The sequence below is a fragment of the Paenibacillus artemisiicola genome, from assembly GCF_017652985.1.
Classification (GTDB): Bacteria; Bacillota; Bacilli; order Paenibacillales; family Paenibacillaceae; genus Paenibacillus_Z; species Paenibacillus_Z artemisiicola.
In genome coordinates, this window is sequence record NZ_JAGGDJ010000016.1 from 1 (window position 1) to 55,207 (window position 55,207).

Below are 55,207 nucleotides of genomic sequence, written 5' to 3' on the forward strand. Positions count from 1 at the left end.
ATAGGTTCGAGGTGGAAGCGCAGCAATGCGTGGAGCTGACGAATACTAATCGGTCGAGGGCTTATCCAAGGTACATCGTTCAGCTAAGCAAGACCTTCGCAAAGGTTCGTATCCAGTTTTCAGGGTGGCAAGCTCTGAGCAAGACCCGCGTTTCCGTGAGCGGAAGACGCCCGTTTGGTGGCGATGGCGGAGGGGAACCACGCGTACCCATCCCGAACACGACCGTTAAGCCCTCCAGCGCCGATGGTACTTGGACCGCAGGGTCCTGGGAGAGTAGGACGTTGCCAAGCACGATGAACCGACTGCATAAAGCAGTCGGTTTTTTGTTGTTTATTTATCTGTATTTTTCATCCAATGCTGGAGATAACTCCTTCACAACTCTAACCAATCGAGAGAACATACTACACGTAACGTTAACCGATGGGAGTTGAATAAGGGGATGGTCAGACGAATTGGGGTCGTAGTGGCATGCATGGTCGCCATCTTGGGGATAACGGGCTGTACGGACCAATCTCATATGCAGGACGCCACTTTGCCGACGTTGCCTGCGCTGCCGGATCAGACGACGACGAAGCCGCTGCGTCTACAGTCCGCGCAGCGTCCTGCCGCTTTGACGAAGTTTTACCTGAAAGTCGGATCCGCGCGCTCTTCCGCGTCTCACCGCAATCAGACGACCGTTGCCACTATTGAGCAAGCATCCCGCGACAACGTGACTCGCTCCCTTGCCGCACGAAACCAACCGGTAAAAGGCATTTACGTTTCGGGTTGGGTGGCCGGCAGCAAGCATCGCCTGGACCGGCTGGTCCAGTTGGTTGACGACACCGATCTGAATGCCATGGTCATCGACGTGAAGAATGATTACGGCCTTATGACTTATCATTCGTCGCTGCCGGCCGTTAAGGCGATCGGCGCCGACCGGCATGTTGCGATCGGGGACATTAAAGGCCTGCTTCAGCGGTTGAAGGCGAGGAACATTTATGTGATTGGCCGAATCGTCACTTTCAAAGACCCGCTGTACGCACAAGTCTACCCGTCGATGGCACTGCAAAAGCGAGGCGGAGGCGTTTGGCGCGACGCGCAGGGCAACGCCTGGCTCGATCCCTTCCAGCCCGATGTGCGCGCTTATAATCGGGCGATCGCGGAAGAAGCGGCATCGGTCGGGTTCGACGAGGTGCAATTCGACTATGTGCGGTTCCCCGACAACTGGGGCAAGGTCGACCGCGAAGTCCGCTACCATAACGCGAACGGCCAATCCAAGTCGGACGTAATCTCGGCCTTCCTTCGCGACGCGCGCCAACATGTACATACGCATGGCGCCCGCGTATCCGCGGACGTGTTCGGACTCGTCACGTCTTCTCCGGGCGACATGGGTATCGGCCAATCGTGGCGTGCCGTATCCGGCGCTGTGGACGCGATCTCTCCCATGACCTATCCTTCACATTACTCCACGGGTATGTACGGCATCAAGCAGCCGGACCTGAACCCGTATGCGGTCATCCACCATGCGATGGCGGACGCCAAGCGCCGAAACGCGCTCATGCGCAGCGGCGGACAAGGAACGACGGCGACGATTCGGCCTTGGCTGCAGAGCTTCACCGCCAGATGGGTACATCCTCACCAAACGTACGGGGCGGAACAGTTGAACAAGCAGGTGCAGGCGGCGCGGGATTTAGGCATCCGGGACTTCCTCTTGTGGAGCTCCAATTGCCGCTACGATTACCGCCCGTAAACGGCCGCAGGCCTTTGCCTGCGGCAATCTTGACAGCCTATACCCCCTCTGCTACTATTTCAATAATATGCGCGAACCCGTTCAACTTTTAGTCCGAACTCGGCACGCAAACGTTTGAGGAGGAACATTTCTGTGTGGGAAACTAAATTCGCCAAAGAAGGCTTAACCTTCGATGACGTACTGCTCGTTCCGCGGAAGTCGGATATTTTGCCAAGGGAAGTCGATGTGTCCGTCTCGCTTAGTTCTACCGTCAAGCTGAACATTCCGCTGATCAGCGCCGGCATGGACACGGTCACGGAAGCGAAACTGGCCATTGCGATGGCTCGCGAAGGCGGCATCGGCATTATTCATAAAAATATGTCCATTGCGCAGCAAGCGGAGGAAGTGGATCGGGTTAAACGTTCGGAAAGCGGCGTGATTACGAACCCGTTCTCGCTGACGGCCGATCATCATGTGTACGACGCCGAAGAGTTGATGGGGAAGTATCGGATTTCCGGCGTGCCCGTCGTCGACGCCAACAAGAAGCTCGTCGGCATCATCACGAACCGCGACCTCCGGTTCATCCATGATTATTCCATGAAGATCAGCGAAGTCATGACGAAGGATAACCTCGTGACGGCGCCGGTCGGCACGACGCTGCAGGAAGCCGAAGTCGTCCTGCAGAAGCACAAGATCGAGAAGCTGCCTTTGGTCGACGAGTCGAACACGCTGAAGGGGCTTATTACCATTAAAGATATCGAAAAAGCCATTCAGTTCCCGCATGCGGCGAAGGATCCGCAAGGACGGCTGCTGTGCGGCGCCGCCGTCGGCATCGCGAAGGATACGCCGGAACGCGCGGAAGCGCTCGTAGCCGCCGGCGTCGACGTGCTCGTCATCGACACGGCGCACGGCCACCAGAAGAACGTTATCGAGATGGTGCGCCTGCTCCGCGGCAAGTATCCGGAGCTGACGCTCGTGGCCGGCAACGTCGCCACCGGCGAAGGCACGCGCGAGCTGATCGAAGCCGGCGCTTCCGTCATCAAGGTCGGCATGGGCCCGGGCTCGATCTGCACGACCCGGATCATCGCGGGCATCGGCGTGCCGCAAATCACGGCGATCTATGATTGCGCATCGGTCGCGCGCGAATATAACATTCCGATCATCGCGGACGGCGGCATCAAGTACTCCGGCGACGTAACGAAGGCGATCGCTTCCGGCGCCAGCGCCATTATGATCGGCAGCCTGTTTGCCGGCACGGAAGAAAGCCCGGGCGAATCGGAAATTTATCAGGGCCGCCGCTTCAAGGTTTACCGCGGCATGGGCTCGCTCGGCGCCATGAAGGAAGGGAGCAAGGACCGGTATTTCCAAGAGAACGAGAACAAGCTCGTTCCCGAAGGCATCGAAGGCCGCGTTGCGTATAAAGGGCCTTTGGCGGATACGGTTCACCAGCTGATCGGCGGGCTTCGCTCCGGTATGGGCTATTGCGGCGCCGCGAACATCGAAGCGCTGAAGAACGACACGCAGTTCGTCCGCATCACGAACGCAGGCTTGCGCGAGAGCCATCCGCACGACGTGCAAATCACGAAAGAAGCGCCGAATTATTCGCTGTAAAGCGCGAAAGTCGAGCCAATTCGTTCCTTAATCGCGGGTGAAGGAACTTTTGCCCGTCCGCATTCGTTTATTTGAAGGGTAGACAGACAGGAAGATGGCGGGACACGCCGTTTTCCTGTCTTTCTTTTTACGTATACCTACTAGCTTTGTGATACAATACTAGAGTGAATTTGTGAAAAGAAGAGGAGAGAAGACGTTGAAACGGAAGAAGGGACGGGTGCCATTCGTACCCACCATTTGCGCGACTGCCATTGCTTTCATGCTTACGACGACTATCGGTTCCCATGCCGCTCACGCAGACGAATATATCGTGACGCCGAACCCGCTTGGACTCGAGGTTCGCTCCGCGGTTCTCATAGATGCCGACACCGGACAGGTGCTCTACTCGGTCGATGCGGACACGCCGCATCCGCCGGCGAGCATGACGAAATTGATGACGGAGTACCTCGTGCTCGAGGAGATTTCCGCCGGTCGGTTGAAGATGACGGATATGGTCACGGCTACGAAAGAAGCGGCTTCCATTCCGCCCGACGGCTCGCAGATTTATTTGGCCGAGGGCGACCAGCATACGGTGAAAGACTTGTACATGGCGATGGCGGTGCAGTCCGCCAACGACGCGACGATCGCGCTGGCCGACCGGATCGGGGGCACGGAGCAAGGCTTCGTGCAGAAAATGAACGAAACGGCCAAGTCGCTCGGCCTGAAGACGGCGCATTTCACGAGCGCGACGGGCTTGGCGGACGACACGGTCATCTCCGCGGGAGACCTGGCCAGGTTCGCCAGCATTCTGATCAAGAAGCATCCGGAATTCCTCGAATTCTCCAGCACGCCGAGCTATAAGTTCCGCGAACGCGACAAAACGCCGATGATCAACCTGAACTGGATGCTGGAAACGAACAAGGACATTCCGAACTTCAAACAATACGCCTATCCCGGCGTGGACGGCATGAAAACCGGCTATATCGGCGCCGCCGGCTACTGCTTCACGGGTACGGCGAAACGCGGCGATCTGCGCCTGATCACGGTCGTCATGGACACGAAATCGAAATCCGCGCGTTTCATCCAAACCGCCAAGCTGTTCGATTACGGCTTCGACAATTTCGAGAAAAAGACGGTCGTCGCGCCGAAATCGGTAGTAGAAACGAACAAGACGGTCAAAATAAAGAAAGGCGTTTCCAAAGAAGTGCCGATCGTCACCGCGAACGACATCTCGTTCCTGGTCAAGAAGAACACGACGCCTAACGTCTCCGTCAGCAGCGTGAAGCTGAAGTCCGACGGAGAGCTGGTCGCGCCGATCAAGAGCGGCACGGTCGTCGGAACGGCCACGTACGCGTACAAAGATCCCGACACGGGCAAGGCGATCGAGAAAACCGTGAACCTCGTGACGTCCGAGGACGTCAAAAAAGCCAGCTGGTGGCGCTTGATGTTCCGCAGCCTGGGCGGTTTTATCTCCGATATCTTCAAGGGCATCATCAATCTGTTCTAATCTGACGCGGCCGGCATTCGGCATAGGCAACCGAACGGGTATGAATTCATGGTTGTCGATTGTTCCCGCATGCTGTAAAATCAATGGTTAGAGCTAATCCGTCCGGATGAACGGAAACAGAGCAGAAAACTTTTAGGAGGTTTCACGAATGGAAACAGGAACTTCGCGCGTAAAACGCGGTATGGCTGAAATGCAAAAGGGCGGCGTCATCATGGACGTCATGAACGCCGAGCAAGCGAAAATCGCGGAAGCGGCAGGCGCAACGGCCGTTATGGCTCTCGAGCGCGTGCCTTCCGATATTCGCGCGGCCGGCGGCGTTGCCCGCATGGCGGACCCTACGATTCTCGAGGAAGTCATGAAGGTCGTGTCGATTCCGGTCATGGCGAAAGCGCGGATCGGCCACTACGTGGAAGCGCGCGTGCTGGAAGCCCTGGGCGCGGACTACATCGACGAGAGCGAAGTGCTCACGCCCGCGGACGAGGTCTTCCATATCGACAAGCACGAGTTCACGGTTCCGTTCGTGTGCGGCGCGAAGGACCTGGGCGAAGCGCTCCGCCGCATTCAAGAAGGCGCTGCGATGCTCCGGACGAAAGGCGAGCCGGGAACGGGCAACATCGTTGAAGCCGTTCGCCACATGCGCCTGATCACGGGCCAAATCCGCAAGGTGCAAAACCTGTCCAAGGACGAGCTGTACCATGAAGCGAAAAACCTTGGCGTACCGTATGATCTGCTGCTGGCCGTACACGAATCGGGCAAGCTGCCGGTCGTCAACTTCGCGGCCGGCGGCGTAGCGACGCCATCCGACGCGGCGCTGATGATGCATCTGGGCGCGGACGGCGTGTTCGTCGGCTCGGGGATCTTCAAATCCGACAGCCCGGAGAAATTCGCCCGCGCGATCGTCGAAGCGACGACGCATTACACGGATTACAAGCTGATCGCGGAAGTGTCCAAAAACCTTGGCGCGCCGATGAAAGGCATCGAAATTTCGAAGCTGCAGGCTTCCGAGCGCATGCAGGACCGCGGGTTTTAAGAGCGGAAAGAAGGCGGGTAACTCATGAAGATTGGCGTATTGGCGCTGCAAGGCGCCGTTGCGGAGCATATACGGAGCATCGAAGCGGCCGGCGGCGAAGGCGTTGGCGTGAAGCGCCCGGAAGAGCTTCAAGACTTGGACGGCCTCATCATTCCCGGCGGCGAAAGCACCACGATCGGCAAGCTGATGCGCAAGTACGGCTTTATCGACGCGGTTCGCGCGTTCTCGGAGCAGGGCAAGCCGATTTTCGGCACCTGCGCCGGCTTGATCGTGCTGGCCGACCGGATCGACGGACAAGAAGACGCCCATTTGGAGCTGATGGACATGACCGTCGCCCGCAATGCGTTCGGTCGTCAACGCGAAAGCTTCGAGACGGACCTGGACGTGAAAGGCATCGACCAACCGGTGCGCGCGGTGTTCATCCGCGCCCCGCTGATCAAAGAAGTGGGGCCGAGCGTCGATGTCCTGTCGACGTACAAAGACGAGATCGTCACCGCGCGGCAGGGTCACTTGCTGGCGTCGTCGTACCATCCGGAGCTGACGGACGATTACCGGCTGCACGCCTACTTCCTGGACATGGTGAAGGAAGCGGCAGCGGCAAAGTCATAAACACAGAAGACTGCGGACGCGCAGTCTTTTTGCCGTCAAGGCGGTTTTCGGTGAAAGGAACGCAATTTCACCCGGATGCCGGTTTGGCGAGCGAGCCAACTGGGCAACAACTGTAATAGACCATTCGAAGCTGAGAGGGGATTATTAATCGTGCTCGACGTAAAATTGCTACGGAACGATTTTGCCAAAGTGGAGCAGGCGCTTGCGAACCGCGGCAAGCCGCTTGACCTGATCGCGGACTTCCCGGCGCTGGACGGCAAATGGCGCGACATGCTGCAGGAGACGGAGCAGCTGAAAAACCGCCGCAACGTCGTGTCCCAGGAAGTGGCGAAGCTGAAAAAGAGCGGCGGCGACGCGGAAGCGCTGATCGTCGAAATGCGCGAGGTCGGCGACCGCATTAAGGCGCTCGACGAGGAGATCCGCGCGGTAGAGGCGGCTACCGCCGAATTGATGCTGTCGATTCCGAACGTGCCGCACGACAGCGTGCCGGTCGGCAAGTCCGAAGCGGACAACGTGGAAATCCGCCGCCATGGCGACGTTCGGGAATTCGCGTTCGAGCCGAAGGCGCATTACGAGCTCGCGCAAGAACTGAACATCCTCGACTTCGAACGCGCGGCGAAGGTGACGGGTTCGCGCTTCGTGTTCTACCGCGGCCTCGGCGCCCGGCTGGAACGCGCGCTCATTAACTTCATGATGGACCTACATAGCGACCAGCACGGCTACGAGGAAGTACTGCCGCCGTATATCGTCAATCGCGACAGCCTTGTCGGCACGGGCCAGCTGCCGAAATTCGAAGAAGACCTGTTCAAGATCGCCGACACGGAGTATTACCTGATTCCGACGGCCGAAGTACCGGTCACGAATATTCACCGCGATGAAATTCTGTCCGCGGAAGACCTGCCGCAAAACTTCGTCGCGTACAGCGGCTGCTTCCGCTCCGAGGCGGGTTCCGCGGGCCGGGATACGCGCGGCTTGATTCGCCAGCACCAGTTCAACAAGATCGAGCTCGTCAAGCTGGTGAAGCCGGAGGAGTCCTACGCCGAGCTCGAGAAGCTGACGGCGAACGCCGAGAAGGTGCTGCAGCTGCTGGGCCTCCCTTATCGCGTGCTGACGCTCTGCACGGGCGACATGGGCTTCTCGTCGGCGAAGACGTACGACATCGAAGTATGGATTCCAAGCGGCGGCACGTACCGCGAGATCTCGTCCTGCTCGAACTTCGAGGACTTCCAGGCGCGCCGGGCGAATATTAAGTTCCGTCCGGAAGCCAAGGCCAAGCCGGAATTCGTGCATACCCTGAACGGTTCGGGTCTCGCCGTCGGCCGTACGGTTGCCGCGATTCTCGAAAACTTCCAGCAGGCCGACGGCACGATCGCCGTTCCGGAAGTGCTGCGTCCGTACATGGGCGGTCTTGAGGTTATCGGTCCTCGTTAACCGAATGCCGGGACGCCGTGCCGGCGGCGATTTCAAGTTGCAACGCGGAATTGGCCTATGGTACAATACGTCCTGTGACCTTTTTTCAATCGGTCTTGCGATGGAATGGAGAGATACCGAAGCGGTCATAACGGGGCGGTCTTGAAAACCGTTAGGGTGCAAGCCCACGTGGGTTCGAATCCCACTCTCTCCGCCACCTATACGATACGGACAGCGTCCGGCGAAGCTTTTCGCCCGGGCGCTTTTTGCATTTTGTTGCTGACCGCGCGGCCGCATAAAATCGCCGCGGGAGCCGCATATTATCCGCATGGAGGTGGGAAGTCAATGAGCAAACGCGACGAATTGTCCATCAACCAGCAAGAACTGACCGAAGCATGGCAGCGTACGTTGCCGGACGTCATTCAACAATCCGACCGCGCAGAAGTGCAGGCGGACGAGGCCGATCCGAGGTCGGTGCGGATTACGATTCATTCGGCAGGGCATCAGATGTACAGCTTTGATTTTAAGGTGACGTACGTGGACAGCCGCGAGATTCGGACGACGCTCGTCGACGTCGAGAAGGACGGCAAGTCGGTGGACGAGCGTACCGATAGCATACAGCAGCTGGTGGAAGACTATACGCGCCACATTCATGAATGCGCCCAGGCGCTGCATGAACTGACGCATGCCTAAGGAGCGATCGAAGCATGACGAAAGTGAAAGGCACCGCGGATAAAAACCTGAGCAACGTCGTGGAGGACCTCGATCGGAATCCGGTCAACAGCCATCAGGCGCAGCAGCTGCAGCAGGATACCAATGACCGCCGCCATAAAGATCAGCTCAACCATGACGAGCCGACCGACCTGTTCCATTCCCGCAGTTAATTCATCCGGTTCATAAAGGAGAGCAGCGCTATGGGCAAGCCGAAAAGCGTTCCCGTTCAAAATCCGTACGAAGGCGACGGACAGCCGGCACGCTCCCGTAATTCCTCGCAGCCGCAGCAGCCGTTGTCGGGATCCAAGAAGACGAAACAGGCGAACCACGTTCGCCACAATAACCCCGAAGGCTAATTTAACCCGGACTCGCACTTGTACCCGACTTCCAGCCCGCTGCGCCGACGATTCGGCGCAACGGGCTTTTTACCGTGATCGGCGTCTGTTCAGATTCGCACCGGATAGGGTAGAATTGAAGGGAGGCAGGGTTCGTTAGAGGAGAGGGGAAATGGCCATGAAGGCATGGAAACGCACTACGGTGGTCCTGCTGATCGCGGGCTGTGCCGCCTTGACGGGCTGCAGTTCGTCCGATTCGCCGAAAGAAGCGCTGCTGAATGCCCTTGCGAAAACTAACGACGCAAAAACGTTTACATACACCGGGTCGTTCACCATCGACGACATCCGGCTGCCCGAGACGCCGGGCACGGCGACGAACCAGGAAGCGCTGATGAAGGCGGCACTGCCGGTGCTGCTGAAAGGCGCGGTGATTCAAGTACGCGGCGTCGTCCAGAAGGAGCCGCGGCATGCGGAGCTGACGCTCGATGCCAAGCTCGGAACGGGCGACGTGAAGCTGTCGCTCACGGTCCCGATGATCGTGACGGCCGACCGGCTCTATATGAAGATGCCGGACGTTCCGGGGCTTGGCATACCCCAGGAGGCTGCGGGTAAATTCGTCGTGATCGACGCGAAAACCGAGGAACAGGGCGGCGCGAACGCCTTGGCGGACGGCTCGATCGTTCGGCTGAGCGAAGACACGCTGAAGGCGCTATTCGACAGCCTCGACGAGAAGACGTACTTCAGCGGGCCGAAGGCCGCCGACGTGAAGGACGTGCCGGAGGGCTACAAGGCGGATCGGTTCGTGCGAGTGACGGTCGGCGAATCGCAGGCGGATGAAGCGATGACGGCGATCGCGGGCAAGGCGATCCCGCAGATTATCGACCTGATCTTGAAGAACGAAGCGTACATGAAGGCGCTGAGCGTCACCGAAGCGCAGTTGGAAGCAGCCAAAAAAGAATTGACGGCCGACAAGCTGAAGCAGGGGACGACGATCAAAGCGCTGGACGTGACGGGCGGCATTCAGGACGATTATTTGACGTTCGAATCGGGCCATGTCCTGGTGGATTCCACGGACGCCGCGAAGGGCATGAAGCTGGACGCGCATTTCGAGCTGACCCGCGACAATCTGAACGAAACGGTCAAATTCGACTATGAGGAGCCCAAGGATGCCGTGCCGCTCGATAGTCTGCAGGATTGGCTGGCACCGGACGGGGCGCAATAATTGCCCGACAACGAATAGCTCGACAACGAATAGCTCGACAAAAAGAAGCGCTCCCCTGTCACGGAGAGCGCTTCTTTGTCATGTACGCTTGCAAGAGGCGCAAAGGGAAAGGGTTTAGGCCATGACTGCCATGCCGGCCAGACGTTTCGCCGCCTGCTCGGCTTCTTGGTTAGCCTTCGCAAGGATCTCGTCCTTGTCGATCCGGCCGGTGCCTTGAACGCGGATGATCTCGTAGTCCTCGACGCCGAGGAAATTGAACATCGATTTCAAGTAGTGGTGGGAAAATTCGTTCTGCGTGTACCAGTCGTTATTGGTGTAAATGCCCGAACTCGCCTGGATGACGACGAGGCTGCGCCCGTCCTTGAGCAGGCCGACGGAGCCATTCGAGGTGTATTTGAAGGTCTCGCGGGCGATTAGGACGTTGTCCATGTAATCCTTCAGACGGGACGGAATGTTGAAGTTGTAGAGCGGCATCACGATGACGTAGCGTCGCGCTTGCTTGAATTGCTCCAAAATCTCGCGCATACGCGCCGTGACGCGCCGCTCCTCGTCCGTTAACGGCTGGTCGCCTTCCAGCTTGCTCCACGCGCTCAGCACGGTCGCGTCGATCTGCGGGATCTCCTCGGCAAAGAGATTGATTTCCGAAATTGCGGCTTTCGGATTTTCCTGGCGATAGGTCTCGAGAAACCGGTCGCGGACCTGCAAGCTGTACGACATCGACGGATCGACGGTAGGGTGAGCGTTAATAACCAGCAATTGTTCCATAAAGGTCAGCTCCTTCGTTGTATTGTCGATAAACATAATCGACGATTAGGATTATCTTAAATATACGCGGTCTGAAGTCGTTTGTCAAAAACGAATGATTGGAAAGCTTGATCCGTTAGTTATGCTTCGTTCTCGAGGGAATCATGCGGGAGGGAGGATCGGATGCCGTCGGCGTGCCAACTCGAAGAGATGCGCGCGAAGTTAGTCGAGGCGTAAGCAGCCGAAAACAAAAAGAACCGCCCTCTACGGGCGGTTCTTTGGCGCTGCAAGCGGAGCGCTCGCCATGTAAGTCATGGACGGTTCAGGTAATCGGGTAAGTTCGAGCCATGCGGTTAGAAGGAAGGCATGCGGAGCAGCAGACGATCGGTGTCGTCGTTGCAGTCATTGCGGCTCTACTCCGTTCCGGGGCTACTCTGGTCAGATATAACTGTTTTTGAGCAGGTCGGTAATGATCCGGTCCATCCCATCTTCGGCCGGATTCAAGAAATCGCCTTTAAACAGCGTGACTTTTTTGATGGCGTAGTAATCCAGAAATTGCTGCTTAAGCGTCGTGTCGTAATAATTGAGCAGAAACGGATCCGTCAGCCGGCGAAGGACGGGATCATCCTGCAAGAAGAACACCACGGGATTGATCGCATGAAAAACGCCTTTATCGAAGCCCTCGCGGTAAAACTGCTGCAAGAGGTCGCAGCGCTTCGTTTGCGCAGCCGTCATGTGCGCGATCAGTGCGGGCTGATTTTGCTTAATATCGGAATAGAATTCATCGGTCATGATCAAAACGCTAAGCAGCGCCTGTTCGAATATGCGTTGGAAGCGTTGGCCGAAGGGAAGCTTGTCGTCCAATACGATCGGATCCACATCGACGACGCGCGAAGCATATTCGATCACAAGCTGTTCGATTAAATCGTCCCTCGACGAAAAATGCTTATAGAACGTGGCTTTGCTGATATTCAAATATTTCAGGATTTCATCGATCTTCAAATAACTGAAGCCCCGCTTGCGGATATGGGGAAGAATCAATTCAAAGTACTTCGTTTTGGCCGAGCGATCCATAGGGAGCCTCCCGCTTAAAGATGTACCGTCATTATAGCGCAATCAGACAAACGATACAAAGTAAACTTTTTTAATGATTTAGTTTACTTCGTTTAATCGGTATGCTATAGTTTAGCCACACCGGTGCAACATCTAAAATCATGGAGGTATTTCTCGTGCGATATAAAAAACTCGGCTCTACAGGTCTCTTCGTTTCGGAATTGGCTTTCGGCACCATGACGTTCGGAGGAACGGATGCGTTCCGCGTCATGGGCCAGGTGGGGCAAGCGGAGGCTGACGCCCTGCTTGCGCGGGCCTTTGAGGCCGGCATCAACTTTATTGACACGGCGGACACGTATTCCGGCGGAGAGTCGGAACGCATCACGGGTCAAGCCCTGAAGAACCTGGGGATCAAACGAGACGATGTCGTCGTCGCGACCAAAGTGTTCGGCGATATCGGCACGGGTCCCAATCATCGGGGATCCTCGCGCGGCCACATTATGGATGCGGTTAAGGGCAGCTTGCAACGACTGCAGCTTGATCATATCGATTTGTATCAGCTTCACGGCTTCGATCCCGCAACCCCGGTCGAGGAGTCGCTCAGTGCCTTGAATGATCTTGTCCGGCAGGGCTTGGTCCGTTATATCGGCGTATCGAACTGGGCCGCATGGCAAATTCAAAAAGCCATCGGACTCTCCAAGCTGCGCGACTTCGAGAAATTCGCGTCGGTTCAAGCCTATTATTCCTTGGCCGGCAGAGAGCTGGAGCGGGAAATCATCCCCATGGCGGAGAGCGAGGGCTTGGGACTAATGATTTGGAGTCCGCTGGCGGGAGGGTTCCTGAGCGGGAAATATAGCCGGGAACAATCGAGCGTCGACGGAAGCCGCCGCACGGATTTGGACTTTCCGCCCGTCAACAAGGAACAAGCTTACGACATCATCGACGTCTTGAAGAAGATGGCCGAGCAAAAGCAAGCGACGGTTGCGCAGTTGGCGTTGTCCTGGCTGCTGCACCAACCGGCGGTCACCAGCATCATTATCGGGACCAAGAGCGTCAACCAGCTCAACGACAACATCGGCGCGACCGCGATTCGCTTGACCGAAGCGGAGCTGCAGGCCTTGAACGAGGCGAGCAAGCTGTCCGCGGAGTATCCGGGTTGGATGCTGGAGAGCTGGAGTGCGGGGAGAACGCAACAACTGCAGGAAGCGCGGATATAAAACGAAGATCAAACAAGGCAGCCGATCGTTTCCGATCGGTTGCCTTGTTTTCGTTCGGCTGCGGGGCGGCCGGACGTCAAAGCGTATGCAGCGGGACCTTGGAGGTCGCCGGCGTTCTTCCGCCTTCGGGCTTGTATGGATCCGGATTTGCCGCGCCGCCCGCAAGCGCAAACCGCAGAATAAGGTTCGTTAAACAAACGGGTGGTGTTGCGAAGTGGAATAATTCTCGTGCAACAAGGAAGATTATTACTAAACGGACCTTTGAGGTGAGCGTAATTAGAACGATTCAAGACCCAGAGAAAATTAAAGAAGTTGGAGAATTTCATCAAATTAATTCGGAGAACAGCATTCATTTTTTTTGGTATTGGACGGAACAAACGTTATTTAAGTGGGACTTTTGGTTATCGTGGTGTTTTGCAATTGTCCCCTGGATGTTGTGGTTTCGCTATCGTAACAAGCAAAGTAGCGGACGTTTGCTTTTGGCTGGTTTTCTCGCGATAATCATTGCCTCGTGGATGGATTTTACCGGCGTGAATATCGGGCTTTGGTATTATACCGGACTGGCGATTCCAACCATTCCCGATTATGTTCCATGGGATTTTTGCATGATTCCGGTATTCATTATGTTTATGCTTCAAATTAAGCCCCAAATTTCCGTTTATTTAAAGGCACTCGTTTTTGCATTAGTCAGCGCGTTTATTGGGGAACCCATCTTCCTTTGGATCGGGCTTTATAAAATGCTGCACTGGAATCTGCTCTATTCGGTTCCAATCTATTTCTTGCTGTTTATCCTTTGCCACAAAGTCAGTCGAATCAGGTTCGAGTGAAAAGCGAGTTCCTCATCTTGAGCGATAGGGGCACGATAGTTCAATAAACCTTGCCGCCGCATTAAGAGGCGGCTTTTCTTTTGCTCAAAATCAGGCGCGTACCTATCTCGGCAAGCACTCCCCTGCATCGGCGTTCGCTCAGCTGCCGAGCTACCTGAACGGCCAAATGTCATGGGATGAATTAACCCAAAAGTTTACTTTTACAATCGTTGAGGTCTTTATTTGCACTTGCTTATCTTGTGCTCCAGCGTTCGTTGAACAATCCCTAAATGCAAATTTAAATCTGCCTCCGACGCCTCGTGCTCGCCTCGTCTCCCTTGAAGCAGATATCGATACCGGTATCCCCGTACAGGATGATCTTCAACCCACATTTTATTTTCCTTCATGACTTGTTTGGACTTCTCCAATTCGAAAAGGATGCACTTGCCAACGACCTTGCCGATTGCTTGGGTAAAGCCCTTGGTTTCTCCAACGAACTCTTCAGCACTGTCAAGCGCTGCAAGCAACGCGATGCGAACATTTAGAGCAATGATGGGGTCGAACCCATTCATTAAATCATCCCTCGCCCATTCATTTTACTCTTATTATATGCGAACATTTGTTCCTTATTCAATGCAAGGGAAATAAAATGCGATTTTGCACTAAGATCGGGGCTTGTGGTTATGAGGCTATGGTTCGTCCAATCAAATTCTATCTGTCATTCATAAACTAGTTTTAAGACAGAATTAATGAAAGGGAGTTCTGTCTAATCCGTGTCATGCGGCTGAGGATTCGAAGCTTGCCAAAAGGAGATGATCGTTTTGCCAGCTAGACTTATAGACTCAAAAACCTCACAAAACGCAAGCTATGCAAATTCAATCGCCATCCCCATTACCACTGTTGACACACCGACTTTAATTGCTCAACAGACATTAGACCTGTCTGAGGGGACTGAGGATTTGACTCATGTCGTGTTTTCAGGGGTTGTCGCCATTCAACTGCCGTTATTGCCAGTTGCAACGACCATCACAATCTTTATTGCAAGAGGCTTGACCTCATCGGATTTGTACGTGTTCTCCGCCGCCCAAAGTTTAGACCTGAGCCTTGTCGGCCCGCAGCTAATTTCATTTTCGGGATCGGATTTTAATGCGCCGATAAGCGCAGATCAAGCTTACTCCGTATTCATTCAAGCTTCTGCGCTCGGAACAATTCGGGTAGGGCCTGAAAGTTATATTTTTACGGCCTACTCCGACTAAACGCTTGTGAACGGAATGGCCCCGCATCTAACCTTATAGGGAAGACCGGGGCTTTTTATTAAGAGTCGCAGGCACAGCGCTTTTGTATCGAGCCAAATCATGTGTCACAGATGGAAATGGTATTTCGTTTCTTCTTTTATATAGGCATAAAAACATGCATAAAAATTCGGTTTTAGAGTAACCGTATTGATGACCAAAAAGTCGATCCACAAAAAAATGTACCCAATTTGTACCCAACATAGTATTAGTGGGGCATTGGATAATGTTGGGAAAATAAAAAACCCTTGATTATCAAGGGTTTGAGGACTGTTTTATGGCGCGCCCGATACGATTCGAACGTACGACCTGCAGTTTAGGAAACTGTCGCTCTATCCTGCTGAGCTACGGGCGCGCGGCAAGGATAATAATAGCATGAAGGGCGCGGCCGGCGCAACTTGCGGTAAGCGCGATTTTAGTCACGTGGGACGATCGCTCCGGACGCGCCCGATTAGGTCTGGCTGTGATGCGAAATTAGTTCGAAGGACGGATGAAACGAGTCGCGAGTGGCGGGGGTCTGTTGAACACTGTCGAGAGATTAACGAGGATTATCCAATATTTATCGACAAGATTTTACAAAAATAACAACCATAAGCGTATATAATAAAGATGTTACTAAGTGTAACCGAAGCTGATGCGATAGGAGCGTTCCCAGGGCGTCATGAACGACAAAACGAAAATACTCCACGAATTGCAGGTGCTTCGCACAAAGCTGTTCGAAATGGCCGAAGCACGCGGTAGCTTAACGGACCCTGAGGTACTTGCCATTAGTGAGGAAGCCGATCAACTCATTGTAATCCTGCAGCAGATGCAGAAGGATGAACTGCTGCGCGGCTCAACTAAGAACGCCCTCGCAAACGACGGAAAAACCGGGTAAGCAAATCCGCGCATTCCTGCCGCAGCAGCCCGCCGACGAGCTCGGTCTCGTGATTGAAGCGGGGCTCCTGCAGCAAGTTCATTAATGTACCGGCACAACCTGCCTTCGGGTCGATTGTGCCGTACACCACTTTTCGGATCCGGCTTTGGACAAGCGCTCCCGCGCACATCGGGCACGGCTCCAGCGTGACGTACAGCGTGCAGTCCAGCAGCCGCCAGGCGCCCAGGTGCCGGCTCGCCTCGCGAATCGCGATCATTTCCGCGTGCGCGGTCGGATCCAGATTCGTCTCCCGCAAATTATAGCCTCTACCGATAATTTCTCCGTTCTTGACGATCACCGCGCCGATCGGTACCTCGCCGATGGCTTCCGCCCGCTCGGCCTCCTCGATGGCAGCTCGCATCCATTGATAGTCGTCTTCCCTAAAGTAGTCGGTTTCGTTCACGTGACGTCCTCCGCTCGAACTGTAGTAGTGTGGTATGCCCAGCCGACCATGTTCGACTGTCGATAAAGCTCGAATTATGCTACGAACAAATATTCGTTGTTAACAGCATGTGTATAATAATGTGGATAAACTCGGATGACGCACAGAATTGCCAACATATCCCCTAGTCACTCTGTTAATAACCACGGGATATGTGGATAACTGCTGTGGATGAACCGAATTCTTTACGCGACTCCCGCCGAAGGACGGAGCCGGCCAGTTGGGCGGTGCCGTTGAAAATGGCGCATGGAGTTGCTTTCATTTTTTTACAATTATGATATGATCCAAGTAGGATATCCACAAGCTTGAAAAGGGTGTGTCGCATCTTGTCGGTCAAGATTAAACTCTCTCTGATGATATCGCTGATCGTATTCGTCCTGCTCTTGCTCAATCTCATTTTGAACGAATATTCCACGAGGGTCAATCTGCGATCGGACGTCGAACGCAACATGGTGGCGATCAGCCGCCAGGTCGCCGCGGACGTCACGCAAAACACGAGCGAAAACGAGTTTGTGCAATCCGTCTTGATCGACAAGCTGAGCATGGCGTCGTATTCCGCGTCGCAGCAACTGCCGGCTGCCTTGGAAGAGGTCACGAGAGCGCAGCTCGAGCTGGTCGCCTCCCGCGTCGGGCTATCCCGGTTATCGGTCATGCAGAAGCGCGGCGACGAGTACGTCATCGTGCGTTCCACCGACAGCCGGGAGGAAGGCACCATCAGCCTGTCCTGGCGGCAGCGGACGCTGGTTCGCGAAGACCGGAGCGATAAGCACTACCGGTTCTGGGCCGCGCAGGACTCCCCTAACTTCTCCGGAAGCGCCGCGATGCTCGGACAGGAAACGTTCTATACCGACGACGGGCACGATTACGTGATCCGCTGCTACTTGGATAGCGAGAGGCTGAACGATTATCAGAAAATGGCCCATACGACCTCGTTTCTCGAAGATATGAAGGCCGGCAACCCCACGATCCTGGAGATTACGGGCTTTAACCCGAGCCTGTTCCAGCAAGGCGCCGAGATCCGCATCCCATCCATTATCCGCAGTAAGGAGCTCGCGGAGCGGCCCGTTCCGTTCGGTACGTACGAATACCGCAGCCTCGAACAGGACGCGGCCGACGTGCAGGCGGCGCTGAAGGGCAAGCACGTCTTCCGCTATACCGCGATCCATCACCGGGCGATCATCAAGAGCTTCATCCTCATCCAACAGCCGAAGCCGTACGTCATCGGGCTAGTGCTGGACAAAAAACCGCTCATGCGGCTGATGGACGAACAGCGCTCCAATCAGCTTTGCATCTCCGCCGTCCTGTTATGCATCGTCGTCGTCTGCAGCTACGGGCTGTCGAACATGCTGCTGCGGCCGGTTCGCACGATTTTATGGAAGGTGAACGAAGTGTCGGTCGGGCGGTTCGACAGCTCGATCGAAGTGAAGCGCAAGGACGAGCTGGGCCAGCTGGCGCAGCGCGTGAACGCGATGTCGAAGAATCTCGGCATCTATATGACGAAGCTTCGGGCAGCCTTCGAAGAAAACCGGTCCATGAAGGAATACTTGGAATCCTTCATTAATCATACGACCGACGCCATCCACGTCGTCGATTTGGACGGCCGGATCACGCAGGTGAACCGGGCGTTCGAGGAGATGTTCGGGTATACGACGGAAGAGGCGGTCGGGCAGGCGCTGCCGCTCGTGCCGGAGGCGCTCAAGGACGAGGAGCAGCAGACGGTCGAGCAGTTGAAATCCGGCAAGCCGCTGCCCGCCCGGGAGACGACGCGCGTCACGAAGCGGGGCGAGCGGATCGCGGTGAGCGTGACGACGTCGCCGATTCACGATCGCCACGGCAATCTGCGCGCGATCGCGAGCATCACCCGCGACATGACGAGCCGCAACGAAATGGACGAGCTGCTGCGGCGCTCCGAGAAGCTGACGACCGTCGGGCAGCTGGCCGCCGGGGTCGCGCACGAGATCCGCAATCCGCTGACCACCCTGCGCGGGTTCCTGCAGCTGCAGCAGGAGACGCGCAAGCTGAACGAGCGCCACGTCGATCTCATGCTGTCCGAGCTCGACCGGATCAATCTGATCGTCGGCGAGTTTCTCATCTTGGCCAAGCCGCAAGCCACAAGGTTCGAGGTGAAGGACGTCCGCTTCACGCTGGGCGACGTCATCTCGCTGCTGGACAGCCAGGCGCATCTGTGCAACGTTATTTTCGTCACGGACTTCGGACAGGACGACTGCCGCATCTCTTGCGAGGAGAACCAGCTGAAGCAGGTCTTCATCAACGTCCTGAAGAACGCGATCGAGGCGATGCCGCAGGGCGGGGAAATCGCGGTCAACGTCCGGCACGAGGATACGTTCGTCCGCATCTCCATCACGGACCAGGGCATCGGCATTCCGGAGGAGAAGATCGCGAAGCTGGGCGATCCGTTCTATACGGACAAGGACGCGGGGACGGGCCTCGGAATCATGGTCAGCCAACGTATTATTCAGAGCCATCAGGGCCATTTTGAAATTAAGAGCAAAGTGAACGTCGGGACGACGGTCTTGATTTCGCTGCCCCTGTATAAGGACGAGCCAAAGAATCCCATTTCTTGACAAGAAGGAGTTCGCGCTTTCATGTACAATACATACAGGAGAGGTGAACGACATGCCGCGAACGGAAGGCTACCGGGCGCTGCTCGCGGGGGCGACAGGGCTTGTCGGCTTCCGGCTCCTCCGGCAGCTGCTGGAGGATCGGCGCTGCGGCGCGCTGACGGTGCTGACGCGGCGGCCGCTTCCTCCGATGCCGCAGGCCGGCGGGCTCCGGGACAAATTGACCGTCCTTACCGCGGACTTCGACCATCTGGAACAAGCGCTCGCGGACGTCGAGGCGGACGTCGTATTCTGCGCGCTCGGCACGACGATCCGCAAGGCCGGTTCGCAGGAGGCGTACCGCCAAGTCGATCAGATGTATCCGCTGGCGCTCGGGGAGTGGGCCAGGTCGCGCGGAGCCGGGAAGTTCATCGTGATATCCGCCATGGGGGCGAACGCGTCGTCCGGCATCTTTTATAATCGGGTCAAAGGCGAGACGGAAGAGGCGCTTCGCGCCGTCGGTCTGCCGGAGCTGCATATCGTCCGGCCATCGCTGCTGCTCGGGCAGCGGGACGAATTCCGGCTCGGCGAGAAGGCCGCGATGCTGCTCGGTCCGCTGCTGAAGCCGCTCATGCGCGGGGGACTGCGCCGATACCGGCCGGTCCGCGCGGAAGCGGTGGCGGCCTTCATGCGCCAAACGGCCGCCGCCGCGCCGATCGTCGGAAGCGGGCCGGCCGTCAAAATCTACGAGAACGACGCAATAACGGAACGTAGCAAGTAGCCGGTATTGGTTCAGGGATCAAGTGCGGGGTGAACAAGTCAGTTGAGGATCAACAAGTTTATTAGCGAAACGGGGTACTGCTCCCGCCGGGAGGCCGACAAGCTCGTCGAAAGCGGGCGGGTCACGATCAACGGGGCGGTGGCCGAGCTCGGCAGCCAGGCGGAGCCGGGCGACGACGTCCGCGTCGACGGGAAGCCGATCGGATCGCAGAAGCGTCATGTGTATATCGCGCTGAACAAGCCCGTCGGCATTACGAGCACGACGGAGGCGCAGGTGGAAGGCAACATCGTCGATTTCGTGGGGCACGCGGAGCGGATCTTCCCCATCGGAAGGCTGGACAAGGATTCGGAAGGGCTCATCCTGCTGACGAACGACGGGGATATCGTCAACAGGATTTTGCGGGCCGAAGGCAAGCACGAGAAGGAGTACGTCGTCACGGTCGACCGTCCCGTCACGCCGCGGTTTCTGAAGGCGATGAGCGAAGGCGTTCGCATCCTCGGCTCGATGACGCTGCCGTGCAAGGTGGAGAAAGAATCGGACCGCGTCTTCCGGATTACGCTAACCGAGGGGAAGAACCGGCAAATCCGCCGGATGTGCCAGACGTTCGGGTATAACGTGCGCAAGCTTCGGCGCGTGCGAATCATGAACATCCTTCTGGGGCAGCTGGCGAACGGCAAATGGCGGGATCTGACGCAGGACGAGCTGGACAAGCTGTTCGGGCTGCTGGATTACCGTCCGGCCGAGTCGTCCGAGGAAGCGCCTTTTCCCGGGAAATAACGACAAAACCAACATCCGTTCGGGCGGGTTCGCCGGGCGGTGTTGGTTTTTTGTCTTCTCTGGCACCGATTCTATGAAAACGCGCAACCATGCGGCGCGGGCGGGACGGCGGGGCCGCTTCGTCTTGCCATCCTATAAAACATGAAGTAAAATTATAAAGGATTGTCCCGACTTTGCATAGAGGTTTTCAACAAAGTTTTCAACAAATATATAGTTCGGGCTGCAAGGCGTTTAGCGGGCCGAAATGCGTTTTGCTGCTTGGGCCGATAGGGCATACATACCGTCGTGGTCGATGACACCAGACAAGCCGTCGCCTCCTGCTAGCGCCCGCCTCCCATAATCGGAAGCATCCGAAGCCGGCCTTCGCCTTCTTCGGCATGCTCGCGGGCAAGACGATGGGCAGATTCGCGAAAAGATAGGCGAAAAGGCGGCACGGGCTGGCGATGCAAGCGCGGCCGGCTGCCTTTCCGCCGTCGAAGAAAGGACCGTGGGCCATGACGAAATTACAAGAATTGCTGCAAGCCATCACGATAACCGAAACGTATCATGCCGGGGACAGCGAGATTACCGGCATTTCCTATCATTCGCAGAAAGTCGCGCCGGGCCAGCTGTTCGTCTGCATTACGGGCTACAGCACCGACGGGCATAAATACTTGGGCGATGCCGTGAAGCGCGGCGCGGTGGCCGCGATCGTCGAGCGGATCCAGCCGGAGATCGACGTGCCGCAGTACGTCGTGCCGAACAGCCGGATCGCCATGGCGCGGCTCGCGAGCGCGTATTACGGCCGTCCCGCCGACCGGATGACGATGATCGGCATCACGGCGACGAACGGCAAGACGAGCACCACGTACATGACGAACGCCATTCTCGAGCGGCACGGCTTCAAGACGGGGATGATCGGCACGGTCGTCGTCAAGATCGACGAAGAGCGGATCCCGGCCGAGCTGACGACGCCGGAATCGCTCGACCTGCAGGCGTATCTGAAGCGGATGGCCGACGCCGGCGTCTCCCACGTGAGCATGGAGGTATCCTCCGCGGCGCAGGAGGCGAACCGCGTCGAATCGGTCGATTACGACATCGTCTGCTTCAATAACCTGAGCCGCGAGCATATCGATTCGCACGGCACGTTCGAGAATTACTTCGCGGCGAAATCCAAGCTGATCCGGGGTGCCGGCGAACGCAGCTTCGCAGTGTTGAACCTGGACGACGAATACGCGGCTTCCCTCGCAACCGAGACGCGCGCGAAGGTCATCACGTTCGGCATGAGAAGCGGCGAAGGCACGCTGCACTGCAAGGACCTCGACTTGTCCACCGGACGGGCGAAGTTCACGGTCGAGATTCTGAAGCCGTTCGAAGCGAACGGCGTCCGTCACGAGCCGGGCGAGTTCCGCGTCGAGCTGCGCATTCCGGGCCTGCACTCCGTCTATAACTCCATGGCGGCGATCGCGATCGCGCTCCTCTGCGGCGTGTCCGTGGCGACGATTCAGGAAACGCTGCGCACCTTCGGCGGCGTGGAGCGCCGGTTCCAGTTCATTCATGAGGACGCGTTCACGATCATCGACGATCACTTCGCCAATCCGGGCAACATCGACGTTACGCTGGAGACGCTCCGCTACATGGACTACGAGGACTTCCATCTCGTCTACGCGATCCGCGGCGCGCGCGGGCCGATCATCAACCGCGAGAACGCGGAATCGATCGTGAAGTGGATGAACCGGCTGGAACGCCGCGAGCTGATCGCGACGCGGAGCCGGTCGCATGTCAACCGCCACAACGTCGTATCGGACGAAGAGACCGACGTGTTCCTGGAGGTCATGAACGAGGCGGGCATCGAGGTCAAGCTGTTCGACGAGCTGCCGGACGCGATCGGGTCGGCGCTGGGCGAGGCGAAGCGCGGCGATCTGATTCTGCTCGCGGGCTGCCAAGGCATGGATCCGGGCGCGGAGATCGCGCTGCAGCTGCTCGGGAAGCCGGGAACGGAAGCGGCGGAGTAAATCCGTTCGGCGCCGAGCGGAGCGCGACGAGCAGATAAGCGGCCGAAGAGCCGCTCGGCGAACGAGGCGGGAACCAACGAACGACGAACGATTATGTCATCGAAAGATTATGTCATCGAACGATTATGTCATACGATAAAGGTTGTTGAATCATGGAACGTAAACGGTTAGGGGTTCTGGGCGGCATGGGCCCGAAGGCGACGTCCGTCTTTATCGACCTGATTATCGAAAGCACGGCGGCCGACCGGGACCAGGACCATATCGACATGGTGGTGCTGAACCATGCCTCGCTGCCGGACCGGACCCACGTGATCCTCGAGAACACGGGCGAGCTGTTCCTGCGGGAGATCGAGAAGGATATCCGGCTGCTGGAATACGCGGAGGTGGCGAACATCGCCATGCCGTGCAACACCGCGCACTATTACATTCAAGAGATGCAGGCCATGACGACGATTCCGATCATCGACATGGTGGAAGAGACGATGCGGGAAATCGTCGATACGTTCGGCCGCGGCGGCAAGGTCGGCATTCTGGCGACGAACGGCACGCTGCGCAGCGGCATCTACGGCGACTGCGCCCGCCGGTACGGGATGGTTCCGCATGAGCCGGACAGGGACGTGCAGCAGCAGGTCATGAACATCATTTACCGCGACATCAAGCGCGGCATCCTCAGCGATCCCGCCGAGCTCGAGGGCATCATCCGCGATATGATCGAACGCGACGGCTGCAGCTGCGTCATCATCGCCTGCACGGAGCTGTCGATCGTCAAGCTCAGCGAGGAAGCGCGCAAGGTCAGCATCGACGCCATGGACGTGCTCGTCCGGCGGTCGATCGAGCTGTCCCTGCCCGCGCACAAGTCCGAGCTGTTGTGACGGGCCGCGCCCGGAGCGCTGCGGCGAGCGGGAGTCCGCCTCACCGCAGCGCGACGTACGGGTAACGCCCCGCAGCGTGACGGCATGAGCGTCAGGAGCGTCAGGAGCGCGAGTAACGTCAGGAACGCGGGAAAGTTCAAGGTAACATCGGCAAGTTCGGCAGCCCGTCGGCAGCGAGCCGCCGCATACGCCAAATAACCGCCGGGAGCTTTGCGCTCCCGGCGGTTTTTTCGTTTGGCCGTATTGCAGTTATTTCGCCGCGCCGGACGCCGGCACGCTGACGGTCTTGGACGCATCCGCGTATTTCCGGATGATCGATACCTCGACGCGCCGGTTCTTCGAGCGGCCCGCGGCCGTGTCGTTGCTCGCGATCGGCCGGTATTCGCCGTAGCCGATGTTGCTGAAGTTCTTCGGATTGAGCTGCTTGTTGTCGAGCACGATGTTCATGAAGCGGATCGCCCGCATGGAGCTGAGCTCCCAGTTCGATTCGAACTCGTCGTTGTGAATCGGTACGTTGTCGGTGTGGCCGGAGACGACGACCTCGTAGTCGGAATACTTGGTGAGCATGTTCGAGATCTCGATGGCGAGCTTGCGCGACTCGGGCTTCACCTTGGCGCTGCCCGGCGCGAACAGGGAGCTGTCGCTGATCGTGATCGTCAGCCGCGATTGGTTGAGCTTCGTGTCCAACTGGGTCGTGAGGCCGTTCGACTGAATGTACTGGTCGACCTGCTTCTTCAGGTTCTCGAGGTCCTGCTGTTCCTGCTTCTGCAGGGCTTGGCGCTGCTGCTCCGACATATCCTTCGTATCTTCGCGGCGCTTGATGTCCTGCGTGTTCTCCATCTGGTTGGCCTGCGAGATGATCGAGGACTGGTCCAGCACGCCGATGCCGTTGTTGAACGCGATGTTGAACGCCTTGCTCATGTCCTGGAACTTCTTCGAATCGGTGGAGCTCATGGCATAGAGCACGATGAACAGCGCGAGCAGCAGCGTCAGCAGGTCGGCATACGGGATCAGCCAGGTTTCGTCGGCGTGTTCCTCGTGATGCTCTTTCTTATGCTTTTTGCTCAATCGCTTCGGCCCCCTTCTGGCTCAGCTTGAAGCGCTCCGTCGGCGTGAGGAAGACGGACAGCTTCTGGTTGATCGCGATCGTGGAGACGCCCGATTGGATCGACAGCAGGCCTTCGACCATCATGAGGCGCAGTTCGACTTCGTTCTTCGACAGGCGCTTCAGCTTATTGGCGATTGGGTGCCATAATACGTAACCGGTGAATATACCTAAAAGAGTAGCGACGAACGCAGCGGCGATCGCATGGGCGAGACGCCCCATGTCGCTCATGTCGGCCAGCGCCGCGATCAGGCCGATAACGGCCCCGAGCACCCCGAGCGTCGGCGCGTACATGCCGGCTTGGGAGAAGATCAGGGCGCCCGCGCGGTGGCGCTCCTCCGTCGCGGCGATGTCCTCGAGCAGGACGTCGCGGACGAGATCCTGGTCGTTGCCGTCGATGATCATCCGCATGCCGTTGCGGAGGAACGGGTCTTCGATCTCGTCGACCTTCGACTCGAGGGCGAGCAGGCCTTCGCGACGCGTGATCGTCGCCCATTCCATGAACAGGGCGATGACTTCCTCGCGGGGGAGCAGTTTTTGCACGACGAAGATCATTTTGATCAATTTCGGGAACTTTTTAAGCTCGCTCAGCGGGAAACCGATGAATAACGAGGCGGCCGTCCCGACGATAATGATGATAAAAGCGGCTGGATTTACCAGGTTTTCGATCGGGGCGCCCTTGAGCACCATCCCGAGCAGAACGGCTACGAGACCGAGCACGATACCGATGATTGTAGATTTTTCCATGACACACCTCGTCTAGTAATAAAGTCGCGACTATCGTCAACCGGCGGCTGCCGTTCAAGCCCGTGGGCGGGGTAAAAAGAAAAGAGACACGCTATTTATATCGACAAAATCGGTCCGTAGATTAGAGCTGAACGGATGTTTTAGGAGTTTTCGTCCCAATTCGTGTAAAATAGGGAGAAGCGGCTGGAAATTAGAAGCAGAGAGGCAGGCGGCGCAAAATGGGCGTGAAGCATGCGAGAGAATACGAGGATATTTTGGTGGAATTGAAGGACGCGATGCATTCGATCGGGGACGGTTACTTGTTCTTCGAGATGGAGACGGCGGAATGGGAGGAGCTCGGCGAGACGGAGCGGCTCGATCTGATGGAAGCGCTCGCGGACGACGTGTTCTACGCGCTCGGCGAGGATCCGGTGCTGCGCGTGGGCCAGGGCGTGGTCACGTACCGGCCGAAGCATCATATCATCGAGGTGTCCGTGGACGAGAAGGAGAGCCGGATCATCCGGTTGATCTAAGCCTGAAGACGGGGAAGGTGAGGCGGCATGGCTAAGCTGGAGAAGCTGCCGGCGGAGGCGGCGGACCGGGCGCTCGCCGGGCTGGAGGGCTGGACGCGGGAGGACGGGAAATGGATCGCGGGCAGCTATCGGTTCGCCGGCTTTCCCGCCGCGATCGCGTTCGTCGGGCGGATCGCCGAGATCGCCGAGGAGCTGAATCATCATCCGTTCATCGCGATCGATTACAAGAAGGTGACGCTGCGCCTGACGACGTGGCATGCCGGAGGCTTGACGGAGCTGGACTTTCAGTCCGCGGAGCGCTATAACGAGATGTACCGAGCGTCGATTGCCGAGAACCGGTGATCGGCGTTTTTTTGGGGAGGCGGCGGCGTCTTGCCGGACGAGGAGGCGCGCCGGGTTGCGGGGGAGTTCGTGCTGGACGCGGCGGAGCGGAGACGCGGAGGGGTAGAAGCGTAGATGCGTAGAAGCGTGATAGCCCGGGCCGGGCGCCGGCCCGGCGCATAAGAAAAGCCCGCGGCTGGCGCAAGGGCGCGGCGGCGGGCTCGGCTATGCATGCCGACGAATGACAGCGGGCAATTTTCTTATTCTTCCGCGGACACCTTCGAGAAGAACGACAGGCTGTAAAGTGCTGCCAGACCGACAATAATGTACACGATTTTCGCCCCGACGGAATCTGATCCATCAAAAATCTCCGAAACGACATCATACTCAAAGAGCCCCACGATGAGCCAGTTCAGACCGCCGAGAATGAGCACAATCAAGCTGATGATGTTCAAAACTTTCACTGGATCCGCCTCCTTGTTGTCACTGGCTGTGACATTATTACGGTTATGCGGCGGAGCGGGATTTTAGCACGTTTTCGTATTGTAAATTCGGAACACGCGCTCGTTGGACGGGCGTCCTTAGAGCCCTTCCTCGGGCAAGTAGCACATGCAGTAGACTTCGACGACCCCGGTATGCGTCTGCTTCCCGTACGTGTCGGCGATGACGAAGCCCGCCCGCTGGTAGGTGCGAATCGCGCGGACGTTCCAGGTGTGCACCTCGAGGTCGATCTCGTCGTGCGGCGCGCGGCGGATCGCTTCCGCCACGATGGCTTTCACGAACGGGACGCCGAGCCCGCGGTCGCACAGGTCCGGGCGGAGGCCGAGACCGATGCGCGTCAATCCGAGCAGCGGGAAGAACTGCGCGAAGCCGACGAACTCGCCGCTTTCGTCCAGGACGGCGGCGTACTGCCGGTTGCGGACGCCGGGATCGCCGAACTCCATGCCGAGCTCCAGCATGACCTGCCAGGAGGTCCAGTTATAGAAGTCGAAGGGCGGCTCGTAGCGCCAGGTCGAGAGCTGCTCGGCCAGCTCCTCCGTGAGCGGCGCGACGCGGAAGCGGGGCGGATGGGCATTCGGTTGCGGGTGGGCCATGACGTTCGTCTCCTCGGCGGCAGCGGGGCGGCCTCGCGGGGGGCGAGAACGGCTCCGGCGCAAATGCGAATATAGTTCCTTCATACTACCAAATCCGGCGGGACGAGGAAAGCGGGACGGGCAACCCGGGAGCGGAATCGGAATGAAGTCGAGACTAAGGCGGGGACAAAGCCGGGGAAAGCCAGAATGAAACCGAGATGAAATGCGGATAGAAACGGGGGATATTCAGATCGGGAACAGGTCAAAATCGGAAAAAAGACGCCCGCGGGGAGCGGGCGTCTTCGGCTGTCGCGCAAGCGGATCCGCCCCTAGGCGGCGAATCGGCGGCTGGTGCGGCAGCGCGGATGGATGGCGGAGCGGCGGATTAGTAGCGATCCATGATCAGCTGCGTTTTCAGTGAATCCTGGGCGAGGAACCAGCCCTTGCTTTGCAGGAAGCTGATCAGCTGGTCATGCTTCGTGGACGCCGTCGACGCGCTGTCCGTCTTGAAGGATGCCTCGACGACGTATTCCGTGCCCGTCCCGGCGGCGTTCTTGATCGGCCAGACTTCGATGTACAGCTTGAGGCCGCTCCAGGTGCCCTCGGAACGCTTGGCAAGGACGGGGCCGAAGTAACGGGAATCTTCCAGGTTGTCCGTGCCCCAGTCATTGTTCAGCCAGTCGTTGAACTTGTCCGGCGCGTTGTTGACCATCAGGCTGCGGGCGTCGCCGATCGACGGCAGGTCCATGCCGCTGTAGCCGGATTTGCTGCCGCTCTTCGTGCGGGTGATGCTGAGCGTCTTCTTCTGGTAGCCCCACTCGACCTGCGCCTCGTAGTTGTCGTCGCCGCTGTCGAAGCCGTCATTGTTCGCTTGCGTCAGCGCGGCGTTGATGTCGTTGTTCGTAATCGTGTAGCGCTTCTTGTAGCTGAGCTCGAAGTCGTCTTCGCCTTCCGTCTTGCGGATGCGCGGGCTCCAGCCGTTGTTGTAGATCTCCTTGCTGTTTGTGTCGAGGAACGCGACGTTCATCTTCGTGACCGTGGTCGGCATCGCGAACGTGCTGAGGACGGTGCTCGTCAGCTTGAAGTCCGGGCCGAGCACGGCGCTCGGATTCAGCAGCAGCTTTACCTCGTAATCCGGCACCATGTTGCTTGCCGCGTGCGCGGGCGTCGGGGCGACGCCCGCTTCCGTGACGAGCGATGCGCCCAGGGCGACGATGACGGCGGCCGTACCTAACATGCGTTTGAACATAAATTCATCTCCTCTATCGATTGTTGGCCCTTTCAAGGCCCGTTATGATCGTAGGGGAGTTTTGTTAACGGATCCTCTATGGAAGATATAGGAATTGTAAAGGTTTTCAGGGGAGTTGGGAAAGGCGGCCGCGATGCGCGCATCCCCCCGAATGCGGTATAATGCAGCTAAGGACAAGTTAGGAAAGGCGGATTGAATGAATTGAATTCCATCGTATCGTTAAAATGGCTGCTGGCCCGCATGTATGAAGCCGACATCGTGATCGTCGACTGCCGGTTCCAGCTCGGCAAGCCGGCCTCCGGCCGCGAGGCCTACGAAGAAGCGCATATCCCGGGGGCCGTGTACCTGGACCTCGAGAAGGACCTGTCGGCGCCGATCGAGGCGCACGGCGGACGCCATCCGCTGCCGGACATCGCGCAGCTGACGGGCACGTTCAGCCGGGCCGGCATCGGCAACGACAAGCGCGTCGTCGCGTACGACGATCAGGGCGGCGCGATGGCGTCGCGGCTCTGGTGGCTGCTCAAGTACCTCGGACATGAGGAGGTCTACGTGCTGGACGAAGGCTTCACGGCGTGGAAGAATGCCGGATTCCCGGTCAATGCCGAGCAGCGGACGCTCATCCCGTCGCCGTTCTTCGCGACGGTGCAGCATAACCTGCTCGTGGAGATGGACGAGGTGCGCGAGAAGCTGGGCCATGCCGACGTGACGCTCATCGACTCGCGCGAAGCGCCGCGCTACCGCGGCGAGGTCGAGCCGCTCGACCGCAAGGCCGGCCATATCCCGGGCGCGCGCAACCGCTTCTGGGCCGAGGGCCGCGGCGCCGACGGCAAGTGGAAGGACGCCGAAGCGCAGGCGGCGCGGTTCGAAGGGCTGGACAAGGACCGCGAGACCATCGTGTACTGCGGCTCGGGCGTGACGGCGTGCCCGAACGTGCTGGCGCTGCGGGAAGCGGGCTTTACGAACGTGCGGTTGTATGCGGGGAGCTGGAGCGATTGGATTAGCTATGAAGGGAATCCGATCGCGACGGGTGAAGAGGATCGAGAAGACGAATAGCAGGACTTTTAATGACGAATACACCGCCATTTTGCCCAAAGGCTCTGGCGGTGTATTTTTATGCCCCGAAGTCAACAGGGAGTCAACAATGCGGGCTTGAAGATTATTGCGCGAATTCATGCCGTAAGTGACGGCGAAAAATAGGAGGTATGTATTACAACACTACACTAAACATATAAGCGGTGCTGGGTTTATCGAATCCATCGAGGAACACTTCTGCCATCCAGTATTTGTCCGGGTATGGAATACCGACGCCTTGACCCAGTATGATATTGCGGGTGACATCATACATTCTGCCGCCATCGGTGCCTTCATCATCGTGCATAGCATCAATATCGCCGGAGAAAGTGGCAAATGCAAATTTGGGAAGATACGGCAGACCGGGTTTATCCGCGTATTCAGACGTAAAGTCAACATGCATAAAACCTTCCGGCACCGGGGTGTCAGCCTCCATAAATCGCCCCCAAAGACCATGCCAAGGCTCAACATCGACCCCTCGTCCGTAATGATGTCCAAGCAGAACATCATGGTCAAAGCCGGATTTATACGAAGTCAAAGCATGGAGTGTGCTTACTACATTCTTGAGGCCTGCTTTCTTCTTCTCGTGATATTCTTCGTCAGTATCGCTGTGAAATAGGCGATCATCCACGCCAATAAAGCGCATTGCCGGCATTTGCTTGTAATCGAAATTGTCAACTTTGAAACCAGCTTGTTGACGTTTTACCGTATCGGGCATAAACAAGCACCAATGTACTTGGTATCACAGTTTTTCAGATGATTGATATACCCGAATATATCGACGCTATCTGTGCCAGTTTGCCCTGTCTTGCCGCCTGCTACTTGTTGTCGCACATTGCGTTCGCGCATAGCGGTAAAATCGGTGAACATTCTTGTAACCTCTTGGGAAAGCCGCGCATCCAAATGTACGCCGGATAATTCCCTGTCAAAATCGTCCAACGCCTTAAACACGGGCGCATTGACCACGCCAGATGGTTCAAGCTCCTTTAAATACAGGCGAAGTCGGGCATTTTGTTCTTGGAAGCGCGCTAAGACGCCTTGCACTAAGATTTGCTCGTTTTCAGCCAGCTTTTCTTCCGTCCATTCCGAATCATCCATTAACCAGCTTGTAAGCTCATCAAATACGCCTGGATTCTTCCCTCTTGCTTTTCCGGCCCACCCGACAATCCGGTTATACTTATCGGCGGCAGTTTCATCCTGCTGCTTGTCGATGTCGTTCCAATCCACCCAAATAAATTCGTCCACAAGCCGATATGGCATGCTAAATCCCCCCTGTATGGTGAAATTAATAGACAGCGGATGAAAGTTACGCGATACGTCTCTCTTAAAAAGGTTTCTACCTATGAATTTGCAACAACAAGATAAGGAAGTCAATTCCTAAATATATAAGGAATGGAAAAAAGTCGCCACGGGAGAAGAGTAAGCGGCGAGCGGGCGTTTTGCGACGCGGATTCGGGGCTGCGACTGGTTGCCGGCGGGGCAGGCTGTCGCGGCCCTTTTTGGATTTTCCGTTCAAAGCTAATATACTCCACGGTCCCCGACATTTTATCCCGCCCCATCGGCGATCAATCATGGTACTATGAAATAGGATTCAAGAGGACAAGGAGGGTTACATTCTGAAAGCAAACCGGATGGAGGCCTTCAGCGACGGCGTGTTGGCCATCATTATCACGATTATGGTGCTGGAATTCAAAGTGCCGGAAGGCCATAATTGGCACGCGCTCTTCGCGTTAGGACCGAAAATCGTCAGCTATATTTTCAGTTTCGTCTACGTCGGCATCTACTGGAACAATCATCATCATCTGCTGCACATGGTTCGCAAAATGAACGGGCAATTAATGTGGCTGAATCTGCTGCTGCTCTTCTGGCTGTCCCTGGTGCCGTTCACGACCGCGTGGATGGGGGAAAGCCGTTTTGCCGCTACGCCTACGGCGCTCTATGGGATGATTCTGCTATTCTCGGCCGTCTCGTACCGGTTTCTTCATCTGGCCATCTTGAAGCAGCATGACGCTTCGTTCGCCGCGGCGATCGGCAATGGCTGGAAGGTGAAATTATCCCCGCTGTTCTACTTGGCCTCGGTGGGGACGGCGTACATCAGTACGTGGATATCCGGCTTCTTGATTGTCCTCGTGGCCGTCATGTGGCTTGTGCCGGATAAGCGAATCGAGCATGCTATGGGAGACGGCGGATAAAGCGAGGTCCACATCATCTTGCCTAGAAACACATCGTCCGGGCGGCGTTGTGCTTCTTTGCGTTGCATGCCCGGCGGCATGGATGGATAACGACTGGGCGGAACCGGAGCTCGGCTTCGAGAGACCGGCGCGGCGTCAAGAATTAACCGGCTAAATGGTTCATGGCGCGAACCCTTGCGGAGGCAGTGAATTTCTGGGAGGCGAAACAGGATTCCAGCCGCTTCGCGTTGAATTATTTAAACTTAGATGCGCGCGATGACCGATTATCGTTGGAAACGAACTTATTTCGTGGGAGGCGGCGGCAAGCATGATCCAATTTCCGAAACCGGACGTGGAGCAGTTTTTCCAAACGTATGTCATTCGCGACTTTGCGGTGGCGAAGGACGAGAAACGGCTGATTTTCAGCAGCAATCTGAACGGCCAGCCCAACCTGTGGGCGATGGATCTGCCGGATGCGTACCCGTATCCGCTGACGTACAACAACCAGAACGCGAACGCGATCGAGATCGACCCGCGGGGGCGCTTCCTGCTTGCCGGCTTCGACCGGGACGGGGACGAAAACTACCATATCTACGCGCTGCCGGCGGAAGGCGGGAATCCGCTCGAGCTGATCGAGGGCACGCCGCAGGAGAAGTTTTATGCCGTGAAGCTTTCGAAGGACGGCGAGCGTCTCTACTACGTCACCTCGAAGGACAACCCCAACTTCCTGAATGCGCGCGTGCGCCATCTGGCCGCCGGAGAAGACCAGCTGGTGTACGAAGGCCGCGAACAGCCGACGTTTCTGGAGGCGGTCAGTCCGGACGAGGACAAGTTCGTCGTGGCCAAAACGTTCGCCAACACGCATCAGCTCGGCATCGTCTTGGCCGGCGGCGAAGAGACGGTCGTATCCCCGAGCCCGGAGCGGGTGCAGGTCAGTCATGATTTCCTCTTCACGGACAACGACACGCTGGTGTACGTCACCGACGTGAACCGGGACTTTGCCTACGTGATGGCTTATAATCTGGCCACCCGCGCGTATGAGACGGTGTGCGAGTTCGACGGCGAAGCGGTATCCGGCGTTAAGTGGCACCAAGCGTCCGGGATGCTGTACGTCTGGACGGAGCGGGGCACGGAGCATCGCATGTACGCGAAACCGCTGGCGGGCGGGGAAGCCGTGGCGATTCCGCTCCCGGTGGACGTCGTGGAGAAGGCCGTCGTCGCCGACTCCGGCGCGGTGTACATCTTGGGACGCGGCGCCGTGCAGCCGTTCAACCTCTACCGCTACGCGGACGGGGAGTGGACGCGGCTGACGCAGAACCGGGTCACCGGCCTTGCCGAGGAGAACCTGGTCTATCCCGACGTCGTGCGGTTTCCGTCCTTCGACGGGCTCGAGATCGAAGCGCTGCTCTTCAAGGCGAAGGCCGACGTCGCGAACGGGTATACCATCTTCTGGCCGCACGGCGGGCCGCAGGCATCGGAAGGGAAGTTCTTCCGGGCGATGTTCCAATTCATGCTGGCCTACGGCTATAACATCTTCGCGCCGAATTTCCGGGGCAGCACGGGCTACGGCTCCGCGTTCGTCAAGCTCGTCGAAGGCGACTGGGGCGAAGGGCCGCGGCTCGACTGCGTGGCGGGGATGGAATGGCTGTTCGAGCAGGGCATCTCGAGCCGGGACAAGCTGTTCGTCGTGGGCGGCAGCTACGGCGGGTACATGACGCTGCTGCTGGCCGGACGGCATGCGGATTATTTCCGGGCGGCGGTCGATATTTTCGGGCCGAGCAACCTGTTCACCTTCATCGACTCCGTGCCGGAGGACTGGAAGCCGCTCATGGAACGCTGGCTCGGTCATCCGGAGCGGGATCGGGAGCGGCTGACGAAGGATTCGCCGATTACGTATTTGCGGCAGATGGTCAAGCCGATGCTGGTCATCCAAGGCGCGAACGACCCGCGGGTCGTGAAGGCCGAATCGGACCAGATCGTCGCGGCCTTGCAGGCGCAAGGGACGGACGTCGAGTATCTGGTGCTGGACGACGAGGGGCACGGCTTCTCCAAGCGCGGCAACGAAATCGCCGTATACCGGCGGATGCTGGCGTTCCTGAACAAGCATCGGGCTTGACTCGCTCGGCGAATCGGCGAGACGCCGAGCGCCATCCGCGCGTCCGCGCAAAAGAAGAGACCGGGATGCCCGCCGCGGCGGCTTCCCGGTCTTTTTTTGCCAGGCGCTTAGGCCCGCTACGCCCGACCCGCTACGCCCGACCCGCTACGCCCGGCCCGCTACGCCCGACGCGCGCTTAACGCCGCCAGCGCGTGCGGATTGAAGCCTTTGGCGAGCAGCCAGACGGCCAAGGCCATCTCGTTCGCCGCCACGGGCAGGCACAGCAGTCCGCCCCAGACGGAGAGCTGCGGGATGACGCCGAACATCTCGAGCAGGGCGGCGAGGAACACGAGCGCCGCGCCCGTCAGGCCCAACGCGGGAATGAAGCGGGGAACGAGCCGGGACCGCCAGAAAATATAACTGTACAGCATGGTGTTGAGGCCGAGCATGAAGTTGGGGCCGAGGAGGAAGGTCCAGTCGTGGACGGCCTTCAGCAGCGTGCCGGACGCTTGGTAGGAAGCGGCGTCCGCGGCGCCTCCCGCGACGTAGGCTTTGCTCAGCGTGAGCAGCGACAGGACGCTGACGACGCCGACCGTAATGATCGCGGCCTCCATGAACCGGAAGCACACGTGGCCGAGCGCGAGGCTTTCGTTATACCGGCGCAGGTACGGAAACATGAATACCGCGGTGCCGACCGCCGAAGCGACGAGAATCAATTCCATAAGCGCGCCCAGGATGACTTGGTTGGCATGCGAGGCGCCGTTCGTCAAGTAATCCGATCCGTTCAGGATCGGGTCGTACAGGACAAGGCCGATAACCGAGGCGACGGCGGCGAGGATAAAACAGATCCCGACGATGCGGGCCGAACGGACGGGCGATGGCATGATTCGTTCCCTCCATTTGATTAATCGCGTGTGCCGTGTTCCCCGTAATAGAACACGTCTTCCAGCGGCAAGCCGAAGGCGAGGGCGATGCGAAAAGCAAGCTCGAGCGAAGGGGAGTAATTGCCCTTCTCCAGCGCCACGATCGTTTGCCGCGTGACGCCGACCTTGTCAGCCAATTGCTGCTGCGTCATTTCGCCGTGATCGAACCGTAATCTGCGGATGTGGTTGCCGACAAGATGTTTGCTCATCTTACACTCCTTTCCGGTAGTGGTAGAGCTTCGTCGCGGAGCCGGTCACGTCGGAGACGAACCCCGCGGCGATCAGAATGACGAACATCGTCTGAATCGGACGTTCGGCGGCCAGCGAGCCCATGGCGAGCAGGAAGCCGAGGATGAACACGATGAAGCCGTTCCGGTGCGCCTTCAGCTCGATCAGCTTATCCAGTTCGTCCGCGAACGCCGGCTCCTTCTCCCCGGTCGTGGCCCGGAAGACGATATTGAACGCGATGCTGATCACGATGTGCGCGACGATGGACACGACCATCAGGACGAGCACGAACATGCCCCAATACCGGTACGCCTCCGCCGGCTGAAACCCTTCAGCCGGATACCTCGCCGCCTTGTACGCGCAGTAAACTCCGAAAATAAGGATCGCGCTGACGATCGACACGATGCTCTTCTTCTCTTGATACGTCATCTTGCTTTGCACCCCCCTGCTGGTCGAAGTCAAGTTCCTTGAACAAAATGTATAATAAACCAATCACAGTGTCAAGTTTATTTTACATATTGGGCGGTGAAATAGGCGACGGTCATTCGAGCATCCGGATAGCGAGCTTGACGGAGGCACGGACGGCTTCGGCTATCCGCCGCCGGAAGGATTTTCGGCTTCCCGCGAAGAACATATCCTTATCTGACAGCTGCGAAAGCGCATACGTGATCACGATTCTCGCGACGGGAGATGGCCACGATGACCGTAAGGGAGCAGTCGATTGTACAGGTAACCGGCAATACCCTCCGAACCGCGGACCGCGCCATTCCGATCCTCGGCAAGATCAACGAACCGCTGATCTTGATCTTGGAGCACGTCTTAAGCCACGCGGAGTGCGATGCCCTGATCGGCTTGGCCCGGGAACGCATGCGGCGGGCGAGGACCGGCAGGTCCCGCGCCCTCAGCGACGTCCGCACGGGCAGCGGCGCGTTCCTCGAGGAGAACGAAAACGAATGGGTGCGCGCGATCGAGCTCCGGCTCGCCGGCCTGATGGGCGTGCCCGCCGCGCATGCCGAGCCGCTGCAGATCCTGCATTACCGGCCCGGCGAGGAATACCGGCCGCACCTGGATTATTTTACGGCGGAGCAGGTCGCGAACAATCGGATCAGCACCTTGGTTATGTACCTAAACGATGTGGAGGAAGGCGGGGAGACGGTGTTTCCTGCGCTGCGCTTCGCGGTGACCCCGAAGAAGGGCAACGCCGTGTACTTTGAATATTTCTACTCGGACCCGCGGCTGAACGAGCTGACGCTGCACGGGGGCAGTCCCGTGGCGGCGGGCGAGAAGTGGATCGCCACCCAGTGGATGCGGCGGCAGCGGTATCGGGAACTGTAGCGGGCGGAACGAAGGTGCGGTGGATAGCCGACGATTCCCTTATGCCGTCATAACGCTGCGGATTCCGTTCGGAGGATCGATCCATACGAAAAAGGCGCGCAGGCAGAACCCATCTCGCTTGCGCGCTTTTTTGACGCGTTTTTCGTACGACCGTACGAATATCACTGGCTATTTTCGCTCGATCGTACTAAAATAGACGTGAGTCATGCGGTCCGTTGACGGCCACATTATGCAGCAAAGGAGAACGAACATGAAAGAGACGCGCCGAAGCATCCTGCAGGCTGCCGAGGAGCTGCTGGCCCAGCGCGGCTATGCCGGCTGCTCGCTCGGCATGATCGCCGAGCGGCTGAACGTGAGCAAAGGGGTGGTGACGTATCATTTTCCGCAGAAGGACGGCATCTTCCGCGAGCTGATCCATGGCTTCTACGAGGACGCGGCGGCATACATGGCCGCCCGACTCGACCCTAATGGCACGGCGCCGGCCGTGCTGGCCGCCTACATCGAAGCCAATCTGCGGTTCGTGGCCGAGCGCCGCGTCCGGACGCAGGCGGTCATGCAGTTGATCGCCAATCACCGGGATAAGGATGGCGCGCTCGTCTACGCCGGCGGCGGCGACGCCATCTATCGGCCGCTCATCGACATCTTCCGCTACGGGCAGGACGAGGAGAAGAGCTTCAGGCCGTTCGCGCCCGCGATGATGGCGCTGTTCGTCCGGAGTGCCATCGATACGGCCAGCGGCCGGCTCGCGGCGGAGGCGGATGCCGATATCGAGGAAGCTGTGCAAGAGACCGTCCGCGCCTTTCACTACGCCACAAGGAGCGTCGAGCATGAAGAAGATCCAGCATGACGGGCTGCAGGTCACGGGAATTATCCTCAGCCTGCTCGGGCTCGGGACGGTCGTCAGGCCGCTGATCGAAGCCATCTTCGGCAAGCCGTTAATCTACCGCTTCCTCGGCCTGCTGCCCGAGGGCTGGCCTTCCTTTGCCGTCTGGGCGGCGATTCTGGCGGCCGGCCTCGCGCTCGTGTCCGTGACGAATCCGCTGCAGCCGGAGAAGGATAAACCTAAGAACGAACCTAAGAACGAACCTAAGAACGAGCCTAAGAATGAGCCTTTGCACGAACGTAAGAACAAGCCTTTGCACGAACCTGAGATCGACCCCAAAGACGAGCCTAAAGCCGGGAAGTAGCTCGGGCAAGAACGGCAGGGGGCGGCGAGGCCAATCCATGGCTATGCTTATCGCCCCTCCTACGCCAAGAAAACCACCCCATGCACGGGGTGGTTTTCTTCATTAGCCGATGTTTGGGGCACGCCCGGATGGCGATCCTACTCCGCCGCCTACCCGTCTTCCTCGGCCAGCGTCAGCTCGACGACGGTATTCCGTTCGTCCGGGAGCGGGTACGTGAAATGCTCCGGCCGGGCGAAGTTGAAGAACGCGTCCTGCTCGTACAGGGCGGCGTTCCACGGGCGCGTCACGAACACCTCCGAGCCGTCGGCAAGCAGCCGCGCCTGCTTGATCCGTCCCGCCAGGCCGGCGAGGTTGACGGGGCCGATGCTCTCCTCGAACAGATGCGCGTACAGCTTGCCGCCGCTTTGCGTATAGCGGCCCCATTCCGGCTTCGGCAGGTCGGCCGGGCCGCAGCCGTAGATGCTGTCCCCGTTCCGGCGCATCCAGCGGCCGACCTCTTCGAGCACGTCCAGCGACGGCTGCGGAATTTCGCCCTTCGCGTCGGGCCCGACGTTCAGCAGCAGGTTGCCGTTCTTGCTCACGCATTCCACGAGCTTGCGGATGACCGTCTTGGCGGACTTGTAGACCTGATCGGCCGCGCTGTAGCCCCAGTTGTTGTTCAGCGTGATGCACGCCTCCCACGGAATGGAGCGGCCGGCTTGGTCCGTCACGCCGCGCGGCGGAATGATCTGCTCCGGCGAGGCGAAGTCGCCCGCGTACGGCGTCGGGTTGTCCGAATAGATCGAGCCGCCTTCCTCGCCGCTCGCGTCCAGCCGGTTGTCCACGATGAGATGCGGCTGCACGGCGCGGATCGTCTCCATCAGCTCGCTCGCCCGCCACGCCTCGCCCCGCAGCTCGCCGTAGGAGAAATCGAACCACATGATGTCGAGCTTGCCGTAGTTCGTCAACAGCTCGCGGACTTGGCCGTGCATGTAATCGAGGTACCGGTCGAATCCGCCGGGCTCGCGCTTGTACGCTTCGTTGTCGCGCATCGGGTGGATGCGGTCGCCGTAGGCCGGATAATCCGGGTGGTGCCAATCCAGCAACGAGTAGTAGAGGCCGACCTTCAGCCCCTCCGCGCGGAAGGCGTCCAGGAACTCGCGCACGAGGTCGCGCCCGGCCTTGGTGCGGGTCGACTTGTACTCCGTCAGCGCGCTGTCGAAGAGGCAGAAGCCGTCGTGGTGCTTGGCCGTCAGCACCGCGTACTTCATGCCGGCCGCCTTCGCCGCCTTGGCCCATGACTTTGGATCGTAGCGGTCGGGGTTGAAGCCGTCGAAATACGCCTGGTAATCCTCGTTGCTGATCCGCTCCGCGTTGCGCACCCATTCCCCGCGCGCGGGGATCGCGTACAGGCCCCAATGAATGAACATGCCGAAGCGGTCGTGCAGAAACCATCTCGTCCGTTCCGTTCGCTGCTCGATGTACGATTGCGTCGTCATTCGCCTCATGCCTCCTAGGATTCATGGTCTTGATACGTCCAGTCTACCAACGGCGGTCCAGGGGCGTACAGGCACGAAGCTAAGGTCTATGGGGATGAAACGAACGCGTTGGCCGCGGCTAGCCGTTCCCGGTTTCTTTCGACCGCGACCCGATCAGATAGCCGATGATCGTCGATTCCACGGGGATGACGATGAGCGTCCACATGTCCTTCAGGCCCAGGTCGGGCGAGCGGTACCGGTCGGGCGTAAGCGTGTAAACGAGGGCGATGAGCAGCACGCCGAGCGCGATCGTGCCCACGATGTACAGACGGACGTTCTCCCCCGAGCCGAAGAACCGGCCGAGGAAGCCGAGCTCCGCCTTGCGCTTGTCGTTCTCGGCGTTGGCCGCGATGATCTTGCTCGCGACCTTGGGATCCTGAAGCTCGATCTTGTTCATGGGCCGTCGACCCCCTCGCCCGAATAGAACGTGAACGCCAGCGCCCACGACGTCGCGTCGTAGCCGATCGTCGCCTCGTAGCGCAGCGAGAGCTTGCGGTTGTTCAGCACGCCGAGATGGATCATGTCCGGGGCGCCGGTCGGCTTGCCCCGCGGAAAATTGACGCACGCGATGCGCACTTCGTTATACCGGACCAGCCGGATGTCCGTCATGAAGTCGTCGCGTTCCGGGTCCTGCTCGATGCAGAAGACGAAGGTCAGCGGATCGTTCTCCTCCGACAGCACGACCTCGATGGGGTTCATGCCGTACGCGAACACCCTGCCGTGGTAGGCGACCTCGAAGCCGCCGGACGTTATTTTCATCAGCAATCCTCCCTAACGGTCAGTCGTACGAGCTCCTGCTATCATTGTACGAGCGCGGGACGGGGTTCATGTCAACGGAAGGGAAGCGAGGGCGAAAAACGGCCGCGGGCCGCGGCTTCGGGCGCGCCGAAACTTTTTTTGCGCGGACGGCGGAAAATCGCCAACGGTTCGCGAATACCATCGTTATCCTGATTGTAAGCCATTAACCGAATGGAGGCGTTTGGGAATGAGCGAAGCTGTTCAAGGGTTGACGATCGAAAACTTGGGGGTGCTCGATTTGACCGGGAAGACGGCGGAGGGATTGGCGGGCATCTCGCTGATCCATAACGTGGGGCTCATCATCGTGCCGAGTTCGCTGGCCGATGCCGTGATGCGGATTCCGCAGAAGAACGTGGGCTCCACGCTGCAGCTCCCGGACGAGACGGGCAGCGGCAAGCTGAAGGTATTCACCGGGCAAATCTCGCTCAGCGGGGAATCGCTGGCGAACGCGGGCGGATCGCCCGACGATATCCTCGTCGTGGCGGGGCAGGCGCTCATCACGTCCCACGTCGACGCGGTCGGATATCGCGAGCTGATCGTCATGGGCCAGCTGATGGCGCCCAAGTCGTCGGAATCGGCGCTGTCCGGCGCCCTGACGCGGATGATGGGCCAAGTGTTCTACTATAAAGGCGACGTGCCGCGCGTCATTCTCGGCAGCGAGTCGTACTCCCGCGCGTTCCTGGAGCTGCTCGACAAGCCGATCTCGCTGGTCGTCCTCGGCGATTGCGAATTCGAAGCCGACGTGGACGTCGCGCTGATGAAAGCGAAGGTCGGCGAGCTGGTCGTCCTCGGCACGATCCGGGCGCCCAAGCGGCTGATTCCGCTGGTGCAGCTGCTGGCCGAGACGAAGCTCGGCGATATCGTCGCCACGGACGACCACGCCGGCGCGCAAGGAGCGTAGCCCGTGGACCGGGCGCTCTTCCGCGAGCTGTACGCCGCGCACGCCAAGCCGATTTTCGCGTTCCTGCTTGCCCGGACGAATGACCGGGAACTCGCGGCCGATCTGCTGCAGGACGTGTTCCTGAAGACGTGGAACCGGATCGAGGCCGTCGCGGCGGTGCCGGCGGACGAACGGCTGTATTGGCTGTTCGCCGTCGCCGCGAACCGGTTGAAGGATCAATACCGGCGCAGCGCGAACCGGAAGCGGGCGGAGGAGCGGCTGGAGGCCGGGCCGGGCGCGGCGCCCGGCGACCTGTCCGGCGTGCTGGCGGGCCGGGAACGGATGCGCGAGCTGGAAACGCAGATCGGCCGGCTCCCCGAGGAGCTGCGCGGCCTGCTGCTGATGAAGGTGCTCGGCGGGCTGAGCAGCGTGCAGATCGGCGCCGCGACGGGGCTGCCGGCGGGCACGGTGCGCTACAAAATTTCGCAGGCAAGGAAGCTGCTCGCCGAAGGGCTGCGGCTGACCGAGACGGCGCCGGCCGGCGCGGAGAGGGAGGTCAAGGAGCATGCATGACGACGAACGACGGCTAGGCCCAGCCGCGGAACTGGCGCTCGACGGGCTGCTGGGCGAATGGGCGGAAGGGCTCTGGGCCGAGCTCGGGCTGACGGAGCCCGCGCTGCCGGAGGCGCCGGTGGTCTTGTCCGGGGACTTGGATTACGCGTGGTGGCGCGCGTTCCACGAGCGCGTGCCGTATCATAACGGCACCGTGCCGTATTCGGTTTGGCCGAAGGCGGTGTAGCGGCCGAAGCCGGTGCGGCGGCGGGCCCGGCGGGCGGAACGGCGTCCGCGACGCGCGGTAACGCCGTGCCGGTAACGGCGCCGAACGCGGCCGAAACCGGCACGCCGGGGCAAGGCAGGGCGGTTCGCCGCTCTGCTTTTTTTTGCGTTTCCTGCCAACAAATAGTTGCAATACCATTCTATTTCGCATATACTGCAGATAGTTGCAATAACATCCTATCTCTCTATTCCCCAATTAGTTGCAATACCATCCTACTTGAAAGGCAGGCGAACCGAATGGACACGGATTGGCGAGCGGACGCCGGCCCGCTGGAGTCGCACGGCAAGTACATCTCGGCGATTTACCGCCACATGCAGATGCTGATCGCCGCGGAGCTGGCGCCCTACCGGATCGGCAGCGGCCAGTACATCTTCCTGATGGCCATCGCCGGCGGGAAGACGACGACGCAAAAGGCGCTGAGCGAGGAGCTGCTCATCGACAAGACGACGACCGCGAAGGCGATCGCGAAGCTCGAGGCCGAGGGCTACGTGCGCCGGGAGCCGGATCCTACGGACAACCGCTTCCACCTGCTCGAGCTGACGGACGCCGGCCGGGCGGTCGTGCCGAAGGTGCAGGAAGGGCTGAACCGCGTCCGGGACATTGCCCGGGAAGGCATTACGGACGACGAGTACGCGCGCATGGTCGGACTGTTAAAGCAGGTGCTTCGCAACGTAAGCCGATAACAAGGAGGCGAAGGGGCATGGATTCGAACGGGACATTAGCCGACGTGCTGCTGGCATGGGAAGGGGTCACGTCGCAGCCGCATCGGTTCGGCGGGATCGAATTTCGGGTCTCGGGGAAGGAAATCGGGCATCTGCACGGCGACCGGCTCTTCGACGCGCCGCTGCCGCGGGCGGAGCGGGACGCCTGGATCGCCGCCGGCAAGGCCGAGCCGCATCACATCTATCCGGATTCGGGCTGGGTATCGGTCTACCTGAGGACGAAGGAAGACGAGGCGCACGCCGCCGGGATCGCGCGCGCCAATTATGAACGCCTGCGGGCAAGGGGGATGGAAGCATGATTATGGAGGCATATCCGTTTATCGCGGTGGACCATTGCAAAGAGGCGATCGAATTTTACCGGGACGTGCTCGGCGGGGAGATTACGATTCTGCGCCGAGCGGGGGACGATGTCTTGAACGCGGACCTGCGCGTGGACGGCTGCACGCTCAAGTTCGCCGACACGAAGGCGGCCAGGCCGGCGCAGCAGGGCGATTACGTGCGGGTCTTCCTGAAGCTCGCAAGCGAAGACGACTTCCGCCGCGTATATGGCCGGTTCGAGGACGGCGGCCGCATGTTGACGAAGCCGTACGAGGCACCGTTCAACGGCCTGCTCGGCGTCGTCGCCGACCGGAACGGCGTGTGCTGGGTGCTGTCCTATTACCGCGAATAGCGGCGTGCGGGACACCCGATAGCCGAACAAGAGCCGGCAAGCCGCTCGTAATCGAGGGGCTTGCCGGCTCTTCGGCATTGCGCGGAACGGATCAGCTTTTCACGGGGAACGGCAGCTCCGGCCGCTCGGACGGTTCGGCGTCGAACGTCATGGCGCCGGGCTCGTCCTCGATGCGGGCATGCGTGTAGTGCAGTCCGCGCGAAACCAGCAGGGCGAGGGCGAGATAGATGACGTATACCGCGAACGAGATCAGGCTGGAGGCGAACAGCAGCGTGCCGGAGACATCGTCGGCGCCGGCCACGGCCTGGTTCGTAAATCCGGAGACGAGCGTCAGCAGGACGAGCGGGACGGCGAGGCCGCTGATCCACCCGCCGGCTCTCCGAAGCGCGGGCGTGCTCTGGTACCGGCTTCCGATCCGCATGAACGTCGAAGGAATGCCGTACAGATTGTAGAGCGGAATGATCATGCCGAGCAGCGCTTCGGCCGGCGTTCGCGGATACCGCAGGTACAGCCGGTTCAAATCCATATGGACGCGGTAGATCCAGATCAGGAAAATGATCGCGATGACGATATACAGGATGGTCGAGATGAGCTCGACGAAGCCGTAAGCGGGATAGAAATGGTCGTTGAACAGCCCGTAGTCGGCCACGTAGATCATCGAGAGGCACAGGTCGCCGGCGGACAGCGCCACGAGCGCGGACAGCAGAATTTTGAGCACGAAGGAGAATAGGTCCGATTTTAAAGCAATCATGGTTGCGTCACGCTCCGGTATGGGTTAGGGGATGGTCTTCAGGCAGGCGATGGCCTCCTGCAGCGTGGACACCGGCACGACGTGCAGGCGCAGGTGCAGCTCTTGGGCCGTTCGCCGGGCTTCTTCCTCGTTGCTGGGCCCGATATACGGGAAATCGGCCTCGTCCTTGGGCACGAAGAAGAAATCGGCGCCTTCGGCTTCCGCCGTCCGCAGCTTGTCGCGAATGGCGCCGACCGAGCCGACCGTCTGGTCCGCCTCGAGCGTGCCCGTGCCGGCAATCGTATATTGGCCGCCCCGGGAGAAGTCCAGGCCGTGCGACTCCTCGTACAGCCCGATGCCGAGCATCAGGCCGATGGAATCGCCGTAGTACTGCGCGGTCTGCCCGATCAGCGACTGCAGCCGGCTTTCGCGCTGGTCCGGCGTGCTCGGCTTGGCGGACAGCTCCGCCGCCGAGTCCAACGCGTGCTTGATCGTGTCATTCTTCATGTCCTGCTCGACGCCGAGCAGGTCGCCGTACGCGTCCTCGGCGGATGCGTCGACGCGCGTGAACTCCGCATCGGGAAAGGATCGCACGAGCGCGTACTTCTCGTAGCGGTTGCGGGCGATGCCCTCCCGGACGTAGACGAAGTGCACGCTGCCCTTCACGCCGATGTCCCGGACGGACACGATGTCCCCCGGCGCCGTGAAGCTGTAATAGCGGGGCAAATAGAAAAACAGGCCGACCGCCATGGGCAGGAGGAGCAGCGTCAGGGCCACGATCCAGTGGCTGGCCGGGGTCCGTTTGCGCTTGACCGGTCTGATAGGCAATGATTCCAGGGCGATCATCCGTTCCTTGATAAAATGAGAAGCGAGAGCAAGAGCGCGAAAAATGTCCGATTTTGGGATAACATTCGCCGGCCTGGGCCGATCTTCCTGCTTGAAGAGTTCGTAAACGCGCGGGAGGGCTTGCCATGCCTGCTATAATGGAGGTACTTTGACACGCGGGAGGATGGCCCATGTTCGGTAACAAGAAGGACGCTTCCTTTAACCAGCCGGAGCAGGCCCGGGTCGTGCCGGTCTATACGGTGCATACGCTGCCCCGGCCGTACGAGGTGCTGTGCACGGTCTATTCCGGCAAAGTGGGCAACGGCGCGCCGCTGAACGTCCTGCAGCAGCTCGGCCGCGCCGGGGGCGCGATCCCGGAGTGCGACGCGGTGATCGGCATCCTGGTCACGCCCGCCGCGACGCTCGCGGTGGTGCACGCCTACGGGACGGCGATCCGGTACACCGGCTGACGTTCGGGAGGGAAGAAGCGGCAGAAGGAAGCGGAGCGCGGCATCGGCCGCGCTCCGTTTTTTTCGTGCGCTTGTTTCGTTTTTTTTCGTGCGCGGGCAGCGTGGCGCGGCAGCTGTCGAAATGACAGGTTTCGGCGCGCATTATTTTTCCGCGCGGATACGTGCGACGGGGCGGAGGGCTCTGTCAAGGTTTTCCTTTCCAGTTTTCGATTGGGATTTTTGATCGCGCGGACAAAAAATTTGAATTGGCATTTTCGACCCCGATTCTCTATCATTCCTTGATAATAAGTGCAAACAATCTGTCGATTAGTGCAAATCCGATCCATCAAGGAGGCCATTTATGTCAACCGCAGTCCGCCAAGACTCGCAAGCGGCACGCTACGTGCAGTCGATTTACGAGACGGTCGTCCGCCGCAACCCATACGAGAGCGAGTTTCATCAAGCCGTGAAAGAAATTCTGGATTCCCTGATTCCGGTCGTCGAGAAACGTCCGCAGCTCGCCGAGCAGGGCATCCTGGAACGGATCGTCGAGCCGGAGCGCATGGTGACGTTCCGCGTGCCCTGGGTCGACGACCGGGGCAAGGTGCAGGTCAACCGCGGCTTCCGCGTGCAGTTCAACAGCGCCATCGGTCCGTACAAGGGCGGCCTGCGCTTCCATCCGTCCGTCAACGCCAGCATCGTTAAGTTTCTCGGCTTCGAGCAGATCTTCAAGAACGCGCTGACCGGGCAGGCCATCGGCGGCGGCAAGGGCGGCTCCGACTTCGATCCGAAGGGCAAGTCCGACGGGGAGATCATGCGCTTCGCCCAAAGCTTCATGACGGAGCTGTACAAGTACGTCGGCCAGGACACCGACGTGCCGGCCGGGGACATCGGCGTCGGCGCGCGGGAGATCGGTTACCTGTTCGGGCAGTACAAGCGGCTGCGCGGCGCCTACGAGGCGGGCGTCCTGACGGGCAAGGGCATCGGCTACGGCGGCAGCCTGGCGCGGAAGGAAGCGACCGGCTACGGCTGCGTCTACTTCGCCAACGAAATGCTGCAGTCCAAGGGGCTGAGCTTCGAAGGGAAGAAGGTCGTCGTCTCCGGCTCCGGCAACGTCTCGATCTATGCCATGGAGAAGGCCGTGCAGTTCGGCGCGAAGGTCATCGCGTGCAGCGATTCGAACGGCTACGTCTACGATCCGCACGGCATCGACGTGAACACGGTGAAGCGCCTGAAGGAAGTCGAGCGCAGACGGATCCGCGATTACATCGAGGAACACCCGAACGCCGAATACGTCGAGGACTGCTCCGGCATCTGGACGCTCAAGTGCGACATCGCGCTGCCGTGCGCGACCCAGAACGAGATCGATGAGGAAGCGGCGGAGCGGCTCGTCGCAAGCGGCGTCGTCGCCGTCAGCGAAGGCGCCAACATGCCGTCGACGCTGGACGCCATCGACGTCTTCCACCGGCACGGCGTGCTGTTCGGGCCGGCCAAGGCGGCCAACGCGGGCGGCGTCGCCGTCTCCGCGCTGGAGATGGCGCAGAACGGCATGCGCACCTCCTGGAGCTTCGAAGAGGTCGACGGGAAGCTGCACGAGATCATGCGGAACATTTACAGGGCCAGCGTGCGCGCGGCCGAAGTGCACGGCCAACCCGGCAATCTCCTCGCGGGCGCCAACATCGCCGGCTTCCTGCGCGTGGCCGACGCCATGCTGGCCCAAGGCGTCGTCTGAAGCGGCTCCCCTCGCGAACCGGCGCGTAACGCGAAAAAACCTTGCCATCCCCACAGGGGGCGGCAAGGCTTTTCGCGTTTGGCTGGCGGGGCGAAGCTCGCGACGCCGCCGGCTTCAGCGCCGAATGCCGCCGTCATGGCCGGCATCCATGATGCCAGCCATCGATGGCGGCGCGGCCGCGGGCTCGTCCTACAGCAGCTCGCGGCGGAGCTGCTCCGGCGATTTCGGAGACAGGTAGCCGAGCGGGAGATCGAATACCGTCTTCGCACCGACGGCGCCTTCGCCGCGCAGGCGGACGGCCGCTCTGGCGCAGGCCACCAGCACGCTGGCTGTGAATTCCGGGTTGCTCTCGAGCTTCAGGCCGAATTCGACGATCTGCTTCGTGCCTTCGCCGGTGATGCCGCTGCGGATGACGAAGCCGCCGTGCGGCATGCCCTTATGCTCGTTTTGCAGCTGTTCTTCCGTGATGAACGTCACGGTCGTGTCGTAATCCGCGAAGTAGTTGGGCATGTTTACGATCGTTTCGCGGATCGCGTCTTGGTCCGCGCCTTCCTCCGCCACGACGTAGCATTCGCGCAGATGCTTCTCCCGCGTGGACAACGCCGGCGTCTCGCCCGCGCGGATGCGGTCGATGACGGCTTGCACGGGCACGGTGTACTGCACGCCGCCCTTCACGCCGGGCACGCGGCGGATGGCGTCGGAGTGGCCCTGGCTCACGCCTTTGCCCCAGAACGTATAGTCCGTGCCCTGCGGCAGAATCGCCTCGGCGAGCAGCCGGTTAAGCGAGAACAGGCCGGGATCCCAGCCGGTGGAGATGACGCTCAGCGTGTCCGCTTTGCGCGCGACGGCGTCGACCGCCTCGAAGAACTCGGGGATTTTGGCATGGGTGTCGAAGCTGTCGACCGTGTTGAACAGGCTCGCCAGCTGCGGCGTTTGTTCCGGCAGGTCCGTCGCGGAGCCGCCGCACAGAATCATGACGTCGATGATGCCCTTGTACCGCTCGGCCGCGGAGATGTGTTCGAACTTCACGCCCGCGCTGCCGCTTTCGAGCTCGGACGGCGTCCGGCGCGTGAATACCGCGACCAGCTCCATGTCCGGATTTTGGTCGATGGCTTTGCGGACGCCCTTCCCTAAGTTCCCGTAACCGACGATGCCCAGTTTGATCGTGTGCTGCATGAATAGATCCTCCTCGATAAGTGCGAATCTGGCTTCTCATGGGGATGAAACCGCTATAATTCAGTATATAGATATTACATGAGATGTAAACTATGTAGTTGGCGCGCGGCCCTTTCGGAGAGCTGTAATTATCCCGAATTCCCACGGTTGTTCATCCCGTCCGCGCCTTTATCCGCCGATCCGCCGCGGCTTAAGCTTCGGCGCGGGCCGCTTGCGCAGCGAGAGCCGGATCAGCATCGGTCCGGCCATGCTGCCGGCCATTGCCCAGAGGACCGAGTGCAGCGGTAGCTTGATGAGGTAATAGAGCGCGGTCCCGCCGACGATGTCGATGGCGACGAACTTTTTGATTTCCGACAGCGGCACGACCACGACCACGAATTCCTGCTTGCTTCCCACGATATCCCCGCCTTTAGTCCGTTTCTCTTGCAAGTGTATGGTCGAGCCGGTTCGTCCGATGCCAACCGCCCCGAGACGGAAATAAACGGCGGGAAAACGGCAAAAAAAACCGGCAGGCTTCGGCCTCGGGGGCGCGGAAGCTGCCGGAGTCGGGCAGGACGGGACGGATTAGATGCACGTGAACGAGTCGACGCGCGACAGATCGAAGCCGGAGAACATCCAGAAGAAGCCGTTCCAGCGGTAGCCGGAGACGGACGTGCGGCCCACGAACACCGGATAGAACCAGAAGCCCGGGCCGCTGCGCGGCCAAATGTACGTGTAGCGAAACCGGCAGCCGGCGATGGCGCCGGGATCGACGGCCAAGAGACCTGCGGACATCGGCTTCGGGGGTACCGCCTGCGGTGGCGGCGCGGTCGGAGGCTGCGAGCCGGCTTGCGGACCGCCTGGACCGCCTGGGCCGCCTGGGCCGCCTGGACCCCCCGGAGGGCCCGGAGGTCCTGGCGGCGGGCCGAATGGAGGCATGAATGCCATACGAATCACTCCTTGTCGGACGGATGGCGCGACGCGCGCTTAAAGCAGGGAAATCGTCAGCAGGTTGAACAGCACGAGCGGCAGCACGAACCGGTTGTAGTACGGGTACGGAAACGGGGCGCCCGGGAAGAAGGCGCGATGAGACCCCTCGTCGTTCAGGCAGATGTAGACGACGCCCTTGTGGCAGTGGACGATGTGGCCTTCGAAGACGTCGCCGTCCATCGTTTCCATCTTGACCAGCCGATGCGTATGGTCGCAGCAGAGCTGATGCAGATGGTCGTGGACCGCCTTCAGCGTTTGATGCACCTTGGAATCGCATTGATAGAGCGGCGACAACTCCTGCGGTGCCGTTTTTTGCGAACTCATGGTTGGCAGACCTCCGTTATCAAGCATGGAATATCCTATGCGGGCGCCCAGTTCGGGGTTACAGCCCATGGCGGCGGCGGCGGGCGAAAAAAAACCGCCCATCGGGAGATGGGCGGCTTTTGCCGCGAAACGGAGGTCCTGCCGCGAAAACGGCTAACCCTTACTTCGATTCGCCGTTCAGGTAGTTATAGAACGGGACGTCGGTCCAGAAGTCGTACGTCTCGACCTTCACGTTCGGATCGACCTGCTTGAAGCCGGCGACGACGGCCTTGGACTGCTCCTTGAGCGAGAAGGATTGCGCGTAATAGCGGCCGAGCTGGATCTTGTTATTCGTGATTTCGTTGTAATCCGCGAGCGGCGTCAGCGAATAGTAAAGCGGCTGCCACCACGAGCCGGCGATGAGGCCCGCCTGGTTCTCTTCGTTCTTCTTGGCGTACGCGCCGATGATGCCGTTGAAGCGCTCCTTGTCGGCGGCGGTGGCGAATTCGAAGGCAATGTCGTACTCCTTGGCGTACTCGATGTAATTGCCGTTCGCGATCTGCTTCACTTCGTACTGCTCCGAGACGCCGGGCTCGCCCCACTCCTTCAGGTAAACGAACGCGGACGTCTTCGGCTCGAATTGCACCTTCGCGTCGATGCCTTCGCCGCGCAGCAGGCCGATCAGCTGCAGGGCGTGATTCAGGTCCGAATGCCCGTAAACGAGCGTCAGCGATTCGACGAAGTTCGGCTCGAAGCGGCTGTCCTTCAGGTTGTAGCCCGTGACTAGCCCCTTCTCGAGCGCGGCGTCGACGATCTTCTGCAGCTCCTCGTCCTGAATGATCTTGGATTCCGCGTACGCGTCCGACAGCTGCGCGTAAATGTCCGAGTCGCTGACGTAGCCGACATAGTGCTTGAACTGCCCTTTGAAGACGAGCACCTTGCCGATCAGCACGTTCGCGAGGTCCGCCGAGACGGCCGCGCCCGGCTTCAGCTGGCCGTAGTAGGCGGCCGGCAGCAGGCCGGTGTCGATCGCGGCGGCGAGCTCCTGCACGGTTTTCGCGTCCAGCGAGGCGGCGCGGATCGGCAGCTTGGCGACGGCCGCTTCCGCCTTGGCTTTCGGATATGTATAGGCCAGTTCCTTGAGCCCGGCGGCGCGGACCGCGGCTTGCACGGCGTTGACGGCGATGAGCGCGTTCGGGGCGTTCACGGTGTCCGTGGCCAGCACGCCGGTCTGGTACAGCGCCCGGGCGGCGTCGTAGTACGGGCTCGTCGCGGGCAGATCCTTGAACGCGACCGCGTCTTCGGCAGGCGCCAGCTGCGCCGCGCGGGCCAGATCGAGGAAAAATTCGCCGCGGCTCACGCCGGCGGAGAGCGTAATGCCGAACTTGTCCTTCAGGAACGCCGCGTATTCCGAGGCGGCGATCTCTTTGGCCGCGGCCGGCGCCGGAGAAGCGATCGGAGCGGCGATCGGGACGGCGGCGGACGCGTCCGTCGGCGCGGCGGCGAACGCCGCGGCCGGGCCGCCGGCGAGCAGCGTCGCGGCGAGCGCGGAAGCGAGCAGCGTCTTGGTGCGGGTCGAGTAGGTAACGGTCATGATTATTCCCCCTGCATCGAATAATGTGGATAAATCACAGTGATTTAGTAGGAATATACTACCATTGGCGATCGCGTGTCAATCGCGGATTTACAAGCGATTCACAATGGGCAGCGCGTTAGGCGTCAACCTCGCTTGGACAAGCCGCGAAACGCGCGGCCCGGCGGTTGGTCATTAGGGGGCGGCCCTTGCCTGAACCGCCCCGCCGCCGTTCACGCGTCGCTTGCCTCCGGCGTCAGGCGCTTCCGCGCCCGCTCGTCCGCGAGCAGCCGCAGCAGCTCCGCCCGGGCGGCGCGCGAGCGCGCGTCCGCGAAGGCGGGATGCGCGAGATTCCGCAGCTCCATCGGATCCTCCGCGACGTTGTACAGCTCGTATTCGTCCGGCACGGGCGTCCCCCCGCCGCCCGGCTCGACGGGCGAGCTGTCGAAATAGCGGCTCAGCTTCCACAGCTGCTTCCGTCCGTCCGCGCCGACCGCCGCGATGACCGTCTCGACGCCGTTCGGCTGCGTGACCGCGGGATACGGGCGGCCGAACGGACTGACCTGGTGCTGCCCCTTCGTCGGATCATCCAGCGTGAGGAAGTAGACCGGGGCGTCCGGGATCGCGGGCGGCCGCCCGCCGCCGACGTACGGGGCGAGATTCCTCCCGGAGAGCGGCCGCGCCTCGCTGAACCGCCCCCGCAGCCGCTGCCGGACGGCTTCGGGGTCGGCGCCCGCAAGCCCGAGCAGCGTCGGCAGCAGGTCGACGTGGCTGGTGAGCGCATGGCTGTGCGCCGGCCGCGGGAACAGGCGCGGACTGTGGATGAGCAGCGGCACGCGGAGCGCCTCCTCGTAGGCGCAGTGCCACTTCTGATGCAGGCCGCCGTGGGATCCGAGCAGCTCGCCGTGGTCCGACGTGAAGACGACGATCGTATCTTCGTAGAACGGCGAGCGCTTCAGCGCGTCCAGCACGGCGGCCATCTGCCGGTCGGCGTTCTCCTGCAGCCGATAATACAGCCGGCGGTAGAACGGCTCGTCGCCGATCGGCTGGAGCGCGAGCGGGTAGATGTCCCGGTAGCTCGCCTGGCAGCGCGGCTTCGTCCGGAGCGTCTCGCCCGCCGACGGAGCGGGGGGAATGTCCGGGACCGACGGTCCGGCTTCGAACCGGAACCGGCGGCGCATCCGCGCGGTGACGGCGCCGTACAGCACGATGTCGTGCGGATTGACGAAGGACGCGACGACGAGCCACGGCTCAGGATGCGCGCCGCCGCGCCGCGCCCGGCCGAGCGCTTCGAGCAGCCGGACGGTCTCGGCGGCGTAGACCCCGTCCCGGCCGGGCAGGCCGGCCGCCGCGGAGGAGCCGGAGTTGCGCGGATCCCGTCCGTGCGGCTCGGGGCCGATCCAGCCGGCGAAGCCGTAGCGGCCGAGGCGGTCGGCGCGGGCGTACAGGCCGCCCTTCGCCGGGACCGGCACGCCCGTGACGGGATCGTAGCTCGATACGCTCCGGTGCGTGCCGGGGACGACGATGTCCTCGAAGGAGACATGCCATTTGCCCTTATAATACGTCCGGTAGCCGGCCGCGCGGAAATAATCGCCCATCGTGGGCACCGTATTCGCGTCCAGCCAGAACATGTCGGAGTCGAACGGCTCCTTCGCGATCCCGGTCGTCTGCGTGACGCCGTGCAGGGACGGATACTGGCCGGTGAGCAGGGTGGCGCGGCTCGGCGAGCACGCGGAGCTGCCGATGTAATGCCGGTGGAATTCCAGCGCGTGTTCGCGCAGCATCCGCTGCGCCGCCAGATGCCGCGAGCGCCATTCCCGGGCGGCCGGCGTCTCGTAGACAGGCGGGTAGCGCTCCTCGTCGACGAGCAGCACGAGGATATTCGGCTTGGCACGGTCCATGCGATCGCCTCCGTAAGCAACGTTCTTCCCTAAGCGTATGCGGCGGCGGCATGGAATACGCGAATTCGCCCCGGCGGTGGTATAATCGAGCGAGACCGGCGGAAGCGGGAAAGGGGAACGACATGAGCGTCATACGATTGGAGAACGTGACGAAGAAATACGGGGACGCGCTGATTTTTCGCGAGATCTATTTTCGCTTGAGCCAAGGGGAGCGCATCGCCCTCATCGGCCGCAACGGCGCGGGCAAATCGACGGTATTCAAGCTGATCCTGGGGCAGGAGGAGCCGACGTCCGGCAAGGTGGAGGTCGATCCCGGGGCGCGGATCGGCTACTTCTCGCAATTCTCGGAGCTGCACGGGCGTTTGTCCGCCCAGCAGGAGCTCGAGCTGTGCTTCGAGGAGGCCGCGCGGATCGAACGGGAGCTGCAAGAGATCGCGGAGCGGCTCGGGGAAGCAGCGGACGACGGCGAGATGGAGACGCTGCTCGCGCGGCAGGCGGAGCTGTTCGAGCGCATGGAGCATATCGACGGCTGGAACGTGCCGGTGGAGATCGACACGGTGCTGACGAAGCTCGGCTTCGGCGAACGGTCGCGGCATCAGCCCGTCGACGAGCTGTCCGGCGGCTGGCGCAACCGCGCGGCGCTGGCCAAGATGCTCGTCCAGCGGCCCGACGTCGTGCTGCTCGACGAGCCGACGAACTACCTCGACATCGAAGGCATCGCGTGGCTCGAGCAGTGGCTGCACCGGTTCGGCGGGGCGATGATCCTGATCTCCCACGACCGCGAATTCATCGACAAGGCCGCGACGCAAATCGTCGAGATCGAGAATTACCATTTTCATCCGTACGAGGGGAACTACACCGACTACATCCGCAAGAAGAAGCTGCGCCGGAAGGAGCTCGTCCGCCAGTTCGAATGGGAGGAAGAGCTGCTGCTCATGGAAGCGGAGGGCATCGAGGACCGCGCGAGCCGCAAATCCGCGAAGGACCGGCTGTCCCGCAAGCTGGCCGACAGCAAGAAGCGCGTCGAGCCGCATCCGGTCAACGTGCTCATCACCGACATTTACGAGCGGCTGCGCTTCCCGGACAAGCTGTGCGAGGTCAAGGCCATCGGGCAGCGCTACGAGGGCCGAGAGATTTTCAAGGGCGTGAGCTTCGACATTCAGAAGGAGGACCGGCTCGTCATCGCGGGGCCGAACGGAAGCGGGAAGTCCACGCTGATCAAGGCGCTGACGGGCGAGGAGAAGCCGGCGACCGGCGAGGTGGTCTGGGAGCGGGGCGTGGAATTCGCGTATTTCAACCGGATGTGGGCGGAGCTCGATCCGAAGGATACCGTGAGCCACGCGGTCAACACGTACGGCCTCGGGCTGGACGCGCCGCGCAAGAAGGTGAACAAATTCCTGTCCATGCTGCAATTCTCGGAGGCGGACTTGAGCAAGCCCACCGGCAGTCTCTCCGGCGGGCAGAAGGCCCGGGTCGCACTCGCGAAATGCCTGCTCTCCGGCGCCGCGGTCGTCATCCTGGACGAGCCGACCAACCACCTCGATCTGACGAGCATCCAGGTCATGGAGCAGGCGTTGATCCATTTTCCCGGCGCGGTCGTGACGGTCAGCCATGACCGGTTCTTCATCGACAAGATCGGCACGAAAATGCTCGCGTTCGACCCGGAGACGGGCGTCAGCGAACGGTCCCTGTAAGGGGAGCGGGAGCGGAACGTCGCCGGTATCCGGACACGCTCGCCGCAAGCGCAAGCAGGCCGGCAGCCCCTCGCAGGAGGAGGCCGCCGGCCTTTTTGCATGCTTGCCGCCGCGCAGGAACCGCGCAAGAACGGTTATTTCAAAGCAAATGCCGCATGCGCCCACGAATAGTCCGGGTCCGGCTGCCGGCCGTCTTTGTACGTGGAGATGAGCGCCCAGCGGTCGGCGCCGGAGACGTTCGGGTACGACGCGTGCAGCAGCAGGTCGTGGAACACGAGCGCGTCCCCTTTGGCCGCGGGAAAGTCGACGATCCGCGACGCGTCGATGTTCGCCTCGTCGAGCCGGTAGACGAAGCCCTTGTCGTCGGGCGCTTCGCCGTCGTGGGTCACGGTCTCGTTGTGCGAGCCGGGAACGAGCCGCAGGCAGCCGTTCTCCGGCGTCGCGTCGTCGAGCGCGATCCAGACGGACAGCTTGTGGCTGCCGTGCCAATACGAGTAATCCTGATGCCACGGCGAACCGAAGTCGGTGCTCGCGTTCTTGAACACGATCTTGTCGCTCAGGAACAGGACGTCGTCGCCGAGAATCGCTTTCAGCGCCCGGGACAGGCGGGGCGCGGCGGCGGCTTCCTTGAACAACGGGCTGGCGGCGGTCAGGCCGAGGTAGACGCCGCTCCCGTCGACGGCATTCCGCGACAGGATGTCCTTGGCTTCTGTCTTCAGCCGGTCGATCTCTTCCTCCGAAAACAACTGTTTGACGATGACGTACCCTTGCGTGTCGAATATGTCCTTGATCGAGTCGGTCATGGGTATTCCTCCTTGTCGGAATCGGGTCGG

Annotated in this window: 62 protein-coding genes, 2 tRNA genes and 1 rRNA gene; 38 read left to right on the plus strand and 27 right to left on the minus strand. The window is 60.0% G+C overall.

From position 1 onward, the window contains the following. The first annotated feature begins 173 nt into the window (after positions 1-173). From rrf to I8J29_RS18480, 12 genes are all read left to right on the plus strand, one after another. A 5S ribosomal RNA gene (gene rrf / locus I8J29_RS18425) occupies positions 174-290 on the plus strand. A gap of 242 nt (positions 291-532) precedes the next feature. Then, positions 533-1,729 (plus strand): putative glycoside hydrolase, encoded by a 1,197-nt coding sequence (locus I8J29_RS18430; RefSeq protein ID WP_208848990.1) that lies wholly within the window; start codon positions 533-535, stop codon positions 1,727-1,729. A 132-nt stretch (positions 1,730-1,861) separates the two neighbouring features. Then, positions 1,862-3,319 carry an IMP dehydrogenase gene (guaB, locus tag I8J29_RS18435; protein ID WP_208848991.1) on the plus strand — a complete coding sequence of 486 codons (1,458 nt, stop codon included), beginning with the start codon at positions 1,862-1,864 and terminating at the stop codon, positions 3,317-3,319. A gap of 259 nt (positions 3,320-3,578) precedes the next feature. Then, positions 3,579-4,805, plus strand: a complete 1,227-nt coding sequence (locus I8J29_RS18440; RefSeq protein ID WP_208848992.1) for a D-alanyl-D-alanine carboxypeptidase family protein — start codon at positions 3,579-3,581, stop codon at positions 4,803-4,805. Between the two features lie 148 nt (positions 4,806-4,953). Continuing rightward, positions 4,954-5,835: a pyridoxal 5'-phosphate synthase lyase subunit PdxS gene (pdxS, locus tag I8J29_RS18445; RefSeq protein ID WP_090647449.1), complete on the plus strand. Its 882-nt coding sequence runs from the start codon at positions 4,954-4,956 to the stop codon at positions 5,833-5,835. Positions 5,836-5,859: 24 nt separating this feature from the next. Then, on the plus strand, positions 5,860-6,444 hold the full coding sequence (gene pdxT / locus I8J29_RS18450) for a pyridoxal 5'-phosphate synthase glutaminase subunit PdxT (RefSeq protein WP_208848993.1): 585 nt from the start codon (positions 5,860-5,862) through the stop codon (positions 6,442-6,444). A 150-nt stretch (positions 6,445-6,594) separates the two neighbouring features. Beyond that, positions 6,595-7,875 carry a serine--tRNA ligase gene (gene serS, locus I8J29_RS18455; protein ID WP_208848994.1) on the plus strand — a complete coding sequence of 427 codons (1,281 nt, stop codon included), beginning with the start codon at positions 6,595-6,597 and terminating at the stop codon, positions 7,873-7,875. A gap of 107 nt (positions 7,876-7,982) precedes the next feature. Next, positions 7,983-8,071, plus strand: a tRNA-Ser gene (locus tag I8J29_RS18460). A 128-nt stretch (positions 8,072-8,199) separates the two neighbouring features. Then, positions 8,200-8,547: a hypothetical protein gene (locus I8J29_RS18465; protein WP_090647441.1), complete on the plus strand. Its 348-nt coding sequence runs from the start codon at positions 8,200-8,202 to the stop codon at positions 8,545-8,547. A gap of 14 nt (positions 8,548-8,561) precedes the next feature. Further along, positions 8,562-8,738: a hypothetical protein gene (locus tag I8J29_RS18470; protein WP_177222400.1), complete on the plus strand. Its 177-nt coding sequence runs from the start codon at positions 8,562-8,564 to the stop codon at positions 8,736-8,738. 30 nt (positions 8,739-8,768) lie between these two features. Then, positions 8,769-8,924: a small acid-soluble spore protein P gene (locus I8J29_RS18475; RefSeq protein ID WP_090647440.1), complete on the plus strand. Its 156-nt coding sequence runs from the start codon at positions 8,769-8,771 to the stop codon at positions 8,922-8,924. 157 nt (positions 8,925-9,081) lie between these two features. Continuing rightward, on the plus strand, positions 9,082-10,125 hold the full coding sequence (locus I8J29_RS18480; protein ID WP_208848995.1) for a hypothetical protein: 1,044 nt from the start codon (positions 9,082-9,084) through the stop codon (positions 10,123-10,125). A 114-nt stretch (positions 10,126-10,239) separates the two neighbouring features. Here the strand turns inward: I8J29_RS18480 and I8J29_RS18485 are convergent, their stop codons facing one another. Continuing rightward, complete coding sequence (locus I8J29_RS18485) at positions 10,240-10,890, minus strand: FMN-dependent NADH-azoreductase (protein WP_208848996.1); 651 nt, start codon at positions 10,888-10,890, stop codon at positions 10,240-10,242. A gap of 417 nt (positions 10,891-11,307) precedes the next feature. Next, positions 11,308-11,943, minus strand: coding sequence for a TetR/AcrR family transcriptional regulator (locus I8J29_RS18490; RefSeq protein ID WP_208848997.1), 636 nt, complete (start codon positions 11,941-11,943; stop codon positions 11,308-11,310). Positions 11,944-12,098: 155 nt separating this feature from the next. Between I8J29_RS18490 and I8J29_RS18495 the strand changes: the two genes are divergently transcribed. Both I8J29_RS18495 and I8J29_RS18500 read left to right on the plus strand, forming a co-directional pair. Beyond that, positions 12,099-13,139 (plus strand): aldo/keto reductase, encoded by a 1,041-nt coding sequence (locus I8J29_RS18495; protein WP_208848998.1) that lies wholly within the window; start codon positions 12,099-12,101, stop codon positions 13,137-13,139. Further along, positions 13,079-13,966 (plus strand): CBO0543 family protein, encoded by an 888-nt coding sequence (locus I8J29_RS18500; protein ID WP_208848999.1) that lies wholly within the window; start codon positions 13,079-13,081, stop codon positions 13,964-13,966. The genes I8J29_RS18495 and I8J29_RS18500 overlap by 61 nt, the downstream gene beginning before the upstream one ends. Positions 13,967-14,184: 218 nt before the next feature. Here the strand turns inward: I8J29_RS18500 and I8J29_RS18505 are convergent, their stop codons facing one another. Continuing rightward, positions 14,185-14,517 (minus strand): hypothetical protein, encoded by a 333-nt coding sequence (locus I8J29_RS18505; RefSeq protein ID WP_208849000.1) that lies wholly within the window; start codon positions 14,515-14,517, stop codon positions 14,185-14,187. A gap of 249 nt (positions 14,518-14,766) precedes the next feature. Here I8J29_RS18505 and I8J29_RS18510 point away from each other — a divergent pair, with 249 nt between their 5' ends. Then, positions 14,767-15,201 (plus strand): hypothetical protein, encoded by a 435-nt coding sequence (locus I8J29_RS18510; RefSeq protein WP_240546305.1) that lies wholly within the window; start codon positions 14,767-14,769, stop codon positions 15,199-15,201. A gap of 314 nt (positions 15,202-15,515) precedes the next feature. On the opposite strand, the gene I8J29_RS18515 is transcribed toward I8J29_RS18510, so the two are convergent. Continuing rightward, positions 15,516-15,592 (minus strand) — tRNA-Arg (locus tag I8J29_RS18515). 306 nt (positions 15,593-15,898) lie between these two features. Between I8J29_RS18515 and I8J29_RS18520 the strand changes: the two genes are divergently transcribed. Further along, complete coding sequence (locus I8J29_RS18520) at positions 15,899-16,114, plus strand: aspartyl-phosphate phosphatase Spo0E family protein (RefSeq protein WP_208849002.1); 216 nt, start codon at positions 15,899-15,901, stop codon at positions 16,112-16,114. On the opposite strand, the gene tadA is transcribed toward I8J29_RS18520, so the two are convergent. Beyond that, positions 16,077-16,556 (minus strand): tRNA adenosine(34) deaminase TadA, encoded by a 480-nt coding sequence (gene tadA / locus I8J29_RS18525; RefSeq protein WP_338113218.1) that lies wholly within the window; start codon positions 16,554-16,556, stop codon positions 16,077-16,079. The genes I8J29_RS18520 and tadA overlap by 38 nt on opposite strands. Before the next feature lie 365 nt (positions 16,557-16,921). Here tadA and I8J29_RS18530 point away from each other — a divergent pair, with 365 nt between their 5' ends. The 5 genes from I8J29_RS18530 to cuyB all read left to right on the plus strand — a co-directional run bounded on the left by I8J29_RS18530 (position 16,922) and on the right by cuyB (position 23,580). Continuing rightward, positions 16,922-19,180: a PAS domain S-box protein gene (locus I8J29_RS18530; protein WP_208849003.1), complete on the plus strand. Its 2,259-nt coding sequence runs from the start codon at positions 16,922-16,924 to the stop codon at positions 19,178-19,180. Between the two features lie 52 nt (positions 19,181-19,232). After that, positions 19,233-19,937, plus strand: a complete 705-nt coding sequence (locus I8J29_RS18535; protein ID WP_208849004.1) for an NAD(P)H-binding protein — start codon at positions 19,233-19,235, stop codon at positions 19,935-19,937. A gap of 42 nt (positions 19,938-19,979) precedes the next feature. Then, positions 19,980-20,714, plus strand: coding sequence for a 23S rRNA pseudouridine(2604) synthase RluF (gene rluF, locus I8J29_RS18540; RefSeq protein WP_208849005.1), 735 nt, complete (start codon positions 19,980-19,982; stop codon positions 20,712-20,714). Positions 20,715-21,208: 494 nt separating this feature from the next. Then, positions 21,209-22,708, plus strand: coding sequence for a Mur ligase family protein (locus I8J29_RS18545; protein WP_208849006.1), 1,500 nt, complete (start codon positions 21,209-21,211; stop codon positions 22,706-22,708). 152 nt (positions 22,709-22,860) lie between these two features. After that, positions 22,861-23,580 carry a cysteate racemase gene (gene cuyB / locus I8J29_RS18550; protein WP_208849007.1) on the plus strand — a complete coding sequence of 240 codons (720 nt, stop codon included), beginning with the start codon at positions 22,861-22,863 and terminating at the stop codon, positions 23,578-23,580. Positions 23,581-23,829: 249 nt separating this feature from the next. On the opposite strand, the gene motB is transcribed toward cuyB, so the two are convergent. Beyond that, positions 23,830-24,648, minus strand: coding sequence for a flagellar motor protein MotB (gene motB / locus I8J29_RS18555; RefSeq protein WP_208849008.1), 819 nt, complete (start codon positions 24,646-24,648; stop codon positions 23,830-23,832). Beyond that, positions 24,632-25,432 (minus strand): flagellar motor stator protein MotA, encoded by an 801-nt coding sequence (gene motA / locus I8J29_RS18560; protein WP_208849009.1) that lies wholly within the window; start codon positions 25,430-25,432, stop codon positions 24,632-24,634. Before motA ends, motB begins: the two co-directional genes overlap by 17 nt. A gap of 218 nt (positions 25,433-25,650) precedes the next feature. On the opposite strand from motA, the gene I8J29_RS18565 reads away from it, so the two are divergent. Continuing rightward, complete coding sequence (locus I8J29_RS18565; protein WP_208849010.1) at positions 25,651-25,944, plus strand: hypothetical protein; 294 nt, start codon at positions 25,651-25,653, stop codon at positions 25,942-25,944. Positions 25,945-25,971: 27 nt separating this feature from the next. Continuing rightward, a complete protein-coding gene (locus I8J29_RS18570) occupies positions 25,972-26,286 on the plus strand; it encodes a 4a-hydroxytetrahydrobiopterin dehydratase (protein ID WP_208849011.1) in 315 nt (104 codons plus the stop codon). A 239-nt stretch (positions 26,287-26,525) separates the two neighbouring features. Here I8J29_RS18570 and I8J29_RS18575 read toward each other — a convergent pair whose 3' ends face one another. The 3 genes from I8J29_RS18575 to I8J29_RS18585 form a co-directional block, all read right to left on the minus strand. Then, a complete protein-coding gene (locus I8J29_RS18575) occupies positions 26,526-26,729 on the minus strand; it encodes a DUF378 domain-containing protein (RefSeq protein WP_090647403.1) in 204 nt (67 codons plus the stop codon). Positions 26,730-26,846: 117 nt separating this feature from the next. After that, complete coding sequence (locus I8J29_RS18580; RefSeq protein WP_208849012.1) at positions 26,847-27,359, minus strand: GNAT family N-acetyltransferase; 513 nt, start codon at positions 27,357-27,359, stop codon at positions 26,847-26,849. Positions 27,360-27,723: 364 nt separating this feature from the next. Further along, positions 27,724-28,587: a hypothetical protein gene (locus tag I8J29_RS18585; protein ID WP_208849013.1), complete on the minus strand. Its 864-nt coding sequence runs from the start codon at positions 28,585-28,587 to the stop codon at positions 27,724-27,726. A 201-nt stretch (positions 28,588-28,788) separates the two neighbouring features. Here I8J29_RS18585 and I8J29_RS18590 point away from each other — a divergent pair, with 201 nt between their 5' ends. Further along, positions 28,789-29,640, plus strand: a complete 852-nt coding sequence (locus I8J29_RS18590; RefSeq protein WP_208849014.1) for a sulfurtransferase — start codon at positions 28,789-28,791, stop codon at positions 29,638-29,640. A gap of 154 nt (positions 29,641-29,794) precedes the next feature. Here the strand turns inward: I8J29_RS18590 and I8J29_RS18595 are convergent, their stop codons facing one another. Together I8J29_RS18595 and I8J29_RS18600 are read right to left on the minus strand one after the other, a co-directional pair. Continuing rightward, complete coding sequence (locus I8J29_RS18595) at positions 29,795-30,376, minus strand: hypothetical protein (protein WP_208849015.1); 582 nt, start codon at positions 30,374-30,376, stop codon at positions 29,795-29,797. Beyond that, positions 30,361-30,918 (minus strand): hypothetical protein, encoded by a 558-nt coding sequence (locus I8J29_RS18600; RefSeq protein WP_208849016.1) that lies wholly within the window; start codon positions 30,916-30,918, stop codon positions 30,361-30,363. The genes I8J29_RS18595 and I8J29_RS18600 overlap by 16 nt, the downstream gene beginning before the upstream one ends. A 356-nt stretch (positions 30,919-31,274) precedes the next feature. On the opposite strand from I8J29_RS18600, the gene I8J29_RS18605 reads away from it, so the two are divergent. Further along, complete coding sequence (locus I8J29_RS18605) at positions 31,275-31,850, plus strand: TMEM175 family protein (protein WP_208849096.1); 576 nt, start codon at positions 31,275-31,277, stop codon at positions 31,848-31,850. 307 nt (positions 31,851-32,157) lie between these two features. Then, complete coding sequence (locus I8J29_RS18610) at positions 32,158-33,945, plus strand: S9 family peptidase (RefSeq protein ID WP_208849017.1); 1,788 nt, start codon at positions 32,158-32,160, stop codon at positions 33,943-33,945. 158 nt (positions 33,946-34,103) lie between these two features. Here I8J29_RS18610 and I8J29_RS18615 read toward each other — a convergent pair whose 3' ends face one another. The 3 genes from I8J29_RS18615 to I8J29_RS18625 are packed head-to-tail and all read right to left on the minus strand — an operon-like array spanning position 34,104 to position 35,504. Next, complete coding sequence (locus I8J29_RS18615; protein WP_208849018.1) at positions 34,104-34,808, minus strand: DUF4386 domain-containing protein; 705 nt, start codon at positions 34,806-34,808, stop codon at positions 34,104-34,106. A 20-nt stretch (positions 34,809-34,828) separates the two neighbouring features. Next, positions 34,829-35,056 (minus strand): helix-turn-helix transcriptional regulator, encoded by a 228-nt coding sequence (locus I8J29_RS18620; protein WP_208849019.1) that lies wholly within the window; start codon positions 35,054-35,056, stop codon positions 34,829-34,831. A 1-nt stretch (position 35,057) separates the two neighbouring features. Further along, positions 35,058-35,504: a hypothetical protein gene (locus I8J29_RS18625; protein ID WP_208849020.1), complete on the minus strand. Its 447-nt coding sequence runs from the start codon at positions 35,502-35,504 to the stop codon at positions 35,058-35,060. Between the two features lie 270 nt (positions 35,505-35,774). Between I8J29_RS18625 and I8J29_RS18630 the strand changes: the two genes are divergently transcribed. From I8J29_RS18630 to I8J29_RS18640, 3 genes are all read left to right on the plus strand, one after another. Then, positions 35,775-36,410, plus strand: a complete 636-nt coding sequence (locus I8J29_RS18630; RefSeq protein ID WP_208849021.1) for a 2OG-Fe(II) oxygenase — start codon at positions 35,775-35,777, stop codon at positions 36,408-36,410. A gap of 250 nt (positions 36,411-36,660) precedes the next feature. Beyond that, positions 36,661-37,257, plus strand: coding sequence for a TetR/AcrR family transcriptional regulator (locus tag I8J29_RS18635; RefSeq protein WP_208849022.1), 597 nt, complete (start codon positions 36,661-36,663; stop codon positions 37,255-37,257). Further along, positions 37,238-37,597: a hypothetical protein gene (locus I8J29_RS18640; protein WP_208849023.1), complete on the plus strand. Its 360-nt coding sequence runs from the start codon at positions 37,238-37,240 to the stop codon at positions 37,595-37,597. Before I8J29_RS18635 ends, I8J29_RS18640 begins: the two co-directional genes overlap by 20 nt. A gap of 149 nt (positions 37,598-37,746) precedes the next feature. On the opposite strand, the gene I8J29_RS18645 is transcribed toward I8J29_RS18640, so the two are convergent. From I8J29_RS18645 to I8J29_RS18655, 3 genes are all read right to left on the minus strand, one after another. Then, positions 37,747-39,084, minus strand: coding sequence for an alpha-L-fucosidase (locus I8J29_RS18645; protein ID WP_420831133.1), 1,338 nt, complete (start codon positions 39,082-39,084; stop codon positions 37,747-37,749). Between the two features lie 109 nt (positions 39,085-39,193). Next, positions 39,194-39,511: a hypothetical protein gene (locus tag I8J29_RS18650; RefSeq protein WP_090647375.1), complete on the minus strand. Its 318-nt coding sequence runs from the start codon at positions 39,509-39,511 to the stop codon at positions 39,194-39,196. After that, the gene (locus tag I8J29_RS18655) at positions 39,508-39,873 is read right to left on the minus strand and encodes a DUF6864 domain-containing function (RefSeq protein ID WP_090647373.1); all 366 of its coding nucleotides are present in this window, start codon (positions 39,871-39,873) and stop codon (positions 39,508-39,510) included. The genes I8J29_RS18650 and I8J29_RS18655 overlap by 4 nt, the downstream gene beginning before the upstream one ends. 226 nt (positions 39,874-40,099) lie before the next feature. Here I8J29_RS18655 and I8J29_RS18660 point away from each other — a divergent pair, with 226 nt between their 5' ends. The 6 genes from I8J29_RS18660 to I8J29_RS18685 all read left to right on the plus strand — a co-directional run bounded on the left by I8J29_RS18660 (position 40,100) and on the right by I8J29_RS18685 (position 43,022). After that, positions 40,100-40,813, plus strand: a complete 714-nt coding sequence (locus I8J29_RS18660) for a hypothetical protein (RefSeq protein WP_090647370.1) — start codon at positions 40,100-40,102, stop codon at positions 40,811-40,813. 3 nt (positions 40,814-40,816) lie between these two features. Beyond that, positions 40,817-41,365: an RNA polymerase sigma factor gene (locus I8J29_RS18665; protein ID WP_208849025.1), complete on the plus strand. Its 549-nt coding sequence runs from the start codon at positions 40,817-40,819 to the stop codon at positions 41,363-41,365. Further along, on the plus strand, positions 41,358-41,591 hold the full coding sequence (locus tag I8J29_RS18670) for a hypothetical protein (protein ID WP_208849026.1): 234 nt from the start codon (positions 41,358-41,360) through the stop codon (positions 41,589-41,591). Before I8J29_RS18665 ends, I8J29_RS18670 begins: the two co-directional genes overlap by 8 nt. 275 nt (positions 41,592-41,866) lie before the next feature. Beyond that, positions 41,867-42,313 carry a MarR family winged helix-turn-helix transcriptional regulator gene (locus I8J29_RS18675; RefSeq protein ID WP_208849027.1) on the plus strand — a complete coding sequence of 149 codons (447 nt, stop codon included), beginning with the start codon at positions 41,867-41,869 and terminating at the stop codon, positions 42,311-42,313. A gap of 17 nt (positions 42,314-42,330) precedes the next feature. Further along, positions 42,331-42,651, plus strand: coding sequence for a luciferase domain-containing protein (locus tag I8J29_RS18680; RefSeq protein WP_208849028.1), 321 nt, complete (start codon positions 42,331-42,333; stop codon positions 42,649-42,651). Continuing rightward, positions 42,648-43,022 (plus strand): VOC family protein, encoded by a 375-nt coding sequence (locus I8J29_RS18685; RefSeq protein ID WP_240546306.1) that lies wholly within the window; start codon positions 42,648-42,650, stop codon positions 43,020-43,022. Before I8J29_RS18680 ends, I8J29_RS18685 begins: the two co-directional genes overlap by 4 nt. A 91-nt stretch (positions 43,023-43,113) precedes the next feature. Here the strand turns inward: I8J29_RS18685 and I8J29_RS18690 are convergent, their stop codons facing one another. Both I8J29_RS18690 and I8J29_RS18695 read right to left on the minus strand, forming a co-directional pair. Then, a complete protein-coding gene (locus I8J29_RS18690; RefSeq protein WP_208849029.1) occupies positions 43,114-43,773 on the minus strand; it encodes a DUF4328 domain-containing protein in 660 nt (219 codons plus the stop codon). A gap of 24 nt (positions 43,774-43,797) precedes the next feature. Beyond that, positions 43,798-44,580, minus strand: coding sequence for a hypothetical protein (locus tag I8J29_RS18695; protein WP_208849030.1), 783 nt, complete (start codon positions 44,578-44,580; stop codon positions 43,798-43,800). A 188-nt stretch (positions 44,581-44,768) separates the two neighbouring features. Here I8J29_RS18695 and I8J29_RS18700 point away from each other — a divergent pair, with 188 nt between their 5' ends. Continuing rightward, the gene (locus tag I8J29_RS18700; protein WP_208849031.1) at positions 44,769-45,047 is read left to right on the plus strand and encodes a hypothetical protein; all 279 of its coding nucleotides are present in this window, start codon (positions 44,769-44,771) and stop codon (positions 45,045-45,047) included. A gap of 340 nt (positions 45,048-45,387) precedes the next feature. Continuing rightward, positions 45,388-46,758 carry an NADP-specific glutamate dehydrogenase gene (gene gdhA / locus I8J29_RS18705; protein ID WP_208849032.1) on the plus strand — a complete coding sequence of 457 codons (1,371 nt, stop codon included), beginning with the start codon at positions 45,388-45,390 and terminating at the stop codon, positions 46,756-46,758. Positions 46,759-46,947: 189 nt separating this feature from the next. Here gdhA and I8J29_RS18710 read toward each other — a convergent pair whose 3' ends face one another. From I8J29_RS18710 to I8J29_RS18735, 6 genes are all read right to left on the minus strand, one after another. Continuing rightward, the gene (locus I8J29_RS18710; RefSeq protein WP_208849033.1) at positions 46,948-47,934 is read right to left on the minus strand and encodes a diaminopimelate dehydrogenase; all 987 of its coding nucleotides are present in this window, start codon (positions 47,932-47,934) and stop codon (positions 46,948-46,950) included. 168 nt (positions 47,935-48,102) lie between these two features. Then, the gene (locus tag I8J29_RS18715) at positions 48,103-48,330 is read right to left on the minus strand and encodes a hypothetical protein (RefSeq protein WP_208849034.1); all 228 of its coding nucleotides are present in this window, start codon (positions 48,328-48,330) and stop codon (positions 48,103-48,105) included. Between the two features lie 168 nt (positions 48,331-48,498). After that, positions 48,499-48,708: a hypothetical protein gene (locus tag I8J29_RS33865; RefSeq protein WP_240546307.1), complete on the minus strand. Its 210-nt coding sequence runs from the start codon at positions 48,706-48,708 to the stop codon at positions 48,499-48,501. Between the two features lie 192 nt (positions 48,709-48,900). Then, a complete protein-coding gene (locus I8J29_RS18725) occupies positions 48,901-49,227 on the minus strand; it encodes a hypothetical protein (protein WP_208849036.1) in 327 nt (108 codons plus the stop codon). A 160-nt stretch (positions 49,228-49,387) separates the two neighbouring features. Next, the gene (locus I8J29_RS18730; RefSeq protein ID WP_208849037.1) at positions 49,388-50,800 is read right to left on the minus strand and encodes a hypothetical protein; all 1,413 of its coding nucleotides are present in this window, start codon (positions 50,798-50,800) and stop codon (positions 49,388-49,390) included. A 212-nt stretch (positions 50,801-51,012) separates the two neighbouring features. Beyond that, positions 51,013-52,680, minus strand: coding sequence for a sulfatase family protein (locus I8J29_RS18735; RefSeq protein WP_208849038.1), 1,668 nt, complete (start codon positions 52,678-52,680; stop codon positions 51,013-51,015). Positions 52,681-52,802: 122 nt separating this feature from the next. On the opposite strand from I8J29_RS18735, the gene I8J29_RS18740 reads away from it, so the two are divergent. Continuing rightward, the gene (locus I8J29_RS18740; RefSeq protein WP_208849039.1) at positions 52,803-54,374 is read left to right on the plus strand and encodes an ABC-F family ATP-binding cassette domain-containing protein; all 1,572 of its coding nucleotides are present in this window, start codon (positions 52,803-52,805) and stop codon (positions 54,372-54,374) included. 134 nt (positions 54,375-54,508) lie between these two features. On the opposite strand, the gene I8J29_RS18745 is transcribed toward I8J29_RS18740, so the two are convergent. After that, positions 54,509-55,177 carry a phytanoyl-CoA dioxygenase family protein gene (locus I8J29_RS18745; RefSeq protein WP_208849040.1) on the minus strand — a complete coding sequence of 223 codons (669 nt, stop codon included), beginning with the start codon at positions 55,175-55,177 and terminating at the stop codon, positions 54,509-54,511. Positions 55,178-55,207: the final 30 nt, after the last annotated feature.

Coding starts and splice junctions, on each gene's coding strand:
- I8J29_RS18440 (WP_208848992.1), top strand. CDS start 3,579: ATGCTTACGACGACTATCGGTTCCCATGCCGCTCACGCAGACGAATAT.
- pdxS (WP_090647449.1), top strand. CDS start 4,954: ATGGAAACAGGAACTTCGCGCGTAAAACGCGGTATGGCTGAAATGCAA.
- pdxT (WP_208848993.1), top strand. CDS start 5,860: ATGAAGATTGGCGTATTGGCGCTGCAAGGCGCCGTTGCGGAGCATATA.
- I8J29_RS18465 (WP_090647441.1), top strand. CDS start 8,200: ATGAGCAAACGCGACGAATTGTCCATCAACCAGCAAGAACTGACCGAA.
- I8J29_RS18470 (WP_177222400.1), top strand. CDS start 8,562: ATGACGAAAGTGAAAGGCACCGCGGATAAAAACCTGAGCAACGTCGTG.
- I8J29_RS18475 (WP_090647440.1), top strand. CDS start 8,769: ATGGGCAAGCCGAAAAGCGTTCCCGTTCAAAATCCGTACGAAGGCGAC.
- I8J29_RS18480 (WP_208848995.1), top strand. CDS start 9,082: ATGAAGGCATGGAAACGCACTACGGTGGTCCTGCTGATCGCGGGCTGT.
- I8J29_RS18485 (WP_208848996.1), bottom strand. CDS start 10,890: ATGGAACAATTGCTGGTTATTAACGCTCACCCTACCGTCGATCCGTCG.
- I8J29_RS18490 (WP_208848997.1), bottom strand. CDS start 11,943: ATGGATCGCTCGGCCAAAACGAAGTACTTTGAATTGATTCTTCCCCAT.
- I8J29_RS18505 (WP_208849000.1), bottom strand. CDS start 14,517: ATGAATGGGTTCGACCCCATCATTGCTCTAAATGTTCGCATCGCGTTG.
- I8J29_RS18520 (WP_208849002.1), top strand. CDS start 15,899: ATGAACGACAAAACGAAAATACTCCACGAATTGCAGGTGCTTCGCACA.
- I8J29_RS18535 (WP_208849004.1), top strand. CDS start 19,233: ATGCCGCGAACGGAAGGCTACCGGGCGCTGCTCGCGGGGGCGACAGGG.
- I8J29_RS18545 (WP_208849006.1), top strand. CDS start 21,209: ATGACGAAATTACAAGAATTGCTGCAAGCCATCACGATAACCGAAACG.
- cuyB (WP_208849007.1), top strand. CDS start 22,861: ATGGAACGTAAACGGTTAGGGGTTCTGGGCGGCATGGGCCCGAAGGCG.
- motA (WP_208849009.1), bottom strand. CDS start 25,432: ATGGAAAAATCTACAATCATCGGTATCGTGCTCGGTCTCGTAGCCGTT.
- I8J29_RS18565 (WP_208849010.1), top strand. CDS start 25,651: ATGGGCGTGAAGCATGCGAGAGAATACGAGGATATTTTGGTGGAATTG.
- I8J29_RS18570 (WP_208849011.1), top strand. CDS start 25,972: ATGGCTAAGCTGGAGAAGCTGCCGGCGGAGGCGGCGGACCGGGCGCTC.
- I8J29_RS18580 (WP_208849012.1), bottom strand. CDS start 27,359: ATGGCCCACCCGCAACCGAATGCCCATCCGCCCCGCTTCCGCGTCGCG.
- I8J29_RS18585 (WP_208849013.1), bottom strand. CDS start 28,587: ATGTTCAAACGCATGTTAGGTACGGCCGCCGTCATCGTCGCCCTGGGC.
- I8J29_RS18595 (WP_208849015.1), bottom strand. CDS start 30,376: ATGCCCGATACGGTAAAACGTCAACAAGCTGGTTTCAAAGTTGACAAT.
- I8J29_RS18600 (WP_208849016.1), bottom strand. CDS start 30,918: ATGCCATATCGGCTTGTGGACGAATTTATTTGGGTGGATTGGAACGAC.
- I8J29_RS18610 (WP_208849017.1), top strand. CDS start 32,158: ATGATCCAATTTCCGAAACCGGACGTGGAGCAGTTTTTCCAAACGTAT.
- I8J29_RS18615 (WP_208849018.1), bottom strand. CDS start 34,808: ATGCCATCGCCCGTCCGTTCGGCCCGCATCGTCGGGATCTGTTTTATC.
- I8J29_RS18620 (WP_208849019.1), bottom strand. CDS start 35,056: ATGAGCAAACATCTTGTCGGCAACCACATCCGCAGATTACGGTTCGAT.
- I8J29_RS18625 (WP_208849020.1), bottom strand. CDS start 35,504: ATGACGTATCAAGAGAAGAAGAGCATCGTGTCGATCGTCAGCGCGATC.
- I8J29_RS18630 (WP_208849021.1), top strand. CDS start 35,775: ATGACCGTAAGGGAGCAGTCGATTGTACAGGTAACCGGCAATACCCTC.
- I8J29_RS18635 (WP_208849022.1), top strand. CDS start 36,661: ATGAAAGAGACGCGCCGAAGCATCCTGCAGGCTGCCGAGGAGCTGCTG.
- I8J29_RS18640 (WP_208849023.1), top strand. CDS start 37,238: ATGAAGAAGATCCAGCATGACGGGCTGCAGGTCACGGGAATTATCCTC.
- I8J29_RS18645 (WP_420831133.1), bottom strand. CDS start 39,084: ATGAGGCGAATGACGACGCAATCGTACATCGAGCAGCGAACGGAACGG.
- I8J29_RS18650 (WP_090647375.1), bottom strand. CDS start 39,511: ATGAACAAGATCGAGCTTCAGGATCCCAAGGTCGCGAGCAAGATCATC.
- I8J29_RS18655 (WP_090647373.1), bottom strand. CDS start 39,873: ATGAAAATAACGTCCGGCGGCTTCGAGGTCGCCTACCACGGCAGGGTG.
- I8J29_RS18660 (WP_090647370.1), top strand. CDS start 40,100: ATGAGCGAAGCTGTTCAAGGGTTGACGATCGAAAACTTGGGGGTGCTC.
- I8J29_RS18670 (WP_208849026.1), top strand. CDS start 41,358: ATGCATGACGACGAACGACGGCTAGGCCCAGCCGCGGAACTGGCGCTC.
- I8J29_RS18675 (WP_208849027.1), top strand. CDS start 41,867: ATGGACACGGATTGGCGAGCGGACGCCGGCCCGCTGGAGTCGCACGGC.
- I8J29_RS18680 (WP_208849028.1), top strand. CDS start 42,331: ATGGATTCGAACGGGACATTAGCCGACGTGCTGCTGGCATGGGAAGGG.
- I8J29_RS18685 (WP_240546306.1), top strand. CDS start 42,648: ATGATTATGGAGGCATATCCGTTTATCGCGGTGGACCATTGCAAAGAG.
- I8J29_RS18690 (WP_208849029.1), bottom strand. CDS start 43,773: ATGATTGCTTTAAAATCGGACCTATTCTCCTTCGTGCTCAAAATTCTG.
- I8J29_RS18700 (WP_208849031.1), top strand. CDS start 44,769: ATGTTCGGTAACAAGAAGGACGCTTCCTTTAACCAGCCGGAGCAGGCC.
- gdhA (WP_208849032.1), top strand. CDS start 45,388: ATGTCAACCGCAGTCCGCCAAGACTCGCAAGCGGCACGCTACGTGCAG.
- I8J29_RS18710 (WP_208849033.1), bottom strand. CDS start 47,934: ATGCAGCACACGATCAAACTGGGCATCGTCGGTTACGGGAACTTAGGG.
- I8J29_RS33865 (WP_240546307.1), bottom strand. CDS start 48,708: ATGTCCGCAGGTCTCTTGGCCGTCGATCCCGGCGCCATCGCCGGCTGC.
- I8J29_RS18725 (WP_208849036.1), bottom strand. CDS start 49,227: ATGAGTTCGCAAAAAACGGCACCGCAGGAGTTGTCGCCGCTCTATCAA.
- I8J29_RS18730 (WP_208849037.1), bottom strand. CDS start 50,800: ATGACCGTTACCTACTCGACCCGCACCAAGACGCTGCTCGCTTCCGCG.
- I8J29_RS18735 (WP_208849038.1), bottom strand. CDS start 52,680: ATGGACCGTGCCAAGCCGAATATCCTCGTGCTGCTCGTCGACGAGGAG.
- I8J29_RS18740 (WP_208849039.1), top strand. CDS start 52,803: ATGAGCGTCATACGATTGGAGAACGTGACGAAGAAATACGGGGACGCG.
- I8J29_RS18745 (WP_208849040.1), bottom strand. CDS start 55,177: ATGACCGACTCGATCAAGGACATATTCGACACGCAAGGGTACGTCATC.